Below are 57,671 nucleotides of genomic sequence, written 5' to 3'. Positions count from 1 at the left end.
TCTTCAGCCGATGGATATAGATCTCGAAAGCAAGCAGCGCACTGCGATCGCCCGCGTCGATCCGCCGGCGGATCTCCCGCATATCGTTGTCGCCGCAAAGCCCCACCAACCCGCTCTTCTTGTTGAGCAGTACATCGATCTCATCGGTGGACATCCCTGCGACCCGCTGGAGGTGGAATGTCACGGCCGGGTCGATATCGCCCGAGCGCGTGCCCATCACCAGACCCTCCAGCGGAGTCAATCCCATGGAGGTGTCCATGCACCGGCCACCCGCGACCGCCGAGGCGGACGCACCATTGCCCAGGTGCAGCACGATCACATTGATGTCTTCGGGCGCCTTCCCCAGCAGCTTCGCCGTCTCCCGGGAGACGTAGGCGTGCGAGGTCCCGTGGAAACCGTACCGGCGGATGCGGTGCGTGTCGGCCGTCTCGACATCAATGGCGTAACGAGCCGCGGATTCCGGCATCGTCGTATGGAAGGCCGTGTCGAAGACCGCGACTTGCGGCAGGTCAGGCCGGAGTGCCCGGGCGGTACGGATACCGGTGACATTTGCGGGATTGTGCAGCGGAGCGACCGGAATCAGCCGTTCGATCTCTGCCAGCACCTCGTCGTCGACGACGGTGGGTTCGGAGAACCGCGACCCGCCGTGGACCACCCGATGGCCGATCGCCGCGAGGTCCGGTGAATCCAGGCCGAGCCCGTCGGCTGACAGTTCCTCGGAGACCGCCCGCAGCGCCGCCTCATGGTCGGCGATCGGTCCGGTGCGCTCCCGCTTCTCGCCGCCCGTACCGAGCGGTGTGTGCACCAGCCGGGAGGTCTGCTCGCCGATCCGCTCGACGAGCCCCACCGCGAGCCGTGAGCCGTTGCCCATGTCGAGCAGCTGGTACTTCACCGACGACGAGCCGGAGTTGAGGACGAGGACACGGGTGGCGGTCATGGGGCTCTCTCTGTAGGGGACCGGGTTGTCTCCGAACGGGTGGGTCACACGGTTCTGGTGGTCATACGGTTCCGTAGCTCATACCGTTCGAGAGGGTCATGCGGTGGTGGACTGCGAGGGGTGTACGGGACCGGCCGCGGTGGGGTCCGGTTGGGCCTGGATCGCGGTGATCGCGACCGTGTTGACGATGTCGCTGACCAGGGCACCGCGGGAGAGGTCGTTCACCGGTTTGCGCAGGCCCTGGAGGACCGGGCCGACGGCGACCGCGCCCGCGGAGCGCTGGACGGCCTTGTAGGTGTTGTTGCCGGTGTTGAGGTCCGGGAAGATCAGCACGGTGGCACGGCCGGCCACCTCCGACTCCGGCAGTTTGGTCGCCGCGACGGTCGGCTCGACGGCCGCGTCGTACTGGATCGGCCCCTCGATCCTCAGCTCGGGATGCGAGCCGCGCACCCGCTCGGTCGCCTCCCGCACCTTGTCCACATCAGCGCCGGAACCCGAGGTGCCGGTGGAGTACGAGAGCATCGCGATCCGCGGATCGACACCGAAGCGGGCCGCGGTGGCCGCCGACTGGACGGCGATGTCCGCGAGCTGCTCGGCGTTCGGGTCGGGGTTGACCGCGCAGTCCCCGTACACCAGCACCTTGTCGGCGAGGCACATGAAGAAGACCGACGACACGATCGAAGCGTCCGGCTTGGTCTTGATGATCTCGAAGGCCGGACGGATCGTGGCGGCCGTGGAGTGCACCGAACCCGAGACCATGCCATCGGCGAAACCCTCCTGCACCATCAGGGTGCCGAAGTAGTTCACATCCGCCACCACGTCATACGCCAGTTCCACCGACACGCCCTTGTGGGCCCGCAGCTGTGCGTACCGCTCGGCGAAGGGCTGGCGCAGCTCGGAGGTGTTGGGGTCGATCAGCTGCACCTCGCTGAGGTCGATGCCCAGATCGGCGGCCTTCTTGCGGATCACCTCGGTATCGCCGAGCAGGGTCAGATCGCAGACGGCGCGGCGCATCAGCACATCGGCCGCCCGCAGCACCCGCTCCTCGCTGCCCTCGGGCAGCACCACCCTGCGGCGGTCGGAGCGCGCCTGCTCCAGCAGCTCGTGCTCGAACATCATCGGGGTGACATGACCGCTCCTGGCCACCGCCAGGCGCTCCAGCAGCTCCCCGGTGTTCACATGGCGTTCGAACAGGCCGAGGGCGGTCTCCGCCTTGCGGGGAGTGGTGGCGTTGAGCTTGCCCTCCAGACCGAAGAGCTCGGTGGCGGTGGGCCAGCTGGTGCCGGGCACCGAGATCACCGGGGTGCCCGGTGCGAGCCGGGAGGCCAGGGTGAGGATCTCCTCGCTCGGCCGTTCGTTCAGGGTGAGCAGCACACCGGCGATCGGCGGGGTGCCGGCGGAGTGGGCGGCGAGCGCGCCGACGACCAGATCGGCCCGGTCGCCCGGGGTCACCACCATGCACCCCGGGGTCAGGGCGCTGAGGAAGTTCGGCAGCATCGCCCCGCCGAAGACAAAACCGAGCGCGTCCCTGGCGAGCCCCGCGTCATCGCCGAGCAGCACCGTGCCCCCCAGGGCATGGGTGATCTGGGAGACCGTGGGCGCCGCCAGCGCCGGCTCGTCGGGCAGTACGTAGCAGGGCACCGGCAGCCGGGCCACCAGCCGCTCACGTATGACCTCACGGTCCTCGGGCGCGACCCGGTTGACGACCATGGCGAGGACGTTGGCGCCCAGCACCTCATAGGCGCGGTAGGCGTTGCGGGCCTCGGCGCGCACGGATTCCGCGGTCTGGCCCCGGCCGCCGACCACGGGAATCACCGAGGCGCCGAACTCATTGGCGAGCCGGGCGTTGATCGCCAACTCGTCGGGGAACTGGGTGTCGGCGAAGTCGGTGCCGAGGACGAGCACCACCTCGTACTCGCGAGCCACCTGGTGGAAGCGTTCCACCAGGTTGGAGACCAGCTCATCGGTGCCCCGCTCGGCCTGGAGCGTGGAGGCCTCGTGGTAGTCCATGCCGTAGACGGATGCCGGGTCCTGGGTCAGCCGATAGCGTGCCCGCAGCAGTTCGAACAGCCGGTCAGGGCCGTCGTGCACCAGCGGTCGAAAGACACCGACCCGATCCACCTGGCGGGTGAGGAGCTCCATGACTCCCAGCTCGACGACCTGCCGGCCGTCTCCGCGGTCGATCCCGGTCACATACACGCTGCGCGTCACGCGTGCTCTCCCGTCCGTAACTGCTCATGCCCGTGCCGGCCCATGTCTCCGTGCCCTCCGACGGCGTTTTCCGTACGGATGCCCCTGTGCCAACTCGTACAAAAGCCCGTACAAAAAAACCGCTGGAGGGCGGCTTTTCCCTCTTGACAATACCTCTGCGGGTAGCTAATACGCCTGCCGGGTCGGTTCTGGGGAAGTCGCAGCGGAGATGCCCAGGCGGCAGGGCTCAGGGGCGGGCTCCGATGGGGCTCGCCATGGCCCTCGGGGCCGCCGTTCGGGCGTTTTCGCCGGTCCGGGGAGTGGGCGCGGCGGACTCCGGCGGACTCGGACAATGGAAGGCGGCGGCGGCCGGCACATGAAACAATTAACTCTTGGATCACCTGTACTACTGACGAGCAGGAGACACAGCACGATGCGCATCGGAGTTCTCACCGCAGGGGGCGATTGCCCCGGACTGAACGCTGTGATCCGGTCAGTCGTGCACCGGGCCCTTACCGGCCATGGAGACGAGGTCATCGGTTTTGAGGACGGCTTCAAGGGCCTGCTGGACGGTCACTACCGTCCGCTCGACCTCAATGCCGTCAGCGGCATCCTCGCGCGGGGCGGCACCATCCTCGGCTCGGCCCGGCTGGAGCGCTCACGACTGCGTGAGGCCGCCGAGAACTGCGGTGAGCTGCAACGCCGTTACGGCATAGACGTACTGATCCCGATCGGCGGCGAGGGCACGCTCACCGCGTCCCGGATGCTCGCCGACGCCGGGATGCCCGTGGTGGGTGTACCGAAGACGATCGACAACGATATCTCCGCCACCGATCGCACCTTCGGCTTCGACACCGCGGTCACGGTCGCCACCGAAGCGATCGACCGTCTGAAGACCACCGCCGAGTCACATCAGCGGGTGATGGTCGTCGAGGTGATGGGGCGCCACGCGGGATGGATCGCCCTGGAGTCCGGTATGGCCGGTGGCGCGCACGGAATCTGTCTGCCGGAGCGGCCCTTCGAGGTCGATGACCTGGTGAAGATGATCGAGGAGCGGTTCTCCCGCGGTAAGAAGTTCGCCGTCATCTGCGTCGCCGAGGGCGCCCACCCCGCCGAGGGGTCGATGGAGTACGGCAAGGGCGCGATCGACCAGTACGGCCACGAGCGCTTCGAGGGCATCGGCAACCGGCTGGCGTCGGAGTTGGAGTACCGGCTCGGCAAGGAGGCCAAGCCGGTCATCCTCGGCCATGTCCAACGCGGTGGAGTGCCCACCGCCTACGACCGGGTCCTCGCCACCCGCTTCGGCTGGCACGCGGTGGAGGCAGCCCACCGGGGCGACTTCGGCAGGATGACCTCCCTGCGGGGCACGGATGTGGTGATGGCACCGCTGGCGGATGCGGTGACACAACTGAAGACGGTCCCGCTGGATCGGATGTACGAGGCCGAGTCGGTGTTCTGAGGACCGTACGGGGGCAGCGGGCATGCTCTGGTCCCCCTGAAGCACGGCGACGCGCCATGGGGCGGGACGCTGTGCTTCAGGGGGCAACTCTCAGGCATCCAGCATTCGGCATCCCCCATCCAGCACGCCCACCGAGTCGCCCAGGGCGTCCGGGGAGTGTCCTCTCGATCGGGAGCCAGGGGCCGGGTGGGCGCCAGGGCTGGCCGGGAGGCGTTGGGCGCTCAGCGCTTCCCCCGGAGCCAGCGGTACTGGAGCTCGGGGCGGCCGATCTGGCCGTACTGGGGGCTGCGTGCCGCCCGCTCGTCCCTCACCAGGTGTTCCAGATAGCGGCGAGCGGTGATCCTGGCGATGCCGACGGCCGCGCCCACCTCCGAGGCCGTCATCCCCACGGCGGAATCCCGCAGCGCCCGGGTGACAGCGTCCAGCGTCGGTCCGCTCAACCCCTTGGGCAACGCGCCGCCCTGGGGCGGCCGCAGGGGGGCGAGTGCCGCGTCGATCTCATCCTGGCTGCTCGCTTCGCCGACGGTGGTGCGGAACTCGGCGTATCGGCCGAGACGGTCGCGCAGGGTGGCGAAGGTGAAGGGCTTGAGGACGTACTGCACCACCCCCAGGGAGACCCCCTCGCGCACGATCGCCAGATCGCGGGCCGAGGTGACCGCGATGACATCGGCGCAGTGGCCAGCGGCACGGAGCGACCGTACGAGATGGAGACCGTGGCCGTCGGGGAGATAGAGGTCGAGCAGCAGCAGATCGACCCGGGTCCGCTCCAGGGCGCGGACGGCCTCCGCACGGGAGTGGGCGATCCCGGCGACGGTGAAGCCCGGGACACGTCCGACGTAGAGGGCATGGGCATCGGCCGCGACCTGGTCGTCCTCGACGACCAGCACCTGGATGGGGCCGGGGGTGGTTGGGGCGCTCATGCGGACACCTCCTGGTGGAGCGGGAGCCGTACGGTGAACTCGGCGCCGCCGTCCGGGCCTTGGTCCAGTTCCACACTGCCGCCACCTCGGTGTACCGCCTGCTGTACCAGGGCGAGACCGAGGCCGCGTCCCGAGCCATGGGTCGACCAGCCGCGCCGAAAGACATCGTCCGCCCGTTCGGGGGCGATACCCGCACCCGTGTCGTACACCTGGATGAGCAGTTCGCGTTCGTCGGCGAGGGCGGTGACCGTGACCCGCGCCCGGGAGCCTTCGACCATGGGCGCGCCCGGTGGTTCGTCCGGGGCGGTACGCGGTGCGGCCGCTGTGCTCGACCGCGCCAGCTCCCGGTCCGCCGCGGCGCCGGACGCCGCGTCCACCGCGTTGTCGATGAGATTGCCGAGGATGGTCACCAGGTCGCGGGCCGGCAGCGACGGTGGCAGTACCCCGTCGTCGATCTGGCTGTCGGGTGCCAACACCAACTCCACTCCCCGTTCGTGGGCCTGCGCCGCCTTGCCCAACAGCAGTGCGGCGAGCACCGGCTCACCCACCGCGCCCACCACCTGGTCGGTGAGCACCTGCGCCAACTCCAACTCGGCCGTGGCGAAGGCGAGCGCCTGCTCGGTACGCCCCAGTTCGATCAGCGAGACCACCGTATGGAGCCGGTTCGCCGCCTCATGGGCCTGGGAGCGCAGCGCCTGACTGAAACCGCGCTCGGAGTCCAACTCGCCTGACAGCGACTGGAGTTCGGTGTGGTCCCGCAGGGTGACCATGGTGCCGCGCTGCTCCCCGCCGACGACCGGGCTGGTGTTCACCACGATGACGCGGTCGACGGTCAGATGGACCTCGTCGACCCGTGGCTCGGAGGCCAGGAGCGCCCCGGTGAGGGGAGCCGGTAGGCCCAGTCGGGCGATGGACCTGCCCACCGCGTCCGCCGGTAGCCCCAGCAGCTCCCGGGCCCCGTCGTTGACGAGGGCGATTCTGCGCTGCCCGTCGAGCATCAGCAGGCCCTCGCGTACCGCGTGGAGCGCTGCCTCGTGGTAGTCGTGCAGTCGACTGAGCTCGGCCGCGTTCATTCCGTGTGTGTGGCGCCGTAGCCGAGCGTTGATGACATAGGTGCCCACCCCGCCCAGGGCCAGCGCGCCGCCCGCCACCAGCAGCAGTCCGGCTACCTGCTCGCGTACCTGCTCGCTGATCCGGTGGATGGTGATGCCGGCGCTGACCAGCCCGGTGATCCTGCCGTTGTCATAGACGGGGACCACGGTGCGAACGGAGGGGCCGAGGACGCCGAGATGCATCTCGCTGAATATCTCCCCCTGGAGTGGCCGATCGATATGCCCTAGGTACTTTCGGCCGATTTCCTTGGTTTCGGGGTGGGTCCAGCGGGTGCCGTCGGGGGCCATGATGACGACGAAGTTGACCCCGGCGATCTGCCGCAGCTCCTCCGTGTAGGGCTGGAGGGTCTTGGTCGGGTTGTCCGTACGGGTCGCCGCGATCACCCAGGGCGAGCGGGCGACGGCGGTCGCGGTCGCCGTCGACTGGAGGCGTGCGGTCTCCTCGGCCTGGCTGCGATCGGTGAGATAGGCGAAGAGGGCGCACCCCGCCACGATGACGGCGACCAGGACGACCTGCATCGCGAAGAGCTGTCCCGCAAGGCTGCGGGGGCGGGGTAGGCGCATGGGCCCAAGTTTGCACGGCGCCGGAGTGTTGTCAGTACGCCGCCGGATCGCGTCGGTGTTCGAGTGAGGGTGGCGGAGAACGCCGGCCCCATGGGGTGGGAGAGCGCCAGGAAGTCGCGGAGCGGGCCGGGATGAGACCCGTGGGATCGAACGGCCCGACGCGATGGCGGGATGCCGTTTCGGGTTTCGTGTGAACGAAAAGCACGTAACGGTGACCCGGGTCACAGCCTGGTGGATAGTCGCGGAGATCCGTGCGGGGCGCACGGCACCCACGGCCCGAAGGAGGAACCCCGTGGCAGCAGCGACCGGCAGGCGGGACCGTACGCACTATCTGTACATCGCCGTCATCGCGGCGGTGGTACTCGGTGTGACCGTGGGCTTCGCGGCCCCCGGAGTAGCCGTTGAACTGAAGCCGATCGGCACGGGGTTCGTGAACCTCATCAAGATGATGATCTCGCCGGTCATCTTCTGCACGATCGTGCTGGGCATCGGGTCGGTCCGCAAGGCGGCCAAGGTGGGCGCGGTCGGCGGCCTGGCGCTCGGGTACTTCATCGTGATGTCGACCGTGGCGCTCGCCATCGGTCTGGTGGTCGGCAACCTGCTGGAGCCCGGCTCCGGGTTGCAGTTGACCGAGGCCACCCGGGAGGCGGGCGGGAAGGCAGCCGAAGGCGCGGGAGGGGAGTCCACCGCCGAGTTCCTGCTGGGTATCATCCCCACCACCCTGGTCTCGGCCTTCACCGAGGGCGAAGTGCTACAGACCCTGCTGATCGCCCTACTGGCCGGCTTCGCGCTCCAGGCGATGGGCGCGGCCGGGGAGCCGGTGCTGCGGGGCATCGGACATATCCAGCGACTGGTGTTCCGCATCCTGGCCATGATCATGTGGGCGGCTCCGGTAGGCGCGTTCGGAGCGATCGCGGCGGTGGTGGGGGAGACCGGACTCGATGCGCTGAAGTCCCTGGCCGTGATCATGATCGGCTTCTATGTCACCTGTGCGCTGTTTGTCTTCGTGGTGCTGGGCGCGCTGCTGAAGATGGTCTCGGGCGTCAGCCTGTTCTCGCTGCTGAAGTATCTGGGGCGCGAGTTCCTGCTGATCCTCTCCACCTCGTCGTCGGAGTCGGCGCTGCCGCGTCTGATCGCCAAGATGGAACACATGGGGGTCAGCAAGCCGGTGGTCGGTATCACCGTCCCGACGGGCTACTCCTTCAACCTCGACGGCACCGCGATCTATCTGACGATGGCCTCGCTCTTCATCGCCAACGCGATGGGCGACCCGCTGACGGCGTCCGAGCAGATCTCCCTTCTGGTCTTCATGGTGATCGCCTCGAAGGGTGCGGCGGGAGTCACCGGCGCCGGTCTTGCGACACTCGCCGGTGGCCTCCAGTCCCACCGACCCGAACTGGTCGACGGAGTGGGCCTGATCGTGGGCATCGACCGCTTTATGAGTGAGGCGCGCGCGCTGACGAACTTCGCCGGCAACGCCGTGGCCACCGTGCTGGTCGGGACCTGGACCAAGGAGATCGACCGGGCGCGGGTGGACGAGGTGCTCGCCGGACGGATTCCCTTCGATGAGCAGACCCTGCTCGACGATGGCCACGGCGGGCCGGCGGCGGCTCCCGATGCGGACCTGCGCAAGGACCCGTCCGTACCTCAGCCACGGGTGGACGAAGCCCCGGCAAAGGTCTGAAACGCCCTTCAGTGGCACTGAACTACCGCCAAAGTCAGCGCAGTTGGTCTGATTGAACCCGGGAATGCGGGGCAGACGCTTGATGGTGAAGCCCCCCGCACGGCCCGTCCTTCATCTCCCCCACGGTGAAGGGCGGGCCGTGGTCCATTCGCTGGGGCCCGCCGTGGTACCGACGCACGGACGGTAGGAGCACGGGCGGGTGCCTTCGGCGAGTCGATGGCCGGTGCGGCAAGGAGCCCCCGACACGTCCGGCACCTGAGGCATACGGACGGCCCCGACGCAGCCCGCGAGGGCTACGGCAGGGCCGTCACTCCGCTCGTCACGGAGCGGAAGGATCCACCTCTTCCATCAGGTCAGTCGATCGGGCACTCCTCCTGGGTGAGCGGCGTCGCGTCCCCCGCGACCCTGCTGCAGAGCACCCGCAGCTGGGGCGTCCCATCGGCCGAACTCCGTACCTGCTTCAGCGCCACACTGTGTCCACTGCGGTCGCCGTACAGCGGCGCCCCGGTGAAGTCGATCGTGCCCGTGGCCATTCCGCTGAGCTTGACCGTGCGGAGGTTCACCCAGGTCGCGGCGCGGCTCTGGGGGGCTCCGTTGTGCGTCGCCGCCCAGTACAGCGCCCGAGTGGCGTCGTGGTTCAGTGCCGTCTGACCGCTGGAGAAGACACCCGTCTCATGCGAAGGCTGCTTCTCCCCCTGCTCCTGGAGGTATTCCCCCGCGTCCTTGTAGAAGTCGGTCAGCGATGCCGCCTTCTCCAGCTCGGCCAGCGCCGCGTGGTAGAGCGTGACCTTCGGAGCCACCCCGTCCTTGCCCTGGGTGAACTTGGCCTTGGAGAGGTCGTCCCCGGTGAGGATGGAGATACTGCGCTGCGCGCACTCCGGTTCGGTGCCGAGCAGTGCCATCAGCGGGCCGATGTCCTCGACCCGTCCGGCGAAGTAGATCACCGACGGCACCATGGAGCTCTGGCAGATCTTCTCCGTGTGCACCCGCAGTTCCGGCTTGCCGCCCTCCACCAGATAGCGGCGTTGGGGCAGCATGGTGAAGCCGCGCTGAGTCAGCATCTGCTGACCGTACTTGGCCTGCTCATCGGTGTAGAGATCGTCCGAATCGCTGGTGTCGCGTGCCAGTACGAGCGCTCGCTGTGTCTCCCCGGGGTTGCGCAACTGCGCTGCCAGCAGACCCAGTTGGCGCACCTGCCATTCATCGGGCGCGGCGAGACTGAACCAGTTGGCGAACTTACGGGGCAGATAGGTGGCCGAGTTGGTTCCGGAGACCACCGGTAGCCCCGCGTCCAGCAACTTCTTGTTGGTCTCCTGGCTTGTCTTCAGATCGCGACCGGTGCCGACCACACCGACCACGGTGGGGTCGTCGGCGGCATAGGCGGCGATGGTGTCCGCCATGTCCCGTTGATGCCGCAGGTCCACACCGCCGTTGGCGACCAGCACCCTCAGCTTGATGGGATAGGTGTCATTGATGACCGCCTGCGCCAGATAGACACCCGCCAGCTCCTCGATGCCCTTCACGGGGGAGGAGCCCTTGTCGGGGTCGTAGCTGAGCGGTCCCGCGTAGATGACGGTCACATACTTGTCGCCGTGCTTGTCGAGGATCTTTCGGTTCTGGTCGGCGATGCGGTCCTCCAGCCAGGACACCGACCACGGGGCACCGTCCTTGGTGACCGCCTTCCCGTCGTCGGGCAGCCACTTGGCGAAGCGAACGCTACCGGTGGCCACTCCTATGCACTCGGTTCGCTCGTCCGGTACGGGTTTGCGTACGGTGTCCCGGTTGGCCGTCAGTACGGATGCCGAGCAGTACTGGTCACGGAGGTCGTCGGCGCGCGCCCAGATGCCGGCGGCGATCAGCAGCAACACCAGTACCAGGGAGTGCAGGGACCAGACGACCCGGGCCGTGGTGGGCCGGGTGTTGGCCCGGACACAGGGCAGCTGCCCATCGGCGAGTGGCCCAAGGCGCGCACTGGGCAGCGGGACCTTCAACACCCAGGGCAGTTCGGCCAGTTCACGGCTGGGCGACTGCCCGGCGCGAAGGTTGCGGGCCCATTCCTGGTACCAGATCCACAGGGTGCCACCCGGCTCCTGGACCACACTGCGCTGGAGTCGGTGCAACTCGGAGCCCGGTACCGCGGCGACGATCAGCAGTGGGTCGAGTTCGCTACGGCGGCTGCGCACATCGCTGACCGCCTTGATCAGCTCGACGCCACCGTTGTCGGCGCCCGCGTGGGGCAGGAACAGCATGGGCGGCCGATGCCGCTTGAGGCCGCGGAGATCCCAGCTCCAGCGCCGGTGGTTGTCGCGGAGGTCCTCGAACAGGGCCAGTACATAGAGTTGGAGTTGGAAGTCGTCGCCCTCTTTGAGCGCCTCGGCCACGTCATAGGCGCGCGCCGCGATCGCTTTCCAGGAGCGGACCGGACGGAGCAGCGAGACATCGGTGGGACGCCCCCGGGACGCCGCCCTGAGGAAGGTCGTGGTCATAAACCAGCGGCTCTCCCTGCGCAGCCACAGGAAGATCGGCGCCCGACCCGGTAGTACGTTGTCCAGCAGGACGAGAAGTAGGAGGAACCCCACCCCGGACGCCAGCGCCACCGACCAGTGGCTTCGGGCGAGCAGGGCGGCGAGTCCCGCGACCAGACTGGCCGGCAGGATGTGGGCCATGTCCAGCTGGGCGGGCCCGGGGTTCCAGCGCCTGGTGTCCTTGGGTCGCCAGCGCTGCTTGGCGAGTTGGTCCAGCAGCCGCTGTGCGGGGTCCGGTCTGCTTCCCGAGGCGGCGGACGCGGACTGGGGCCAGTCGGGCTCCAGTTCCCCCACGGCGTCCTCGATGGCGCGCACCAGCCGCAGCCGGGGAAAGGCATAGCGCCGATAGACCGAACGCTGTCCGTCCCACCGCTTGGGGTCGGCCAGATCGCGGACCAGCGCCGCGGCCCGCCGCACCTCGGTGGGACCTTCCTGTTGGGCGGGGGCAACGGCACATCGGGTGCCGTGTGCGTCCTGCCCTCGGTGCAACTCCTCGACGAGATTGACGATGTGGTCGTCGTCGGCGCTGTCCTCCGCATGGAGTACGGCGACGGGCATGGGCGGATCGCTGGTGCGGAAGTCCCGGATCAGGACCTCCAGCCGCTTCTGTACTTCGACGCCAGCGCCGGTCGACATTCCGAGGTGTCCACCAGGGCACTTCGGTGGTGGTTCACGATCACCAATAGGCACGGCCTACCCCCGTTCTCATGGGCCGGGTGATGAAGCTATCGGGCACGGTCTGGTTGGGGAGTGTTTATCGGCCGGACACCTCCTCCATGTCGGCTGCGTCAAGGCCGTGTTGACCTCGCTGGGACGGCCCACCGCGCCGAGCGGGTGAGCGGCGCAGAGCGGATCACCTCCCAAGGACTCATCTTCCCTGCGGCTAGTAGCGGTCGGGCGTAGCCGCCGCAAATCCCTGAACTGGATGTTTACCTTTTGGTGGGTACCTGACTTATAAGTAGGTACTTGTGACTCGGCTGGTGCCGAAGAACGATGGGGCCATGGCTTCCCACCACCCCATCCCCGCTTCTGTCCCTCCTACTCCTGTCACGGTCATCGGACTCGGAGCCATGGGCCGGGCCCTCGCCAAAGCCCTGCTCAAGGCCGGTCACCCCACCACCGTCTGGAACCGCTCGCCCGGCAAGGCGGACGAACTGGTCGCTCTCGGCGCCACCGCCGCCACCACGGCGGAAGAGGCGGTACGGGCCGGCGAACTGATCATCGTCTGCGTTGTGGACTACGACGCGTCCCAGGCGATCCTCGACCCCCTGGCCGACGTGTTGAAGGGCCGGGTGCTGGTCAATCTGACCTCTGACCTCCCGGCGCGGGCGCGGCAGGCGGCGCACTGGGCCGAGGAGCGGTCCATCGCCTATCTGGACGGTGCCGTCATGGTGCCCACCCACATGGTGGGTTCCGCTGATGCGCTGCTGTTCTACTCCGGGTCGCGGGAATCATTCGATCGCTTTGAGCCCGTGCTGAAGGCCCTCGGCGAGAAGACCGAGTTCGTGGGCGGCGACCCGGGTTTCGCGGCCGGGTACGACCTGTCCCTGTTGGACTTCTTCTACGGCAGCATCTCCGGTCTGATCCATGGCTTCGCGCTGGCCAAGGCCGAGGGGATCAAGGCCGTCGACATCGCCCCCTATCTGCACTCCATCACCGCGATCCTGCCCGCCATGATCGAGGGCTCCGCGTCCGAGATCGACACCGGGAGCTATCCCGGCACGGAAGCCAACCTGGCCATGATGGCCGCGTCGGTCGACCACATTCGGCACGCCTCGCAAGCCCGTGGTCTCGATGTCTCCCTGCTGGAGTCGATCAAGTCGGTGGCGGACCGGGCGATCGAGCGCGGGCACGGGGCGGATGACTGGGCGAGCACCTATGAGGCAGTGATCAAGCCGGAGTGAACGGCTTGCCTTGACCTCGGCGTCAAGGATTACCGTCGGTCCATGCGAATCGGCGAACTGGCGGAGCGCGCCGGGACCACGACCCGTACGCTGCGCTACTACGAGTCGCGGGGGCTGCTACCCGCGCGACGTACGGAGAACGGCTACCGCAGCTACGGCGACGACGATCTGCGACTCCTCCAGCAGATCCGAACCCTCCAGGACTTCGGGTTCGACCTGGAGGAGACCCGGCCGTTCGTTGAGTGCCTTCGGGCCGGCCATCCAGCCGGCGACTCCTGCCCCGCCTCGCTCGCCGTCTATCGCGCCAAGCTCCGTGAGCTGGATGCGCTCATGGAGCAACTCGGCGCCATCCGAGCCCAGTTGGGCAGTCAACTCATTCGCGCCGAAGCGGAGTTGATGGATGGGGCGGAACCGCGGTGTGAATTTGGAGGATGACAACATGATCCGAGCGGCAGGCACGGCCATGGTGACGGACGCGGACTTCGCGACCGAGGTGCTCAAGGCCGATCTCCCGGTCCTGGTGGAGTTCACCGCCGACTGGTGCGGACCGTGCCGTCAGTTGGCGCCGGTACTGAGCGCCATCGCGGGCGAGGAGGCCGAACGCCTCAAGGTGGTGCAGATCGATGTGGACACCAGCCCGGAGACCACCATCCGCTACAACGTGCTCTCGACGCCGACACTGCTGCTGTTTCGGGCCGGCGAGCCGGTGAAATCCCTGGTGGGTGTGCGTCCCAAGCGCAAGCTGCTACTTGAGCTGTCCGATGCCATGGGGAACGAGAGCTAAGTCGGCGACCAGAGGTCCCCGTGCTGTGCTGGACCGCGGCGCGGGGACCCACGCGTCAGCGCGCGCCCGGACCCGCGGGAAAGCGTCCTCATCCACACATAAAAAAATCCCCGACCATCGACAATGGCGGACGGGGTAATTCTCGGCGTATATTGAGGGTTTCCCTTGCCGACTAAAACGGCAAACAGGGAACTCAATGACCACAGCATATCGCGTCGGGAGCCGAATTGTCAACCGAGGAATTGCGGCACGAACAGCAATTCATCGACCTCCTCCATGAGCGCATCACCGCGCTCCGTGAGGAGGCCGGGGCCATGCTGCGAGCCACGATCGGACAGCTCAGCACCAATTTCCAGGCCAGGGTGGAGCGTGACGCGAGCATCGCCGAGCAATCCGCCGAGCTCGCCGCGCTCCATTCGGTGGACTCCGGACTCTGTTTCGGGCGCATCGATCTGCGCGACGGTTCCCATCACCACATCGGGCGCATCGGAATCCGCAAAGACGATGCCGAACTCACCCCCCTCCTCATCGACTGGCGCGCCCCGGTGGCCCGCCCCTTCTATCTCGCCACCGGTTACGAGCCCATGGGGTTGCGCCGCCGCCGGCACATCACTTCCCGAGGCCATACCGTCACCGCGCTCCATGACGAGATCCTCGATCTCAACGACACCACCCGCACCGGATACGAGGACCACGACGGCGACACCGTCCTGCTCGCCGCGCTCGGCGCCGCCCGCACCGGACGGATGGCGGACATCGTCCAGACCATCCAGGCCGAACAGGACCGGATCATCCGCGCGCCCCGGCAGGGAATCCTCGTGGTCGAAGGCGGCCCCGGCACCGGAAAGACCGCGGTCGCCCTGCACCGGGCCGCCTATCTCCTCTACGCCCACCGCGAGCAGCTCGCCCGACGAGCCGTGCTGATCGTCGGCCCCAACCCCGCCTTCCTCGGTTACATCGGTGAGGTGCTCCCCTCGCTCGGTGAGACCGGTGTCCTCCTCGCCACCCCGGGTGAACTCTTCCCCGGGGTGCACGCCACCGGCACGGACACTCCCGCGACCGCCGAGGTCAAGGGCCGGGTCGCCATGGCCGATGTGCTCGCACGGGTCATCAGCGATCGGCAGTCACTCCCGGAGGACCTGCCCGCGGTCGACCACGAGTCCGAGGGACTGGTGCCCGAACCGGCGCTGGAGATCGACCACTCGGAGTACGGAACCCTCCTGCTGGGCCGCGAAATGGCCTACGAGGCCCGCGATCGCGCCCGCGGCATCGGCCTACCGCACAATCTGGCCCGCCCCCACTTCGCCTTCCGGATCATCGACGCCCTCACCGCGCAACTCGCCGACCGGCTGGGCGCCGACCCGTACGGCGGCCCCAATCTGCTGGGGCCCGATGACATCGCCCAACTCGGCAAGGAGATCGCCACCAGCCCGGAAGTGCATCAGGCGATCGACCAGCTGTGGCCCGAGCTCACCCCGCACCAGGTGCTTGGCGACTTCCTCGCCGAGCCTGACGGCCATCTCCCCACCGAGGACGCCGAACTGATCCGGCGTACGGGCGGGCCCTGGACCCCCGCCGATGTCCCGCTGCTGGATGAGGCCGCGGAGTTGCTGGGCGTCGATGACACCGCCCAGCGGGCCGCCGAGGAGTCGGAGCGGCTGGAGCGGATCGCCTACGCCCAGGGCGTGCTCGATCTCTCCGCTGGTTCCAAGACCTACGAGTTCGAGGACGAGGAGTCCGAAGTCCTCGCCGCTCACGACATCATCGACGCCGAGCGAATGGCACAACGCCACGAGGAGCGGGACCACCGCAGCGCGGCGGAGCGGGCTGCCGCCGACCGCACCTGGGCCTTCGGGCACATCATCGTCGACGAGGCACAGGAACTGTCCGCGATGGCCTGGCGACTGCTGATGCGCCGCTGCCCGGCCCGCTCGATGACCCTGGTCGGCGACCCGGCCCAGACCGGGGACGCGGCCGGCATGAGGTCCTGGCAGCAGATCCTCGAACCGTACGTCGGCAAGCGCTGGCAGCACACCCGGCTCGGCGTCAACTACCGTACGCCCGCGGAGATCATGGAACTCGCCGCCGCCGTCCGACGTGCCTCAAGCCCGGGGTTCGAGCCGCCCCGCTCGGTGCGCTCCACCGGGGTGCCGCCGTGGATCGAGCGCGTCCCCGGCGAGGGACTCGCCGCCGCGGTACTGGCCGCGGTGGCTCGGGAGGCACCGGACGAGGGACGGCTCGCGGTGATCGCCCCACGTGAGCTCCACCAGGGCCTGGAGAGCATCGGGGGCCCGGTGGATCTGACGCGTACGGTCGTCCTGCTGGAGCCGCGCCAGGCGAAGGGACTGGAGTTCGACACGGTGATCGTCGTCGAGCCGGCCCTCTTCGGGGACAGCGACCTCTATGTGGCGCTGACCCGAGCCACCCAGCATCTGGGCGTCATCCACACCGAGGAACTACCGAAGGGCATGAGCTGACACATCCCCGGCGTCAGCCCGTACGCCGGGGATGCTCCAGCAGGCCCCGGGCCCGGGGCTCCCGGGATCACTCCGGGCGCAACCACACCGTCCCCAGCGGTGGCAGTGTCAGCTCAAGGCTCAGCGGACGCCCGTGGGAGGGGGTCTCCTGTGCCTTGAGCGGGTCGGGGTTCCCCACACCGCCACCGCCGTAGGTCCCCGCGTCGGTGTTCAGCACCTCGACCCAGGCGGCGAACTCGTCCGGCACTCCCAGCCGGTACCCGTGCCGTACCACCGGCGAGAAGTTGCTCACCGCGAGCAGGGGCTCCCCCGCGGTGTCGTAGCGCAGAAAGGCGAACACATTGTCCTCCGCCGCGTTCCCGTCCACCCAGGCGAAGCCGCCGGGGTCGGTGTCCCGCTGCCAGAGCGCGGGCACCGACGCGTACACGGCGTTGAGATCGCGGACCAGCAGCCGCACCCCCCGGTGGTCCGCCTCCGCCGCGTACGACGGGTCCAGCAGCCACCAGTCCGGGCCATGGCCCTCCGACCACTCCGCCCCTTGGGCAAACTCCTGCCCCATGAAGAGCAGCTGTTTACCGGGGTGCGCCCACATAAAGCCCAGATAGGCCCGGTGGTTGGCGCGCTGCTGCCACCAGTCCCCGGGCATCTTGCTCACCAGCGACCGCTTGCCGTGCACCACCTCGTCATGGGAGATCGGCAGTACGTAGTTCTCGCTGTACGCGTACACCATCGAGAAGGTCATCTCCTGGTGGTGGAACTTGCGGTGCACCGGCTCGTGCGTCACATAACCGAGCGAGTCATGCATCCACCCCATGTTCCACTTCAGCCCGAAGCCCAACCCGCCGAAACCACCCGGACCCACATGGTGGGTCGCACGGGTCACCCCGTCCCAGGCCGTGGACTCCTCCGCGATCGTCACCACACCCGGGCAGCGGCGGTAGACGGTGGCGTTCATCTCCTGGAGGAAGGCCACCGCGTCGAGGTTCTCCCGCCCGCCGTGTTCGTTGGGCGTCCACTGTCCCTGTTCGCGCGAGTAGTCGAGATAGAGCATCGAGGCGACGGCGTCCACCCGGATGCCGTCGATATGGAACTGCTCGCACCAGTAGACCGCGTTGGCCACCAGGAAGTTGCGCACCTCCTTGCGGCCGTAGTCGAATTCGAGCGTGCCCCAGTCGGGGTGCGCCGCCCGGGAGGGGTCCGGGTGCTCGTAGAGCGGGCGGCCGTCGAACTCCGCGAGGGCCCAGTCGTCGCGGGGGAAGTGCGCCGGCACCCAGTCCATGATCACGCCGATGCCCGCGTGGTGGAGTGCGTCGACGAGATGGCGGAAGTCGTCGGGCGAGCCCATCCGGGAGGTCGGCGCGTAGAAGCCCGTGACCTGGTATCCCCAGGACCCGCCGAAGGGGTGCTCGGACACCGGCATGAACTCCACATGGGTGAAGCCCAGGTCCTTGACGTACCGCGGCAGCTGCAGGGCGAGCTGACGGTAGGTCAGACCAGGTCGCCAGGACGGCAGATGCACCTCGTAGACCGAGAGCGGTGACTCATGCACCGGGCGGTCCCCGCGATGGGCCAGCCACTCCTCGTCCCGCCACTCGTAACGTGACTCGGTGACGATGGACGCGGTGGCCGGCGGCACCTCCGCCTGCCGGGCCATCGGGTCGGCGCGTACGGTGTGCGAGCCGTCGGGCCGCATGATCTGGAACTTGTAGAGCGCACCCGCGCCGACCCCGGGCACGAAGAGCTCCCAGACGCCGGTCGACCCCAGCGAGCGCATGGGGAATCCGGCGCCGTCCCAGTAGTTGAAGTCACCCATGACCCGGACCCCGCGCGCGTTGGGGGCCCAGAGGGTGAACCGGGTGCCGCTGACGCCCTCATGGGTGATCACATGCGCGCCCAGCGCCCGCCAGAGCTCCTCATGCCGGCCCTCGCCGATCAGATGCAGATCGAGATCGCCGAGGGTGGGCAGGAAGCGGTACGGGTCATGGGCCTCGACCTCGTGTTCGCCGCCCTCCCCCGCGTAGGCGATGAGCAGCCGGTACTCGGGGACCGTACGCATCGGCAGCACCCCGGAGAACAGGCCGTCGCCGTCCGCGTACAGCTCCGCTCGCAGTCCCTTCGCGAGCACGGTCACCGCCTTCGCGAAGGGACGCAGCACCCGCAGCTCGACGCCCGCGCGGCTGATCCGGGCCCCGAGCAGGGAGTGCGGATCGTGGTGACCGCCCGCCAGCAGCCGCTCCCGGTCCGCCGGTGTGAGCGGCTTGGCGGCCCGTACGCCCCGGCTGGGGTTCGCGGTCCGTGCCTTGGGTGCCGCGGCCGCCCTCTTGGCCTTGGGCTTCGCCTCCTTGGGCGGCCCGTCGGCGGCTGTGGCGCTGGGGAGGAAGGTCACGGGCGGGGTCTTGCGCGAGGGGGGTCGGGCGGTCACGGGGATGGGCCTCCTTGGCCGGATGGGGGGTCAGGCGCCGGGTGGGGGTCAGGCGAGCGCGGCGAGACGTTCGATCGCCGCCATGGGCACCGGAAGCCAGCTCGGTCGGTGCCGGGCTTCGTACACCGCCTCGTACACGGCTTTGTCCGTCTCGTACGCGCGCAGCAGTTCGGGTTCCGCACGGGGGTCGTCGCCCGAGCTCTGGGCGTACCCCTCGCAGTACGCGGCCCGGCAGCGCTCGGCCCAGGCAGGGTTCCAGGGGCTGTGGGAGCGGGCCGCGTAGTCGAAGGAACGCAGCATTCCGGCGATGTCCCGTACGGGGGGTTGGGGGCTGCGGCGCTCGTGGAGGGGGCGGGCGGGCTCACCCTCGAAGTCGATCACCGACCAGTGCCCCGGGGGAGCCGGGGGGAGCGCCGGGTAGGCCGGGAGCCCCGGGTGCGCTGTCGTCGAGAGGTCCGAGCGCGCCCGCTGCGCCGTTGACGCGGCGGGCGCGCTGGGTGCGGTCGGTGCGGAATGCGCCGATGGCGGGGAGGGCGGTAGGGGCTCCGGGGGTTGGTGCAGCGCCTGTCCCAGATGGAGGTCCCCGTGCACCCGCTGGGCCCGCCAGACCCGGCCTCGCCGTCCCAGCGCGGCCACCGCGTCGAACGCGGTACCCAACCGTGGCACATAGGGCAGCAGCGCGGGCACCGCCCGTGCGGCCTCCTCCAATCGGCGCCGCATCGCCCTGGTCAGTTGTTCGGTGTGCTCCTGGCGCAGCAGTACCGTCGGCAGGGCGGCGGCGAGCGCGGTGTGCACCTCGGCGGTCACCCGGCCGAGTGCCCGCGCCTCGTCGGTGAACGACCGCCCCGCGGCCAGTGCGTCGAGGGCCAGCCGCCAACCGTCCTGGGAGCCGCGTAGATAGGGCTGGAGTACACCCAGGGTGTACGGCTGGGGTGCCGTGGACTCGTACCAGGCGACGGGCACCGGCACCCGACCGCAGCCGGCCCGGGCCAGGGCGAGGGGGAGTTCCAGATCGGGGTTGGGGCCGGTTTGCACGCGTCGGAAGACCTTGAGGATGTAGGTGTCCCCGTAGACCAGCGAGGAATTGGACTGCTCGGCCTCCAGTGGTTTTGCGGTGAGACCGCCGGGGAGCGCGGGACTCCGGTCGAACCGTGAGAACCGCAGGGGGCCGAGGGCGCCGGGGCTCCGCAGCCGTTCCAGGATCAGTTCGGCGAGCCGGGGGTCGTGCAGCCCCTCGTAGACCATCCGCCCGGCGAGTGGCCCGTCGGTGGGCCGGCCGATGAGGGCTGGGGCGAGGTGGCGGGGCAGGGCTTCTCGCACGCCGAGCATCAGTTGGTAGCAGTCGCGCGGCCCATCGGTGGGCAGTCCGGGCTGCCGCACTTCCACCAGGAGGTGCAGCAGCCCCGGCCCGGGGCCCCGCGAGGGAAGGAGCTCGGTCGCCGAGACCAGCGAGAGGCCGGTGATGGGGTGGCCCTTCCCCGCGAACCAGCGCTGGTGCGGCAGCCAGTCGAGCAGCAGGGGAGCGAGCGACGGAAGGAGGGCAACGGAAGTACGGGTGGATGCAGCCTCCGCCATGGAATCGCGCCCTTTCCCCGAAATGCACCTTTATCGCATGTAATGGCCAAAGTGTCCCGGATCATGGCGTTGACTGTCCGGCGGCACGCGGGGGTGACGGGGAGAGTGCCCGGTGCGGTCCGTGGAATCCGCTCCACGGGGAGGCGTGGTGGGGCCCGCGCGGTGGGGGACGGGCGGGCCGAATCGGCGCCCGGCCGCACGCCCGCTCCGGAGGGGACCCGTGCCGTGCGTCGCCTCGGGGCCATCCGGCTCGGCCGGGGAGGGGCCGGCGCCTGGACCGGCCGGGGCAGACCGCAGGAGTGGCCGGTCGCGGCGACGGGGGCGGAGCCCGGTGGCGCCCCGGCGGGCGGTGACCCTGCCTTGTGCTGAGGCCGCGTCAGGGGGTGGAGCCGTGCGCTGGGCGCTCAGCCCCGCTCGCTGCCGCAGGCGAGGTGCGGGCCGGGTGGGGCATGGGCCGCGCCGCCTCGGGCTCTCACGCCCTCCTGGCCGACGCCGCTCCTTCGGTCCGGCGGTGCGGAGGGAAGGGCGTCATCAGGCTGATCGGTGGCGACAGCCGGTACGGTCGCTCACAGGTCGGCCCGGAGCCCGGAGCCCGGAGTTCGGTGCTCGGTGCTCGGTGCTCGGTGCTCGGCGGGAGTCCCGAGGGCCAGGGGGCGGGTGGGGCGAATGTGCGGGGCGCGGCATCTCCCCAAGGATCGGACCGCCTGCCGAGGGGGCACCCCTGAGGAACCGCCCCATCGGCAGGATGACCCTTGGCGGGCGGGATCCACCGCCCCGAGATGACGGGTGTCCCTGACGTCCGCTGCCAGTCGGCGGATGTCAGACAGGCGCAGGGCCGGCCACCACGCCGCTCTCCCCCGCCGCTGAGTCCGCTCTGAGCCGGAACCAGTAGAACCCGTGCCCGGCCAGGGTCAGCAGATAGGGCCACTGCCCGACCGCCGGGAAGCGCACCCCGCCGATCAGCTCCACCGGATGGCGCCCGGTGAACTCCCGTAGGTCCAACTCCGTCGGTTGTGCGAACCGCGAGAAGTTGTGCACACACATCACCAGGTCGTCCTTGTACTCCCTGGTGAAGGCCAGTACGGCCGGATTGGACGAGGGCAGTTCGGTGTACGCGCCGAGGCCGAAGGCGGGATTCTGCTTACGGATCTCGATCATGCGCCGGGTCCAGTGCAGCAGCGAGGACGGGCTGCTCATGGAGGCCTCGACATTGGTGACCTGGTAGCCGTAGACCGGGTCCATGATGGTCGGCAGATAGAGCCGCCCCGGGTCACAGGAGGAGAATCCAGCGTTCCGGTCCGGCGTCCACTGCATCGGGGTGCGCACCCCGTCCCGGTCACCGAGCCAGATGTTGTCACCCATCCCGATTTCGTCGCCGTAGTAGAGGATCGGCGATCCGGGCAGGGAGAGCAGCAGTGCGGTGAAGAGTTCGATCTGGTTGCGGTCGTTGTCCAGCAGGGTGGCGAGCCGCCGGCGGATGCCGATGTTGGCCCGCATCCGCGGGTCCTTGGCGTACTCCGCGTACATGTAGTCGCGTTCTTCGTCCGAGACCATTTCGAGGGTCAGCTCATCGTGGTTGCGAAGGAAGATGCCCCACTGGCAGCTGGTGGGGATCGCCGGGGTCTTGGCGAGGATCTCCGAGACCGGGTAGCGGGATTCGCGCCGTACGGCCATGAAGATCCGTGGCATCACCGGGAAGTGGAACGCCATATGACACTCGTCGCCGCCCCTGGCGTAGTCGCCGAAGTAGTCGACGACGTCCTCCGGCCACTGGTTGGCCTCGGCGAGCAGCACCGTGTCCGGGTACTGCGCGTCGATCTCCTCGCGCACCCGCTTGAGGAAGGTGTGGGTGGCCGGGAGGTTCTCGCAGTTGGTGCCCTCCTGCTGGTAGAGGTAGGGCACCGCGTCCAGCCGGAAACCGTCGATACCCAGGTCCAGCCAGAACCGCAGGGCCGAGATGATCTCGTCCTGGACGGCCGGGTTCTCATAGTTGAGATCGGGCTGGTGGGAGAAGAAGCGGTGCCAGTAGTACTGCTTGCGGACCGGGTCGAAGGTCCAGTTCGATGACTCGGTGTCGACGAAGATGATCCGGGCGTCCTCGAACTGTTTGTCGTCGTCGGCCCAGACGTAGTAGTCGCCGTACGGCCCGTCCGGGTCCGATCGGGACTGGAGGAACCACTCGTGCTGGTCGCTCGTGTGGTTCATCACGAAGTCGATGATCACGCGCATTCCGCGTTGGTGCGCGGCGTCCACGAACTCCACGAAGTCGGCGAGATCGCCGAACTCCGGTAGTACGGATGTGTAGTCGGCCACGTCGTAACCGCCGTCCCGCAGTGGGGACTTGAAGAACGGCGGCAACCAGAGGCAGTCGACACCGAGCCACTGGAGGTAGTCGAGTTTGGCGGTGAGGCCCTTGAGGTCGCCGACGCCGTCCCCGTTGCTGTCCTGGAAGGACCGCACGAGGACTTCGTAGAAGACCGCCCGCTTGAACCAGTCGGGGTCGCGGTCCTTGGCGGGGGTGTCCTCGAACAGGTCGTGGACGGGCTCGTTGACGATCATGATGTGGGTGACCCTCCGGTCGGCGGGGACGGTCGCAGAACAACGATGTGCGCGGGCCTGCGGCCCGGCTCTAGGCGCACATACGAGGCTCTGCCCCAGTGATAGGTCTCGCCGGTGAGCTCATCGCGCACCGGTGCGGTCTCGTGCCATGCGAGGCCGAGTCGCGGCATGTCCAACGAGACCGTCGCCTCGTGGGTGTGGTGGGGGTCGAGGTTGGCAATCACGATCACGGTGTTCGAACCGGACCGCTTCGAGTACGCGATCACCGCGTCGTTGTCGGTGTGATGGAAGTGGATGTTCCGCAGCTGCTGGAGTGCGGGGTTGCGGCGCCGGGTGCGGTTGAGCGCGGTGATCAAGGGTGCGATGGAGCGGCCCTCGCGCTCGGCGGCCTCCCAGTCACGCGGCCTTAGCTGGTATTTCTCCGAGTTCAGATACTCCTCGCCGCCCTCGCGCAGCGGGGTGTTCTCGCACAGTTCGTACCCCGCGTACATGCCCCAGGAGGGGGAGAGGGTCGCCGCGAGCACCGCCCGGATCTCAAACGCCGGCCGGCCGCCGTGCTGGAGATGGGCGGGCAGGATGTCCGGGGTGTTCACAAAGAAGTTCGGGCGCATGTACGAGGCCGATGCGCCGGCCAACTCGGTGACGTACTCGGTCAGCTCCTGCTTGGAGGTGCGCCAGGTGAAGTAGGTGTACGACTGCTGGAAACCCACGGCCGCCAGGGCGTGCATCATGGCCGGGCGGGTGAACGCCTCGGCGAGGAAGACCACATCGGGGTCGGCGCCGTTGATCTGGGCGATCACCTGTTCCCAGAAGACGACCGGCTTGGTGTGGGGGTTGTCCACTCGGAAGATCCGCACACCGCGATCCATCCAGAATCGCAGCACCCGGACCGTCTCGCGCACCAGACCGGACATATCGGTATCGAAGGCGATCGGATAGATGTCCTGGTACTTCTTCGGGGGGTTCTCGGCGTAGGCGATCGAGCCGTCGGCGCGATGGCGGAACCACTCGGGGTGCTCACGCACCCAGGGGTGGTCGGGGGAGCACTGGAGTGCGAAGTCCAGGGCCACTTCCAGCCGCAGAGCGCGGGCGGCGACCATGAACCGGTCGAAGTCGCTCAGGGTGCCGAGATCCGGATGCACCGCGTCATGGCCGCCGTCGGCGGAGCCGATGGCCCAGGGGACACCCACATCGTGAACGCCGGGGGAGAGGCTGTTGTTGGGGCCCTTGCGGAAGGTGGTTCCAATGGGGTGGATGGGCGGCAGATAGACCACATCGAAACCCATGGCGGCGATCGCGGGCAGTCGTTCCGCCGCGGTCCGAAAGGTGCCGGACACCAGCGGCCCGGCCTTGGCCCCCTTGGTGTTCCTGGCGGTCCTGGAGCCCTTCGCGACCTTTGCCCCCTCGGACCGGGGGAACATCTCGTACCAGGAGCCGTACAGCGCCCGACGCCGCTCCACCACCAGCGGTAGCGGCTCGGAGGCGGTGACCAGTTCCCGCAGCGGGTGGCGGGCGAGGGCGGCGGCGGCGTCCGGGGCCAGGGCCGCGGCCAGTCGGGCGGCGGCCGGGCGTTTGACGTCGCGGAGCGCGTCCACCGCCGCGAGCACCGCCTCCCGGCCGTCCTTCTTGGGCACCCCGGCGGCTGCCCGCTCATAGAGCTCCGCGCCTTCGGCGAGCACCAGCGCGGTATCGATTCCCGCGGGAATCTTGATCCGCGCTTCCTGGAGCCAGGTCGCCACCGGGTCGCTCCACGCCTCGACGGTGAAGCTCCAGCGCCCTTCGGCGTCCGGGGTGACCTCCGCCCCCCAGCGATCGGTACCGGGGGCCAACTCCCGCAGTGGAGCCCAGGGGCCGGGGCGGCCTCGCGGGTCGCACAACACGACATTGGCCGCGACGGCATCGTGCCCTTCCCGGAAAACGGTGGCGCTGACCGGGAAGGTCTCGCCTACGACGGCCTTCGCGGGCCTCCTCCCGCGGTCGACTTGAGGACTGACGTCCAGGACGGGGATACGACCGATCATGGGCTCACCTGGTGGCTGTGCGGGCGGACAGGGTGAGGTCTCTGAAACGTTTCGCCGGATCTCCTGCGCTATGGCAGATTTGCGACTTTCGCTGACCTTTCCCGCTATTTGTAGCTGCTGGATTGGTGGCTGATGGGTTGTGGGCATGGCCGCTTCCCTACGCGTTCACTCGGCAGGCGGAAGGAAAGGGACGGAAGCGGCGCCCAGGAGCCGTGCGATCACCCGGCCCCGCTCACGGCCACACCCCCGCAGATACCCGCGTATCCCCACGATGCCCCGCCCCCGGCGGATTCCCTGTGCCGTCCACAGGGGACGCGCACGGGCTGGCAACTGCACGGGATGTCATCTACCCGGGCCCGCGTCGGATTCCCGTAGACCCGTACCGGGACCCCTCCCCGCATCCAGGCCGGTCAATCAGCCGTTTCCGGCCAACCAGGGAGCAAAGGGGCGCGGAGGCCTTCAGTCCTGGCGCCGCGGGCGCTCACCGCAGGCGCTGCGGACGCCCCGCGAACGCCCCCACTTCCGTCGTTCGGTGACGGACCGACGGGCACACCGTCGTGCGTCCCCTGGGATGCCTGTCTCCCCTGCGATGGTGGGACCCGTGAAGGCCATTCGTCGATTCACCGTCCGCCCCGTCCTCCCCGAGCCACTCCATCCACTCAGCGACCTCGCCCGCAATCTGCGCTGGTCCTGGCATACCGATACCCGCGACCTCTTTCAGGCAGTAGACCCCGACGGCTGGCAGGCGGCCGGGGGCGACCCCGTACGGTTGCTCGGTTCCGTCTCCGCCGCCAGGCTGACGGAGCTGGCGCAGGACCGGCGCTTCCTGCGCCGGCTGACCGCCGTCGCCGATGATCTGGACGACTATCTGCACGGCCGCAGGTGGTACCAGACCCACAGCCCCGAGGCCCCTGACCGCACCACCGCCCTCGATCCCGCTATCGGCCGTGATGAGACACCGTTCCCCACCGCCGTCGCCTACTTCTCGCCCGAGTTCGGTGTCACCGCAGCCCTGCCCCAGTACTCGGGCGGACTCGGCATCCTCGCCGGAGACCACCTCAAGGCCGCCAGCGACCTCGGCGTACCCCTGATCGGCGTGGGACTGCTCTACCGACACGGCTACTTCCGGCAGTCCCTGTCCCGCGACGGGTGGCAGTTGGAGCACTATCCCGTACTCGACCCCCATGAACTCCCCGTCACCCTGCTGCGCGAACACGACGGCAACCCCGCCCATGTCTCCCTCGTCCTCCCCGGGGGACGCGCCCTGCGGGCGCATGTCTGGGTGGCCCACGTCGGCCGGGTCCCCCTGCTGATGCTGGACTCCGACGTCGAGGAGAACGCGCCCGGCGAACGGGACGTCACCGACCGTCTCTACGGCGGCGGCAGCGAACACCGACTGCTCCAGGAAATGCTGCTGGGCATCGGCGGGGTCCGGGCACTGCGCATCTACTGTCGACTCACCGGCCACGCCGCACCCGAGGTCTTCCACACCAACGAGGGCCACGCCGGCTTCCTCGGCCTCGAACGCATTCGCGAGCTGGGCGAACCGGTCGAGAGCGGCGGGCACGGACTGGACTTCGACGCCGCACTCGAAGCCGTCCGCGCCGGCACGGTGTTCACCACCCACACCCCCGTCCCGGCCGGCATCGACCGCTTCGAAACCGAACTCGTGGCCCGCCACCTCGGCGAGCGCGCCGAACTCCCCACGGTCCCCGTCGACCGCATCCTGAAGCTCGGCCAGGAGAGCTACCCGGGCGGCGAACCCCGCCTCTTCAACATGGCCGTGATGGGACTGCGCCTGGCCCAACGCGCCAACGGCGTCTCCACCCTGCACGGCGCCGTCAGCCGCGATATGTTCGCCGGCCTCTGGCCCGGCTTCGACGCGGACGAAGTCCCGATCACCTCCATCACCAACGGAGTTCACGCCCCCACCTGGATCGCCCCCGAGGTACTGCGGCTCGCCGCCCGGCGCATCGGCGTCGGCCGTGCGGAGGACGCCCTGTCCGCCGGCAACCCGGAACGCTGGGAGTCCGTCGGAGGCATCCCTGACATCGATGTCTGGGAGCTGCGCCGCACGCTTCGCGAACAACTCGTCGGCGAGGTCCGGCGCCGGCTGCGCGCCTCCTGGCACCAGCGCGGTGCGGGCGCGGCCGAACTGGGCTGGGTGGACTCCGTGCTCGACCCCGAGGTGCTGACCATCGGCTTCGCCCGCCGAGTGCCCTCGTACAAACGGCTCACACTGATGCTGCGCGACCGCGAGCGGCTGCGTGAACTGCTGCTGCACCCGACCCGTCCGATCCAGATCGTCGTCGCCGGCAAGGCCCACCCCGCCGACGACGGCGGCAAACGGCTGGTGCAGGAGTTGGTGCGGTTCGCCGACGACCCACGGGTACGCCACCGGATCGTCTTCCTCCCCGACTACGGCATGGGCATGGCGCAGAAGCTCTACCCCGGCTGCGACGTCTGGCTCAACAACCCCCTGCGCCCGCTGGAGGCGTGCGGCACCAGCGGAATGAAGGCCGCACTCAACGGCGGACTCAACCTCTCCGTCCTGGACGGCTGGTGGGACGAGTGGTACGACCCCGACTTCGGCTGGGCGATCCCCACCGCCGACGGCTCCGCCACCAGCGAGGACCGACGCGATGACCTGGAGTCCGCGGCGCTCTACGAGCTCATCGAGAACCGGGTGGCACCGCTGTTCTACGAACGCGGCCCAGAAGGACTGCCCAGGCGCTGGACCGAGATGGTCCGCCGCACCCTGGCCGTGCTCGGACCTCGGGTCCTGGCGGGGCGGATGGTACGGGAGTACGTGGAGCGGCTCTATGTGCCAGCGGCCCGGGCACACCGCCTGATGGACACGGACACCTCCCGCGAACTGGCCTTCTGGAAGCAGCGGATGCGCGGGGCCTGGCCCCAGGTGGCGATCGACCATGTGGAGACACTGGAACAGACGACCGACGAACGCTCGGCGGAGTTGGGCGCCACGCTCGCACTCCGGGTACGGGTGGCACTCGGCGAACTCCACCCGGAAGACGTGGAGGTCCAGGCGGTGGCGGGCCGTGTCGACCTCGACGACGCCATCACCGACGCCCGCACCTCCCCCCTGAAGCCGGTGGGCAGCGGCCCCGACCTGGAGGGCCGCTGGATCTACGAGGGCCCCCTGACCCTCGACCACACCGGCCCCTTCGGCTACACGGTCCGCGTCCTCCCGGCCCACCGCCTCCTGGCCTCCAGCGCGGACCTGGGCCTGGTGTCGCTACCGGTGGAGACCACGGGGGAGACGGGCGGGGTGGTGCTGCGCTGAGACCGGGTGTGCGCCCGGGCGGGGGAGCGGGGGACCTCGCCCGGGGGTGGGGGCTCCGTGTGGCACTCGGGGTTGTAGCCGCCAACGGACCCGAAGTGCGTGCGCGGGTGGGGTGGCCGACGGCACCAGAGTGGCGCTCAAGTCCCGTAAATGGGCGCTTCCCAGGACATGTGTGGCATGGCCCCTTAGCTGAGTTTCACGAGGGTTGGGCTTACCCAGCGTGCGGGTTCAGTCACGCAGTATGCTCATCGAGTGACAGAGCCGTCACGCCCCGAGACGCGTGGCCCTCGGCACGCGATACGCGGGAGATCAGCCCATGGACCGAAGCCCTGGCGAGCGGCAACGAAGGCGTGAGCTGAATGATGCTGCCAGCGGAATCTGGCTGGACCCGTCTTGCGGCTTACCCGCCCTACCGATCGCGGATCTGAGGAGTTCGAGCGGCACGCTTCCCTCGCAGGTCGTGCGCGAGGAAGTGTGCCCCGAGACGCGGCTGTGAAGCGTGCGCGGGGACGCTGCTACCTTACGCGGCTGCGCCATTCTGCTGGGTGTAGTGGATGTGGTGTCTCCACTCGGCAGACCTCCTGTCGAGTTCCCGTACGTACTCTCCGCTGCCCCTGGAACAGCATGCGGGCGTACGCTCGTTGAGACGGCTATCACACGCCAGGGAGCACGAGTTGTGAACCTGCCCGAAGACGTGACGGAACTGCCCGCGGAATTGACCACCGGCGAGCGCATCCGTATCACCCGGGAGCGCCGCGGGATGAGTGGCCAGGTACTTGCCGGTCTGGTAGGCCGATCACCGGATTGGCTGACGAAGATCGAACGTGGAGACCGGGATCTACGTTCTCTGCCGATGCTCATCCGCCTCGCGCAGGCGCTGCGGGTGGATGACCTATCCAAGCTCACCGGCCATGACACGGTGATTCCCGTCGACCAAGGTGGCAAAGTCTCGCATTCCTCGGTCCCGGCACTGAGGGAAGCCATCCACTCGTCCATCTTCCGCCGCTCCGCGTATGAGTTGGGCACGGTGGATGAGCTGCGGGGCAGAGTCCGGCAAGCCTGGGTGACCTGGCACTCGTCGACGCACCAGCGTACCGAGGTGGGCGCGGTGCTCCCCGACCTCCTGATCGCGTGCCATGCGGCCGTCAGGCGCGCTGACAGCGATGACCGGCGCCAGGCCTATGCGGTGATGGCGGAGGCGTACGCACTCGCGCAGCAATTCGCGGCGCATACGACGGAGCCTGAGCTGTACTGGCTCACGGTCGACCGTGCCCGTATGGCCGCCGAGGAGGCCGACGATCCGGTGCTGTTGGCTGCTGCCGCCTGGATTGTTGGCCATGGTCTCCGTGACAGCGGCCACACGGAGGAAGCTCTTCGTCTGGTGAGTGAAGCGGCGGACACCCTGCGGGGACGCCTTGAGGAGGGGCCGGACATTCTTCGCGGGACCTTCGGTGCGTTGTGCCTTCACGCTGCGGTCACAGCGGCCAAGGAAGGGCGTGAGGGAGAAGCCTGGCGGTGGTGGGGCGAAGCGGACCGCACAGCGCGAACGAGCCCGAGCTACGCACATCCCTGGACGATGTTCGGGATGGGCAACGTGGCCGTACACGCCGTCTCCATCGGGGTCGATCTTCGTACGCCAGGTGCTGCCCTCCGTAGGGCTTCTGATGCTGCACCCGAGACGATTCGATCTGTTGAGCGTCGATCTCGCCTGTTCCTCGATGCCGCCCGGGCCCAGTACGCGAGAAAGGAACACGCAGGGTCCGTTCACTATCTGCGAAGGGCAATCGAAACATCGCCTGAAGCGGTCCGTTTCGTACCGTCCGGTCGTCGCCTTGAAGCGGATCTGGCGCTGAACTCACCTGCACCGATTCGGGCTGAGGCCCGGGAGTTGGCAGTCACTGTAGGCGCCGACGCGTAGCCCGATCGGGTAGGGACAGCCAGGTCGACGCGCAGATCTGTGGCCCGCAAGTAACACTCAAGCGGGCACGAGTGAGCATTCCAGGGCCCGACGTGCGGTCGGTCGTCCGCCGTTGATCGCTGCCGGTGCGCCTTCGGGATGGGGCTGCTGGCACTGGGGCGGTGGGTTCGGTGCTTCAGGGACCTACCATCGAAAATCAAGGCACGCACCCGAGCCAACCACCGAGGTGACCGTGAGCAACCTTTGGGCCGATCTGACCAATGGCGAGCGGATCAAGCACCTACGGGGCTCCGATCTGACGCAACAGGGGCTGTCTGAGGCGTCGGGCCTGTCGTACGCCACGGTCAAGAAGGCCGAACGAGATCGTGGCGAGCTTTCCATCGGATCACTGTTCAAGCTCGCATCCGCGCTGAACACCGACGTGGCTGTGATCCTTGGCCAACAAGCTCCGCGTCGGGGCATGAGGCAAGGCGATCGCGCCGCGCTTCGGCAGCTTTCCTACGCTGTTCATGAGAGCGCGCTCGGAGAGTGGAGCGGCATCGAGGATCCAAGCACTAGGCAGGAGCTGGGCCGAGCACGCGACCTCGCGTGGGACGCCTACTGGGCGGGTGATACGGCGGAGGTAGGCTCCCTCGCCTCGAAAATCCTCATGGAAGGGCAAGTCAGATATAACGGTGCCACCGGGGTTGAGCGGGAACAACTGGGTGTGGTTCTGGCGAGTACGTATCGCGTAGCGGCTTCCTGTGCGAATGGCTTTGGGCTACGGGACCTTGCTCTCGGTTCGCTCGCGTCTGCGAAGCGCCTCGCGACGGAAGCGGGCGATCCCGCGATGGCTGCTCTCCTTGATTCGACTCTGTCGTGGGTCTACCTCCGCGGTGCCGAACTGCTGCGGGCCGTTGCGGTCGCCGAGCGGGCGGCTCTTGAGATCGAGCCGAGTTCCAGCAAGGCGAACCGCCCCCAACTAGTCGCCTACGGGCGCTTGATGATTTCCGCCGCGGTCGCCGCGTCGCGTCGAGAGGACGAGTCCGCTGCCGACGACTACATCTCACAGGCGCACGCGGCGGCGGCAAGGCTCGGCAGTGATGAGGAGTTGTACGGCACTCGCTTCGGCCCGACTGCGGTCAAGACAGAGGCCATTGGAATCCATGTCTCGTTGAAGAACTACGGGCGGGCCCTCAAGCTGGCCGACCATCCCGACATGAAGCTGATTCCCGAGGGCATGTCGAAGGTGGCGAGGAATCGCTACAAGCTCGATGTGGCCTTGGCCCAGTGCGCCTCCGGCTTGCACGATGCGTCTGAACGCACCCTTGTGGAGGTTGCCCTCGACGCCCCTGAGTGGGTCAGGCATCAGGCTCTACCAAGCGTTATCGGGAAGCGTCTTGCCAAGGTATCGACGGCGCGGGCCCGGAGCTTGAGCGAACTGATTGGTGTGCCCTTGATCGCTTAGCGGCTTCGTAGCGTAGAAGTCGGCAGCCAGTCGCTCAAGTCGCGCCCACGCAGCCGCCTCAGTGGGCGTGTGCTGCCATGAGGTGCCAAGTAGAGCGCGAACATCGCAAGCCGTGCACGAGGGGCCATGTCCCGACGCACAGGAGTGAAGAGTGTGCAGCCGATCTTGATTCCCCTCGCGGCTTCAGCATCCAACAGCCCCTGTGTGTGCGGGCGCGTCCCGAATGGCGGCCCTTACGCACGGATGATGGTTCGTCCACGCCGCTCTCCCTGCCGGAAGGCGTGCGCGAGACCAACAATGCCCACCGGCATTGGCGGCTGCCATGATCCGTGTCCGTGTGCGGTGTGTCCTTGCGGCGGGGGCCCTGGAGATCCGCTTACGGCAGTGGTTTCCGGCACTCACCTGGTTTCTCTCCCGGGTTGGCGAGCGGCGGGCGCTCATGTCCGAGCTCCAGCGGCTGGAGCAAGAACCCGAGTTCGCTGCCGAGTGGCGAGCCGCGCTGGACGACGGGTTGCGGCAGATGCAGTTCAACCGTGCCGTGGACCGGCTTCTTCATCTGCTGTCGGATGAGGACGGCGCGGATGGCTGACACCGGAGAGTGCGCGCCTACTGGTCCGAGGCCATCGGGCAGGGGCCGGTGCTGGGTAGTACCGAGCCGGTTCGGGTGGTGCTGGGGGCGTTCGCGACTCCTTTTGTCCGGCGGGCGTTGCGGTGGCTGAGTGTGCAGGCGCACGACCTATGCCGATGCCGGAGGCCAGCTACCCGACCTCGTCGAACTGCTCGTGAGCGAGGTGGTCACCAACGCCGTGGTCCATGGCGCTGGCGACACCTACCGAGTGGCGGTGACAGCGGACCTCGCCATCGAGGTCTGGGACGCCTCCCGGTGCGGCCCCAACACCGCTGTGCCGACGAAGACTCCATCGGTGGCCGCGGCCTCCGTATGCTCGCCGCCGCCGCACCCGGGTACACCGTCCGCGTAGAAGAAGACCTGGGCGGCAAGACCGTGCGCTTCGAACCGAAGGGCTGGTGAAAACCGGCTTGTGGCGGCCATGGCCTCCGGCCCCAGCCCCAGATCGGCGAAGGAGGTGAGTTGGTTCAGGGCGACTGGATGGTGTGTGCCCTTGTGGTGTGAGTGGCTGTGGCGATGCTGGCGGGAGGGGCCTCCGTGAGCCGGGCTGTAGCTATGCGGCGCCCGTCAGGATCGGGAGCCCGCCGCCACCCAGGTGAGGGCGAGATGGCACCGGCAAGGCCAGGCCGCTGACCGCCGACCCGTAGCGGTTGTCAGCGGCACCGAGGAAGAACCTGAGCTGAATGGAATCGCAGCGTGGCCGATCACCTCCCTGGGGCCGTTGCGGTGCAGGTCACCCGATGGGATGACCCAGGAACAGGCCATCGAAGTGCCATCCGTGGCCGGGGCGGCGTGAACTCCTTGCCTAGATGGTCACCAGACTTCTACGGTCCCGGCATGGAACTCCTTGACCAGCTCTCCGAGATGACGAACACCCCCGCACGGGACGCCGCCGGCTCACTCGACGAACTCCTGACCCGGGTGCGGGAGACCGGAATCCCCACCACTCTCACTGAGGGCGACACACCCGTGGCGGTCCTCATGTCCTGGGACGTCTTCGAGGAACTGGAGTCCGCCACGGCAGGTCTGCGGCACGCCAACCACCGACTCCAGGGGTGCCGTTTCGGGCCGATCAAGCCGACTCAAGGCACCGACTGCGGCTGCCGAACCGCCGAGGAAATGGACGCGGAACTCGCACAGGAGGGGCTGTGACCTATCACATCACCTGGGAGAGCTGTGCCCGTTCGGCGTATCAGCGATTCCTCAAAGATGACCGGGACGGAGCCAAGGCACTCACCGCGGCCATCAACAGGCTCGCCCTCAACCCAGAACCAGCAGGAAGTCGCAGCATGGGCAACGCCGGGCACCGCCGCTTGTCAGTAGGCCGATACCGCTGTCAGTATCACGTTGATGGGGCCACCATCATCATCACGGTCATGACCGTGGGCCGGGTCTGAGGTGACGCCGGAAGCCATGAGCGGTCTGACTCTTGGCTACGTACGCCAGCCCGACGGCGGAACAGACGTCTGCTGTCCAGCTATGCCCGGCGCTAGCCGGTCCAACCCCGCCGAGACCATGGCGCGTAACCCAGTGTGCGTGCTGCGCTCAAGAGAGCTTCCACAACCGGGCCGTCAGGTCGATGCTGCCGCTGGCGAGGTACTTTCCGTTGGCGCTAAACGCAATGGAAGTCACGTCATCGGTATGGTCCTTGAGCGTGGCGACGCTGGACTGCTTGGCCACGTCCCAGAGCCGGACGGTCGTGTCGGCGCTGCCGCTGGCGAGGGTCTTCCCGTCAGGGCGGAACGCCACTGAGGTCACACTCTCGGTGTGATCTTCGAGGGTGGCGGTGCTGGTCCGTTGGGCCACGTCCCACAGTCGGACGGTGCTGTCCCCACCGCCGCTGGCGAGGATCTTGTTGTTCGGGCTGAATGCCACCGAGTACACAAACCCGGTGTGGCCCTTGAGGGTGGCGGTGTTGGTGCGGCTGGCCACGTCCCACAGTTGGACGGTCATGTCCTCGCTGCCGCTGGCGAGCGTTGTTCCGTCCGGGCTGAACGCCACCGAGTGCACAAGGCCGGGACCTTTGAGGGTGGAGGTGCTGGCGCGGTCGGCTGTGTCCCACAGGCGGATGGTCATGTCCTCGCTGCCGCTGGCGAGCGTTGTTCCGTCCGGGCTGAACGCCACTGATGTCACATTGTGGGTGTGGCCGTTGAGGGTCGCGCTGACCGTCCGGCTGGGAACGTCCCACAGCCAGATGCCTCCGTCCCCGATGCCGCTGGCGAGGGTCTTGCCGTCGGGGCTGAACGCCAGCGAGTACACAAACCCGGTGTGGCCCTTGAGAGTGGCGGTGTTGGTGCGGCTGGCCACGTCCCACAGACGGACAGTCGTGTCGCTTGTGCTGGCGAGGGTCTTGCCGTCCGGGCTGAACGCCACCGACAACACCATGCTGTCGTGACCCAAGGAGGTGGACCTCAGATCGCCGAATCGTGAGGAGCGACCGTCATCGAGGCGTAGCGCTATGAGCGCACCCGATGTGGCGGCCAGCGCGGTGACGCCGCCGATGACGATGCTGCGGCGACTCGGTCCACGCTGGGTGGTCGGATTGATCGTGTCCGGCGCGGTGGGGGTGGGGGGTGGGTCGGAGCGAGTCCTTAGGGGAGCGGCCTGGGTGGGAGCGGAGTGCAGGATGGAAGCAGTGTCCCGGGCAGCTCGCAGGCGTTGGCCCGTGGTGGGCGCGTCCGGGCGATCGTGGTAGGCCTTGGCCGTCAGAGCGATGAGTAGTTCGCCCAGTGGGCCCGCCTTCGGGGCAGGGGGCAGGGGTTGGGTGAGGACGGCCGTGATGATCGACGTCAGCGTCGGCCCGTTGAACGGCGGATGCCCTTCCACCGCCGTGTACAGCGTGATTCCCAATGCCCACAGATCGGCTGGGGCTTCCACCCGTTTGCCCTCCAACTGCTCGGGAGGCATGTACTGCGGGGTGCCGATGACCGTGTGCGTACTGGTCAGCTGACTGGTGGCGTCCAGGATGCGCGCGATACCGAAGTCGGTGATGACGGTGCGGTCCCCGACGAGCATCACATTGTCGGGCTTCAGGTCGCGGTGCACCACCCCGGCGGCATGCGCGTGGGCGAGCGCGTCCGCCAGGTCCGCGCCCATGCTGGCGGCCTTCTGCCAACCCAGCGGGCCATCGCGGGCGATGAGCCTGGCGAGCGAGTCCCCGCGGACGAACTCCATGACGATCCACGGTGCGCCATCGTGTTCGGCCCAGTCGTACACCGTCACGATGCCCGGGTGGTGGAGCCGGGCGGCGGACCGTGCCTCACGTCTGGTGCGTGCCACCAGTTGATCGCGTAGCTCCGTCGGTAGGCCCGGCGGCAGTAAGACCTCTTTGACCGCCACCACGCGGTCGAGGACCTCGTCGTGGCCGCGCCACACACGGCCCATGCCACCCTGTCCGACCGGCTCATCCAGCCGGTACCGACCACCCACCAACAGACCCGCAACCCCCGCCACGGCGGTCACTCTACCGACGCGGCTTCCGCTGGCACGGCCAATCCGGCCACGACCTCATGGCCCCCGAAGCGCCCTTCCGGCAGACGAATCGCGCGGCATCGGCTTCCTTGGCCCCGCCGACATCACTGAGCGGCCACCCTCCTGAGCCTTGGGTGGGGGCACCCGCGGCGGCGGTCTCTCAGCGCACCGACCACCGGCCCCATGGGCGAGCGGGTTCCGCCCCACCGTGGAGATGCCACCGGGTCCCTCCCACTCTGACGGCGAAGGCATCGAGACCGGCGCTCCGCTCGCTCCCCGTTGGGCGGGCTTCAGCTCCTCAGCGCGGCTCGCTTGTGGGGAGAGTCGGCTGCGGACTCAGACCGTCCGGCCGCTTTGTACGTGGATCGACCGGATCGTGTCCGTCGAGCGGAAGCCCGGGCGGAACCGGGCGTTGGGACGGGGGATGGGACATCATGGAGGGGCGAGGGGCCACCCGGTTGATATCCACGTCGGCATCGCAGTTCGAGGCCGCCATCGTCCCGTCGGTGCCCCGGAGATGGACCGCCTGCACGCCCTGCGAGCCCCCCGCGAACCCGGCGGTGCAGACCAACTGGCGAACCGCCGTGTCATCGAGATCGGCCAGCGGTATCGGCAGATCCAACGCGATCCCGTACTCGACCTGTTGCGCGCCCACCCAGCTCTGCGGGGGCAACTGCGGCAGCCCGGAGCGGAGTCCGGCCGCGCGCTCCTTCGCCACCAGGCCCTCGAACAGCAGATGGACGGACCTGCTCAGCACCGCCTCGGGGCGGGTGTCCGAGCTCTTCCACTTGATCCCCAAGGGCCGCGCCACGGGGACCAGGGCCCCGGAGGAGGATCGGAAGAAGAGCAGCACCGAGTCACCCGGGGTCACCTTGACCGAGGCCGGGCTCCCCGCCTCGATCGGGTCGCTCTCGGCGATGCCGCAGCCCGTGAGCAGCCCGCTGAGCAGCACGGCGCCCATCGCCATGGGCAGCCGTCTCATCCGGTGACCTCCCCGGTGCCGAGGGGGATCTCCACGGTGAAGACCGCGCCCCTTCCGCCGGGGGCGTTCTCGGCACGGACCGTGCCGCCGTGGAGCCGGACGTTCTCCCGAGTGATCGCCAGCCCCAGACCACTGCCCGACGAGCGGGTACGGGCCGCATCGGCCTTGTAGAAGCGGTCGAAGACATGCGGAAGGACCTCGGGTCTGATTCCGGGGCCCCGGTCGATGACCTCGGTCACCAGTAGCGGCCCGCCGTCCCGGTCGGTCCGGGTCCGCAGTCGCACGGTGACCGGCGGGCCGCCGTGGCGCAGGGCGTTGCCGACGAGATTGGCGATCACGATGTCGAACCGGCGCGGATCGAGCCGGGCCCGGATGCCATCCGGTACATCGGTGTGGACCAGGTCCGTCCAGTTCCTGTTCCGCAGCGTTCTGCGGATGGTCTCGGCCGCGTCGACCTCGTCCGTGTTCAGTTCGGCGGCCTGGGCGTCGAAACGGGAGATCTCCATCAGGTCCTCCACGAGTACCGCGAGCTTTCCGGTCTCGGCGCTGATCAGCCGTACCGCCTGGGCGGTGTCGGGGTCCAGCCCGGCCGCGTCCTCGTCGAGGACCTCGGTCACGGCGAGCATCCCGGCGAGCGGGGTGCGCAGTTCGTGCGAGACATCGGAGGCGAACCGCCGGGCGCGGGCCTCGGCCTGGCGGAGCTCCGTAACGGAACGTTCCAGCTGGCCGGCCGATTCATTGAAGGTGCGGGCCAGGTCCGCGAGTTCATCACCGCCCCTGACCTTGATACGGGTGTCCAGCCGGCCACTGCCCATGCGGTGGGCGGCCCGCCGTAGCTCGCGCACCGGCCGCAGAACGCTCCGCGCGGCGAGCAACGCGGGTATCAGCGCTATCGCCAGCCCTGGCAGTGCGCCGTTGCGAGCAGCCGTGACCAGGGCCTCGACCTGGTTCTGCTCATAGGTCATCTTCATCACGGCGTAGAGGACGAGCCCGGTCGACAGGACAGCGCCCTCGCCGGCCTCGAACACCACGGGCATGCCGACGGTCAGATAGGGCACCCCGTCCTTGATGACCCGTTCGAAACTGCCGTGCGGGTAGCCGGCGGCCTTGCGCCGCAGCTCGGGCGTGATCACGGAGGAGACGGGGTTCGAACCGGAGGAGACCCGCATCGTTCCGTACTCGGCGAACACGACCCACGGGCGGGGTTTGCCCTTACCGGCGATGTCGCGCAAGGTCCCCTCCAGGACCGGCCGTTGCACGGGCAAGGTGAGGGTGAGGAGCTGGATCTGGTCACGGAAGGAGGAGACCGCGGTGTCCTGAGCCGCCTGGAGGACGGAGTTGCGTGCCTCACGGTAGGTGAGACCGGCGGTGCCCACCGCGCTCACACCGGCCACCAGGAGGAACGCGAGAATGAGACGGGTGCGCAGCCCGAACGGAGTGCCACGCCGACGGTGGTCACGGGGGGCTACCGCAACCGTCGGCGAGCCCTTGGCGGGGTTCCGCTCCGCCGCAGCCACCGTCTCACCGGTTCCGCCGGGGGCGGCACCCTTTCGCGCGCCCTTCACCAAGGTCCTCACCGCGCCCCTCACAGAGGACCGAAGCGGTAGCCGAAACCGCGCAGGGTCTGGATGTAGCGGGGATTGCCCGGCGCGTCCTCGATCTTGTGGCGCAGCCGCCGCACACAGGCGTCGACCAGTCGCGCGTCACCGTGGTAGTTGTGCTCCCATACCTGCTCCAGTAGCTGCTGACGGCTGAACACCTGCGCGGGGGTGGCACTGAGATGCAGCAGCAGACGCATTTCGGAAGGTGCGAGTGCGAGCCGCCGGCCCGCCTTGGCGACGGTGAGCGCCGAGCGGTCCAGGCAGAGCTCGCCGTGGAACTCGACGGCGGGTCGTCCATTGCCGGGCTGCTCGTCGATCCGCCGCAGTACGGCCCGTATTCGTGCCTCGATCACCTGCGTACGGGCGGGTTTGACGATGTAGTCATCGGCACCCGCCTCCAGTCCGATGACGATGTCGAAGTCGTCACCGCGTGCGGTGAGCATGATGATCGGCAGCTGGCTGTTCTCCCGCACGCGGCGGCAGACCTCCACGCCGTTGACCCCGGGCAGCATCAGATCCAGCAGCAGGAGATCGGGCCGGAAGTCGTCGAGCGCGGCGAGTCCGGCCTCGCCGGTGGCGACCGCCCGTACGTCATGGCCACGGCGACGGAGGCCGAGTTCGACTCCCTCACGTACGGATGGGTCGTCTTCGATCAGGAGTACACGCGGCATATGCGGATTATTCCCCAGGGTGGTCTCAGCGCTTTGCTGCGCGCCCGCCGATACGTCGGGTGACGCCCGAGAGCGCGGCGTCGAGTTCGGTGAGCCGTAGCGGCTTGGCGAGCAGCGCGAAGACCAGCCCGATGGCCAGCCCGCCGCAGAGGCAGGCGACGAGGGCGCCCAGGGGCGCGGCGCTGGTCGCGGTGAAGTACCCGAGGGTCGTGGCGGGGGCCGCGGCGACCAGCAGCCGGGCGTGGGCACCGACCGCGGCGGACCGCCAGAGGCTGTCCCGGCCACCCGCACGATGTGCCCCCTTGGCCCGATGCCCTGAGCCCGAAAGGGTCGTCGGCGCCTCCCCGCGCCGTGGGGCGGGCACCGTGCCCTCCCCGCCCGCGGTCTTGACCTGGGGAGTCAGCCTGCGGCGCAGAACGATCGCCGTCACCACCCAACCCACCATCAACGCCAGCGAATACGCCCCCGCCATGCCCGTGACCGCCCATCGCACCGGGAGCAGTGCGTACGCCGTCACCGACAGGGTCGCGTTGAGCCCGGCGATCACCAGGTTGAGGAGGAAGGGGGTACGGGTGTCCGAGAGGGCGTAGAAGGCACGGGAGAGCGCGTACTGGCCGGAGAACGCGATCAGACCGGGGGCGAAGGCCATCAGGATTCCGGCCATCAGTTTGACGTCGTCGCCATCGGTCCTTCCGTGCCCGAAGACGAGGGCCATCATCGGCTGCGCGAGAGCCAGCAGGGCACAGGCCGCGGGAACGATCATGGCCGCGCTGTTCCGCAGGGCGTAGGAGACATCGCGTCGCACACCCGCCGGGTTGCCATCGGCCGCGGCCCGGCTCATCGCGGGCAGGAGGGCGGTGACGAGGGAGACCGTGATGATGCCGTGCGGCACGGCCCACAGCAGATAGGCGTTGTTGTACGCGCTGAAGCCAGCGCCGCCGTCGATGCCCGACTCCGCCGCCCGCTCGCCCGCGGTCGTCGCCAGCCGGGTGACGACCCAGTAGGCGGCCTGGTTGCTCAGGACCAGCAGGATGAGCCAGCCGGCGGAACGGAGCGGCCGGGTCAGCCCCTTGCCGCGCCAGTCGAAGCGGGGGCGCCAGCGAAACCGTGCCGCTCGCAGGGCCGGGGCGAGGGCCAGGGCCTGGACGGCGATGCCCGCCGTGGTGCCCCAGCCGAGCAGTGCGGTCTCCGCGCTGGTGAGGGTCGATCCGTCGGAGGTCGCCAGATACAGGGCGAACACGGCGATGACGACCACATTGTTCAGGATCGGCGTCCACATCATCGCGCCGAACCGGCCCCGCGCGTTGAGCACCTGTCCGAGGAGGGTGAACACACCGAGGAAGAAGATCTGCGGTAGGCAGTAGCGCGCGAAGGCGACCGTCATACCGGCCTGCTGCCCGCTGTAGCCGGTGTACGCGTCGACGATCCACGGCGCCGCCCACACCGCGCCCGCGGTGATCGCCAGCAGGGCCGTGAAACAGATGGTGAGCAAGCGGTCGGTGTACGCGGCACCGCCGTCCTCATGCTCCTTCGCCACCCGGACCAACTCGGGCACGAACACGGCGTTCAGGGCGCCGCCGACGAGCAGCATGTAGACGATCATGGGCACGGCGTTGGCCACGGCGTAGCCGTCGGCGGCCAGCCCGATGCCGAGTGCCGCCGCGACGACCGAGGAGCGGACGAACCCGGTGGCGCGGGACACCACGGACCCGGCGGCCATGATCGCACCGCTGCGGCCGACGGACGGCGCCGGCTTCTCGGTATCGGTATCGGCGTCGGCTTCCTGGTCCGCTGAAGCCGTGCCCGTCGTGGCCGTAGCCGTCGTGCCCGTCGTGGTCGCCGTCGTCGAGGACGCTTCCGGGGGCCCGTTCACCGGCGCGCCAGATACGCTTGAAACGCCCGGTAAAGCGCGTGGTTGGCAGTGCCGCCCAACGGTTTCTCCCATTCCCCCAGGGTCTCCACAACCTGACCCCCGGTGCCGAGCTTCCAGCGCAGCAGTCCGAACGAACGATCGGCGGGGTCGAGTGTGGAGGGTACCCCGCGCATGTCGTACACCTCCGCGCCCAGGGCGTGGGCATCCAGCATCATCCGCCACTGGAGGGCGTTGGAGGGGCGGACCTCGCGTCGGTGGTCGGCCGACGCGCCGGTCTGGTACCAGACCCGCCGCCCCACGGTCACCATGGTGTGGGCGGCGAGTATCTCGCCGTCGTGGCGGGCGAGATACAGCTTCATCCGGCCCGGTTCCTCCATGTTGAGGGCCGCGTACTGGCGCTCGTAGTAGGCCAGTGCCCTGCCCAGCCGGAAGCCGTCACGCTTCTCGGTGACACACAACAGCCGGTAGAACTCGGGCAGGTCAGCCGCGCTGCCGATCACCACCTCCACACCGGACTTCTGGGCGCGGCGCACATTGCGCCGCCATTCCTGGTTGAGCCCGGACCACAGCTCATCGCGGTCGCGTCCGGCCAGCGGCACCCGGAAGACATGGCGGGGCTGCGCGTCCCCGTCGCCACCCCCACTGTCGCCGCAGCGCTGCCAGCCCCGGGCGCGCAGCCGTTCCGCGACCGCGGTCCCGAGCGGGTCGACCTCGCAGTCGAGGACATCGGCCAGCTGCCGGCCGGCGCCGGTCCGCTCCTTGAGCGGCCCGGCGTCCCAACGACGGTGGGCGGGCGCAGGGCCGATGCGTACCGCGAAGACTCCCGCACCTCGCAGATGGCGCAGCAGCGGATCGATCCAGGCATCGATGTCCGGGTCGGCCCAATCGGCCACCGGCCCCTCGGGCAGATAGGCGAAGTACCGGCGGGTGCCGGGGAATTGGCGAAGAAGCACCAGCGCGACACCGCTGAGCCCGCCCGCGGCGGGAGCCGAACCCCAGCCGAGCAGCAGGGGCCGCCAGCCGTCCTTGACCTGGGCCCAGGAGGGGCACTGCAAGAAGCCCGCGCCCAGGGCCGCTCCCGTGCGGGAGGCGAGGAACGCGCGGTAGGCGTCCGCACCGATGGGTTCGAGCCGCACCTGCTGCTGGTGGTCCTGCCCGCCCCGGCCTGTTGTCACAAGGAGTGCCGACACAGTGAGCCCTTCTTCCACAGCCCCGACCCCGGCCTGTCGCGGGGACGCCCCGGATGCTCACAGCCGTGCGTGACCGTCCCGAGCGGCGAAGGTGACGGGACGATGACCGTTTCCCACCAGTGGCTGTCATCAGGCAACCCCACGCGCTCACCTGCACGTTTAGTTACTAGGGTCGCTGATTCAGCCGCCCGCTCACCGATCCGAACCCAGCCGGAGGTCTCCGTTGCGCCCGATATCCGCGCGCCCCGTACGTCATACGACCGCGCGCCTCGCGATGGTGGCCGCCGTGCTCGCACCACTCGCACTGACCGGCTGCACTTCCGACCCGGCCAGCGCGAAGACGGACGACAAGGCGGGCGGGGCCAAGGGCGGTGGCAGCCCCGCGACCGTGACGGTGACTCCGAGCGGCAAAGCGGTGAAGCCGGGAGAGCCGGTACGGGTCACAGCACAGGGCGGCAGCCTCACCTCGGTCACGGTCACCGACGGCAAGGGCGGGCGCCTCACCGGCAGGATATCCGAGCGGAACACGGTGTGGACCTCCCACCGCCGGGCCGTACCCGACGCCACCTACGCGGTGACGGCCGTGACGAAGACAGCGGGCGGTACGACGGGAACGCGGCAGGCCTCCTTCTCCACGGCCGCGGCGGGCAAGGTCAACAAGGTCGACTGGCGTCCCGGTGAGAACACCACCATCGGCATCGCCCACCCGATCTCCCTGGTCTTTGACAACCCGGTCAAGAACAGGGCCGAGGTGGAGAAGCAGCTCAGGGTCACCACCTCGAACAACACCGAGGGGTCCTGGGGCTGGATGCGGGACTGGTCGGGCAAGGACCGGGTGGACTGGCGGCCCAGGGAGTACTGGCGGCCGGGCACCAAGGTCAGTCTGAAGGCCGAGTTGAACGGCACCGACTCCGGGGCAGCCGGAGGCTGGTTCGTACGGGACTACTCGACCGCCTTCACCATCGGCGCCCGCCAGATCGTCCAGGTCGACCTCGACAACTTCAAGCTCACCCTGAACCGCGACGGCAAGCAGATCCGCGGCATCCCGATCTCCGGTGGTACCCCCGGCGGCGACAAGCGCTCCTGGCGCGGCACCACCGTGCTGATGTCCAAGGAAGGCACCATCAACATGAACTCCGAGACCGTGGGCCTTGGAGACGCCTACAACAAGATGGTCGACTACTCGATGCGGCTCACCTGGTCCGGCATGTACGCCCACGCCGCGCCCTGGAACTCCGCACACCTCGGCCGCGCCAACAAGAGCTCGGGCTGCGTGGGCATGAGCACCGCCGACGCGGCCTCCTTCTATCGGGACGTACGGGTGGGCGACCCGTTCGAGATCACGGGCGAGGACACCAAGGGCACCCCCGGCCAGGGGAACGGCTTCAGCAACTGGAACCTCTCCTGGGAGCAGTGGCGGAAGCTGAGCGCACTGCGCTGAGCATCCGACCACCCACCGGGGGGCCGTGGCGGGCGAGGTGGCCACGGTCTCTGCGCGAATCCCGTCGGTCTGTCGCAAACCAGACTTCCTCTCACTCTCGGTATGCGCGACGCTACGTAAAGTGCTGGATGATTCTCTGGGAGGGATACATATGGGCAAGCACGGAGACGGCAAAGGCGGCGAGGAGGGGGATCAGGTCCAGTCCCCGCGGGAATCGGACGGCCAGTGGAAGAAGCCGGTGCCTCCGCCGGAGCCCGAGGACCCGCCCAGCGAAAGGACCTGATGTCACCGTGAGTTCACCAGCCCGCTTGGTGGAGATCCTCGCCGCGAAGGGCGCACTGGTCGCCGGATGGGAGAGCGCCGTCGCCACCGTGCCGCGCGAGCTCTTCGTCCCCGACAGCATCGATGCGCGGGGGCGGGCGGTGCTACGGAGCAGTCAACTCGCCGAGTGGCGGACCTGGGTGTACGACGATGTCGCGCTGACCACGCAGATCAACGACGGCGATGAGACAGCGGTGGGTATCTACCAGCTCCCCACCTCCTCCAGCTCGATGCCGTCGGTCATGCTGCACATGCTCGATCTGCTCCAGGTCAACCCAGGTCAACGCGTACTGGAGGCAGGCGCGGGCACGGGGTACAACGCTGCTTGGCTCGCCCATCGCCTGGGCTCGCAACAGGTGACATCGGTGGACATCGACCCCGTGCTGGTCGAGCGGGCCGCCAAGAACGTGGCAGCCGCGGGATACACCCCGGGGATCGTCTGCGGTGACGCGGACCAGGGGTGGCCTCCGGGGGCGCCGTATGACCGGCTCATCGCCACGTACACCGTGCCTGCCGTTCCCTACGCGTGGATCGAGCAGACCCCCCGAGGGCGGATCGTGACACCCTGGGGCGGCAGCTTCTTCCCGCACAGCTTCCTCAGCCTGGATGTCGAAGCGGGGGTGGGGCGCGGGCGGTTCAGCGGCTTCCCGTCCTTTATGCGCACCCGCAACCAGCGTCCCCATCGGGGATACCTCCGTGACTTCCTCCACCACACCGACCAGGCCACCACCTCACACACCGCGGTGAACCCCTGGCATCTCGTCGGCGACAGCGACGCCCTGTTCTATATCGGCCTCACCCTCCCCGACGCCTGGTACGTCCTCGTCGAGGCAGCCGACGACAGCGGTGAGGCGACCCTGTGGCTGCTGGCCGACGACCGCGGTTCCTGGGCATCCGTGGACTACGCCCCCGGCCGGACCGACTACGTCGTCGAGAGTTACGGGCCCCGACAGTTGTGGGACGAGACGGAGGCGGCGTACCGGACCTGGGAGCACCTGGGCCACCCCACACGGGACCGTACCGGGCTGACCGTCACCGCGGACGGGGAGCGGGTCTGGCTCGACACGGAGGATCACATCATCGTTTGACGGGAGTCCATGCTTGAGAGGAACCCAGCGGTGGCGCGGATGGGCCACCGAGGGCCCTTCACCGGGTCATTGGCCCACATATAGGAGTCGCCGTCAGCGGGGACGGTCATCCCGAAGTCATACAGAGAAGGGGAGCCCTCGGCGACCCACCGAGCCCAGGCGCCTTCCAACTCGCAGGCCAGTCGGCGCGGGCCACCCTGGTAGGCCGTGATCCGTCCGTCGCCGACCGCGGACAGCGCCGCCCATGAGCTGGCTCCGTCATGGAGCCAGGCGTTGACCCCATCCGCATCGACAGCGGTGTCGATCACCAACTCGGGCAGGGCGACCCGCAGCGCGAACCGCAGATGCCAGTCGGTGTGCAAGGGGGTCATGTCATAGGCGACGGGCCGCTCGTCGTCCGGCGGGCTCTCACCCCGAACACAGCTGTACGCAGGGACCGTTGGGGTGCCGCGGGAGGGCATGAAGGTAGCCAGTCCCCGCACCCTGCCGGAAGCGGATCGGCCATCGGTGGCGACGGTGAGCGCGAGGTGACCCAGCCGCCCCCACGGGGTGACGATCCGGCCGCCCGGACGGGTCCCCGCGACCCATGCGTAGGGCACACGGTCGACCGCGAAGGTGGAGATCACCCGATCGTAGGGAGCACCGCCCGGCCAACCGGCCGTACCGTCCCCGGTCTCGACCTTCACCCGGGCCCCGGCCTGCTCCAGCCGGGTGCGGGCAGCCGCGGCCAACGACGGATCCGCCTCCACGCTGGTGACCTGGTCGGGGCCGGCACGCCAGGAGAGCAGTGCCGCGTTCCAACCGGTCCCGGTGCCCAGTTCCAGTACCCGCTCCCCGGGCTCCGGCTCCAGGCAGTCCAGCATGTCGAAGACCACACTGGGACAGGACAGGCTGGAGGACGGCACACCATCGGTGACCTGGGTGACGGCCGCGTCATCGGGGCCCGCGTACACCTCGGCCGCCCACCGGTCCGCGTCATCGTCCCGGTCGATGGGGACATAGCCGTGCCCGTCCCAGGCCCAGAGCAGGTTCGGGGCGAACTGATGCCGGGGGAGCGCCGAGTTCGCCGCCCGGAGCCAGGGGGAGCGAGCGGGCCAAGCCCCGCGCTCCTCCAGGCTCTGCGCCAGCGCACGGTGGAGGTCAGCGAGCGTCACCGTGACTCACTTTCGATGCTCGCCTTCGCCTGGCTCGGGTTTGGGGACCTGGCCATCGGAGTTTCCGGGAGGTGGCTTGCCCTTGCCGAGGTCTGGCGGCGGCTTCTCGTGCTTGCCCATGATTGTTCTCCCCGCTCACTGCCGGTTGACGGCTTTGAACCCACGAGTCTGCTTCTCCCCGGCGCATGGAACTGTTCGCGGGGCATCGATCACGCTAGAGGGCGCAGTGGGAGCAGTGGCAGAGCGCGCGGGGGCGCCCTTTTCGGCAATGCGACAACGGCACCATCGGTATCGACAGATGCACAGCCTGGAACCATTCCCACACCGGGCCTCCTCGGTCCTCTATCCGCAGACCTCGGGGCCCTCAGCCCCTTGATTCAGCCACCCGAGGAGATCGCCGGTCACCCGCTCCCCGCTGGTGGCGATGGACTCATCAAGGGCGCCCAAGTCCAGCCGGTACACCGAGGTCCGGTCCTTTCCATGGTGGCGCATCAGGAGTCCGCGGCCTCCGCTGTCGTCGCCGACCAGTACCCAGGGCGGGGCGTACTTCCGTACCTCGTAGGTCTTGTTCCGCTCGCTGATGCTGCCCGGACCATAGATATGGATGCCGTTCGGCAGCAGCACGCCCGGTGTGGTGCGCCACAGCCGGGCGATCGTCGGGTTGGGGCCGTCGCCCAGACCGGAGGCCAGGGCGGTCTGAACGGTCAGAAAGCCGGCGAAGCCCTCCGCGTATCTCTCCTCCTCGCCGGTGAAGTGGTCACGGCGGAGCACCGGGTACTCCTGGTGGCCTGACTGGTCCGACTGGTCCAGGGCGAAGGAGAAGCTGTCGCCGCCGTCCGGCTCCTCGTAGAAGTGGAGTCGGTTGCCCATGAGGCGACCGGGGGCAAGGAGGGACTCGGGAGCGTCCCGGTGCTCTTCCGGTGCGATGGTGGCGATCTCCGTGCCGTGCAGGGTGCCGCTCCCATAGGTGGTCAGCCACCAGCGGTAGGACCCCGGCAGTGCGCCCACCACCGACTCCGCCGCCCGGACGGCAGGCTCGGGAAGGCCGCGGCCGGGGCGGGCGCTGATGATCGCTGACCCCTCGATCAGTTGGCGCAGCAGTACGAGATCGGGGTCCATATGGGTGATTCTGTCAGGTGCCGGGGCTGGCTTGGCCGGCCCACGCCCATCTGGACACTCCTCCCCGGCCGTGGTCCGCATTGAGTCAACTTATCCGTTGGTGAGATCCGTCGATCGCGGTGTGAGCCGCTGGCCAGGGGTGGGGCACTCGGTGGTGGCATCAACCGGAAGGTGGTGCTTCGTGGGGGGTGGCCTTGACCCCTTCAGAGGGGGGCTTCTAGGGTCCACCCCGCGCTCCTACGACTCAAGAACTGTCATGCCCATGACCATTCCATGTGTTCTGGAGGTCCGATGAAGCTCCGATCCCTTGTGCTACCGCTCCTTGCTGCGGCCGGGATGCTCGTGCCCCTGGCAGTGCCGGCGGCGGCCCAGCCATCCCCGACACCCTCGGTGCGGACCGCCACCACACAGGCGGACAGCACCGTCTTCGCCGAGTCCCTCCGTCTCCGTGGCGAACTGGGCTTCGGGACGAGCGCCAGCGAACTGAGCGCCATCGTCCAGCAGCGCTCCCGCGCCCAGGCGGGCCTGGGAACCCTCGTCAACGAGTGGGGGTTCATCGGCACCGCCGCCGAGGCGAAGGAGATGCGACGACGGGATGCGCTGCTGGCGTCCGTCGCGCCCACGGTGAGAGGGCTCGCCCAACGCGACGACTTCGCCGGGCACTTCCTGGACAATCGCCAGGGCGGCCGCCTGGTCGTCCAGTTCGCCGGAGCGTTACCGGCACAGCAGACCCGGAAACAACTGCTCGCCCGGGCCGGGGTCGCGGGCAGTGCCGCATCCGATGTGGAGTTCCGTGTCGTCAAGCACTCCACCGCGCGGCTCACCCGGGCGATGAAGGCGCTCTGGGGGTCGGTGCGCACGGCGGCGGCCGTGTCCCCGATCGTGGCCATCGATGAGGATGTGGTCGCCAATCGCCTCAAGGTGACCATCAGCAGGGGTACTTCGCCCCACGCGGTACGCGCCACCCTGGCCAAGCTCGGTGTGACCGCGCGGATCAGCGAGGGCGAAGGCATCGAGGAGGCCTGTACGTCCCGCAATGTCTGCGACTCGCCGCGCCGTGGCGGAGTGGGTGTGAGCTTCGCCGGAGTGCTCTGTTCCATCGGCTGGGTCGTCAACCGGGCCGGGGTGCGCGGAGCGGTGACCGCAGGTCACTGCGGCTGGGGAACCAACACCGGTACGGTGAGCTCCGGCGCGGGCGCCTATGGCTCCCTGACCAACATCAACGCCCTGAGCGCCGGCACATCGGCCGATATGCGCTATATCTCCATCCCTAGCGGAGGCCAGCCATGGCTATACGAGAGTGCCGCGGTCAAGGCCCGGGTGGTGACGGGTTCGGCGCTCGGAACCATCGGTGCCACCTCATGCCTCTACGGCCGCAACTCCGAGAGTGCCCGCTGCGGAACCATCTCGTCCACCAATGCCAGTCACACCAGCAGCACCTGCGGCTGTGTGGTCTATGGGCAGTCCGCGGCCTCGTACACCAGCGCCGGCGGTGACAGCGGTGGTGCGGTGGCGAGCAGTACGACCGGTTCCACCGCGCGCGGGGTGCACTCCGGGACCTTCGGTGGTGCCAAGCACTACAGCTGGATCGGATACACCTCCACCTACAACATGGGTTCCCTGGCCACCTGATAGCCCGGGAAGTGATGTGGTGCCGTCCACCGGAGGGGTGGGCGGCACCGTCCCTTTCCGCGGTGGGGAGGACATACGGATGCGGTCAGCGCGGGACGAACCCGGCACTCCCCGGGAGGCGTTGGAGCGGGCGGAGTATGTGGTGACCGCGGACATCGGACCGCGGATGGGCACCGCGGCCGGTGGGGCCGTCTACTCGGTGAGCACCCTGGGCCTGCCGGTACTGAAGGGCGACGAGGTCGGTCACACCGAACTGGGGGTCGTGGTGGCACCAGTGCCCTGCCCGGCTGGTGCTGGCTGTGGATGCGCCGAAGGCCGCCCTGGTGCCGATCCACTCGCCGGGCTGCGGCGGGCCGTTCTCTTTCTTCGGTGGGACGACACCACCGGGTACTGGCACACGCTCACCCCGGGGGTGCTCCCGCCGCTCGGGCCCCAAGGCTCGCTGCCGGGCCACTGGCCCAGTGGCTGAGCGGGGCAGAAGACAGCGGCCCGGATGGCATGGGCGACGCCCGGGGGACCGAAGTCCACCCGGGCGTCTCAGCTTGGACCGGTTAACGGATGCCCCTGCTGCCGGGTCCAGCCGTCATGTCCGAGCCGTCATATCCGAGCCGTGCCACAGCAGGATTGCCACGTCAGCGTTGCCACATCAGTGACGACACATCAGTCGTCCACTTCCGGGGTGACACATCAGCCTTCACCCATGAGCGGTTGTTCCCGCTGCCGCTGCCGCTGCCGCTGGTGCGTCTGTGTCAGCAGCCGGGGAGCGTCTCTAGAAGGTGAGCTTGAAGCTGTTGATGTAGCCGGTGTCCTGGGCGGCCCGGTCCTGCACCCGAAGCTTCCAGACTCCGTTCGCCACCTCGGCCGAGGCATTGACGGTGTACGTCGTCTGGACGTTGTCCGCCGAGTCCGACCCACTGAAGGGCTTCAGCGGGAAGACGGTGCCATCGGGTGCCACGAGATCGACCACCAGATCACCGCGCCAGGTGTGGATGATGTCCACACCCACCCGCAGGGCCGCCGGGGCGTTGCCCGTACGTCCGGAGACGGTGACCGAGGAGGTGACCGCAGGTCCGTTGTCGGGGACGGAGACATCGGTGGTGTTCTCGAAGACGGTGCCCGGGTTGGGCTCACCGCCACCGGGGCGGGCGCCGACATTGATCGCCGCCCAGGCATCGGTCACGGCCTTCACCTCGGGGCTGGTGGCCCCGTAGAGCTCGGTCGCCACCGCGAGGGTGCCGGCGCGTGCTCCCGCGTAGTTCGTGGTGGAGTTGAACTTGGTGGTGAGCGCCTTGTACCAGATCAACGCGGCCTTGTCCCGGCCGATGGCGGTGACGGGCAGTCCATCGCTCGTCGGCGAGTTGTAGTTGACGCCGTTGACGGTCTTGGTGCCACTGCCCTCGGACGCCAGATAGAACCAGTGGTTCGCCGGGCCGGACGAGTAGTGGACATCGACACTGCCGATTCCCGCGTACCAGTAGTCCTTGGACGCGCCGTCCTTGCTGGGCTCGTCCATGTACCGCAGCGGGGCGCCGGTGCCGCGGATGTCGATCTTCTCGCCGACGAGGTAGTCGCCGACGTCCTGGGGGTTGCTGGCGTGGAACTCGACGGCGGCGGCGAAGATGTCCGAGGTCGCCTCGTTGAGGCCGCCTGACTCACCGCTGTAGACGAGGTTGGCCGTCGCGGACGTCACACCGTGGGTCATCTCATGCGCGGCCACATCGATGGATGTGAGGGGCTTGGCGTTGGCCGCCCCGTCGCCGTAGGTCATGCAGAAGCAGGAGTCCTGCCAGAACGCGTTGACGTAGTTGTTGCCGTAGTGCACCCGCGACGACGCACCGACACCGTCACCACGGATACCACTGCGGCCCTGGACGTTCTTGAAGTAGTCCCAGGTCACTCCGGCGCCATAGGCGGCGTCCGCGCCCGCCGTCTCACTGTTCGCCGGCAGACCGTTGCCCCAGACGTCATCCGGCCCCGAGAACAGCGTCCCGGTCCCGGACGTGGCCCGGTTCAGGTTGTACGTCCGGTGGTTGCCGCGCCCGGAGTCGGTGAGGTTGTACGAGGAACCGGACTGCGTGCTACCGAGGGCGACCTGGCCGCTGTACTGGGTGTTCCCGGTGCCGTTGTGAACCGCCTGCCACTCATACAGCTTCTTACCACTGCCGGCATCGGTGACCACATGCAGCTCATTGGGGGTGCCGTCATGCTGCAACCCCCCAACGACCGTCTCATACGCCAGCACCGGCTTCCCGCCCTGCGCCAGCCAGACGACCTTACGCGGCGCACGCTCCGCCACCGTCCTGGTCGACCCCTCCGCCTTCGCCCGGCCCAACGCCTGCCGCTGAGCCACCGCGGGCGCCAAACCAGCCGTCGTCCCCACGTTCCTCAACGAAACCGTCGAAGCCCGAGCGACCGACTCGGTGGCACCCGCCTTCGACTCCGCCACCACCAGATCGCCACCAAGGACCGGCAACCCGGCGAACGTCCGCTCATAGCGGGTGTGGGTGGTCCCATCGCGATCCTGCGTGACATCGCGAACCACCAACTTCTCCTGAGCCGTCAAGCCCAGTTCCCTAGCGGTAGCCGCCGTAGTGGCACTCTGCGCACGAATCAACTCCGCACGCCGCGCCGGGCTCAGACTCAACGGCAACGCGCCCGGATCAACCTTTCCCACCTTCGCCGCAGCCGGTGAGGCCGCCGACGGTGCCGATGACACGGCGGCCGAAGCGCCGCCCTGGAAACCAACGGCCAACAGGGCCGCACTCGCTATGAGTGCTCCGGTCGCGGTGGTACGACGACGATGCGTGGATCTCACGCGAACTCCTTCTGCAAGGGGGGTGACGGACGTTGGGGTGGTGACGTCCGGGCAGGGAATGCGGAGCGTTGTGGTGCGTGGTGCGTGATGTGGGGACCGGGGAAGAGTTGCAGGAGCACATCACTTCTGTCAGGAGCGCGTCAAGAAATTGGCTGAAATTCGTTCGCTGAACGTGCGGTCGTGTTCGTTGAGCGGTGCACTCTGGCGTGTACACCTCAGGTCGGTCATTCGGGTGATTAGTGGACGGTGGGGAGTGTGATCGCCGCTTTGGTCGGTCATCGACTCGGTCGGCGGCCCCTGGTTCGCGGTGATGGCGGGCGGGGCGTGGGGCTTTGCGCGGTGCGGGGCTCGCTGTCGCGCCGCAATGGTCGCCGATTTCCCGCGGCTGGAACCTGATGGCGGAGGTGTGGAGAGGGGGGTGTTGTCCGGGTGTCGTTGTGATCCGTGGAAGGGGGTGTCGTGGGGTGTGTCACCTGCGATGCGGTTGCCATTTTAGGTCAGGTGACCTATATTGAGGGAATGAACGATGACCTGACATTCGATCCCCGTGGTCCCGTGCTCCTCGTGGGCGGTTACGGCACCGTCGGCGCCGAACTGGCACGACTGGCCGCCCCCCATTGGCCGCTTCTGCTGGCCGGCCGCACCGTGGAGCGCGGTCAGCGGCTCGCCCAGGAGACCGGCGCCCGCCTGGTGCGCTGGGATCTCGGGGACCCAAAGCCCTTCCGGGAGGCGGTACGGGCCGTGGTCACCGTGGTGAACGACCCGGATGACCGCGTACTGAGGGCCGCGGTGCGCGGGCAGGTGCCCTACGTGGACGTGGCCCGGTGGACCGCCCGGATGCAGCGTGCCGCGACCGTCGCCGCCCTGCTGCGACCGACCGCGCCGGTGCTGTTGTCATCGGCGTGGATGGGCGGAGTGGCCAGCCTCTCCGCCGCCGCCCTCGCCGAGGACCTCGGCGGTGCGGATACCGTCGAGGTGGCCATTCGCTGGGACCTCAAGGACCGGGCGGGAGCCGACTCGGTCGAGTTCATGGACCGCTTCGGATTGGACTTCGAGGTCGTCCAAGGCGGTCGGCGACACACGATCATGCCGCTCAGCGACACGCGTACGGTGCGGATCGGAGCGGTACCGACCAAGGTGACCCGCTTTGACACCCCCGAGCAGTTCACCCTGCCGCTCACCCTCGGCACCACCACCGCGACCACCCGAATCGGTTTCAGCTCCGCTTCCTCCACCTCGGCCCTGCTGGTCGCCAAACGGCTCGGCTTCTTCCGATGGGGCCGTGGTGAGCGCTTCACCCCTGCCAGGCGCGCCCTGCTGTACGCACCCGGTGAGGGCGGCACCGCGCAACTGCGCGTCGATGTCAGCCATCGGGGCCGCACCCTGACCGCGACCGTCACCGACCCCGCCGGCCAGGCGCATCTGACCGCCCTCGGCGGACTGCTGGCGCTCCAGCGCGTCTTGGGCGCCGACGGTGCGCCCGCTCCGACCGGGGTCGTCTTCCCGGAGCAGACCCCCATCCCCACCAAAGTGGCGGAACAGTTCGCCACGTACGGTGTCACGATGGACACCACCTCCGCCCGCGCCGCTGACGAAGCGCTGCACACCGCGGGGCGGGCCGCATGAGCGACTCCTCCGCGCAACCCGCTGGCCAGCGAGCGGGCACCGGGAAGGGTGCGCTGAAACGCACCGCACTGCTCGACGCGGCCGAGGAGATCCTCCTCGCCGACGGGTACGCGGAACTGTCCATGCGGGCCGTCGCCGCCGCGGCGGGAGTGCGCCTGGGACACCTCCAGTACTACTTCCCCACCCGCGCCGACCTGGTCGGCGCGGTGCTGGGCCGCGTACTGAACCGTTCGCTCGACCGGCTTCAGCCGCTGCTCGCCGCCGAATCGGCGGCGCGGGCGACTGACCCGGCCCAAGTCGTGCGGACCATCCTCGCGGAACAGGAAGACCCGCGACTGGTACGGCTGTTCACCGATCTGTGGGCGCTGGCCGCCCACGATGAGACGGTCGCCGAAGCCGTCCGCGGCTTCTACCGCGACTACCAGGATCAGGTCGGCGCCTTCCTCCACCAGTGCCGCCCCGATCTGACCGAACAGGTCTGCCGCTCCCGGGCCGCGGTGTTCACCATGCTGATGGAAGGAGCCGCCCTCTTCCGCTCCGGCATCGCCGCCCACCGCACCACCACGACCGATGCCGAACTCCTCACCCTCGCCGCCACCCTGTTCAGCGCCCCACCTTCCTAGCAGCGGACAACCCCGTGCCTTGGTGCTCCCGGCCGCGAGAGGGAAATCCGGGTGCTGGTGGGGGCGGCCGATGGCATGATCCGCCGGATGAAGGTACTTGTCATCGGGGCTACGGGAACCATCGGCAGCGCCGTCGTGAGCGCGTTAGGCACCTCCCATCAGGTGATCGGCGCATCGCGTCATGGTCGGCTGCGGGCGGATCTGGATGATCCGGCATCGTTGGATGCGCTGTTCGCCCTGGTAGGAGACCTCGATGCGGTGGTCTGCTGCGCGGCCAGTGGTCCCTTGGTGACCCTGGACTCGGCGACCGACGCGGAGATGGCGACCGGGGTACGCGGCAAACTGTTGGGCCAGGTGGCCCTGACCCAACGGGCCGTACACCATCTGGGCGAGGGCGGCTCCATCACACTCACGGGAGGCACCTTTTCCGCGCCGCTGGCCGGCGGCTCGCTGGGAGCGCTGATCAACACCGGTCTGGAGGGCTTTGTGCGCAACGCGGCGAGCGAGCTGCCGAGAGGTCTGCGCATCAATCTGATCAGCCCCGGTTGGATCAAGGAGACCCTGCGCGGCATGGGTGCGGACGACACGGACGGCACACCCGTCTCGGAGGTCGCCCGGGCCTATGTGCGGGCCGTGGAGGGAACAACCCGGGGACATGTCTTCCGCCCCTGACCGCGGCTGACCGAATCGCCCTCTCCGCAGCGGAGAGGCAACGCGCCGCGGTGCCCACCGCATGCCATGAAGGGGTGGACTGCCGTACGGTCGCCGCCGCTCGGCGACAGGCGCTGGGGGGCGAACTTCCGACTGACGGCGACCGGGAGGGCGAACTGCCGAGGTGGAGCCGAGCTGTTGTAAGAGACGCCCGGGCTCGACCCGGCCCGGCGCGGTTCACGGCGGGGCACACCCCAGCACGGTTTCGCGGCGGGGCACCCCCTGCTTGCCCGACCGGTCGGGAGCCCGGTCCGCGGGCACCGGGTTCCCGGTTCCCCGCGGTGGCGGTGGCGGTGGCGGTGGCGGGAGGCGAACGAAACGGCGAGCATGGTCAGTAGAGGGCATTGTTTGCTTATCCGATGTCTAGGCCCTTACGTGTGAAAAGCCCGTTGTGCATGCGTTCGCTCGGTCGATCATGGTGAAGCATGGGAAGCACGCCGCCCCTTGACCACGCGGAGGCCGGTCTGCCCAGCGCTGGACGTCCTACGGCGCGGACGCCGGGCAACACCGCGTCCCCCGGGGCTGGTTGATCGCAACCCTCTTTGACTGCAAGGAGTTTCACCATGGCATCCGACCTGAGTCCCGAGGGGCAGGAACAGCTCAAGAAGCTGGAAGAAGAGCTGCGGAAGAAGGAACAGAATGCCCAGAAGGACCAGGAGCTGAAGGAGGTCAAGGAGCAGCTCAAGCAGCAGCAGCAGGAGCTGAAGGAGATCAAGGAACTCCTCAAGGCCCTGACGGAGAACAACGACAAGAAGACCCTGCCCAAGCAGGAGGACGGATCGTCGGGGGGATCGAAGTCACTGCGGCGCCCCATGCTCAAGGCGGAGACCGTGGGGGGTCACGCGATCGGGGGCGGACTGGCGCACGGCGAGTTCGCGGCTCGACTGACGGATCCCACCAACAACAAGCCCATCGCCGGCAGGCTGATCCGGTTCGTGGGCGACGGTGGCCAGGAGATCTGCCAGCAGACGACCGACGCCGATGGATGGGCGAGGGTTGACTCGGGTTCGAGGATTCTGGACCCGCTCCTGGTCGGCCATGTGCTGGGCAACGGCTACAAGGCCAAGTTCGAGGGCGACGAGGAGTGGCTCGCCACGGAAGCGAGGGCCTCGGCCAGCGCGGGAGTCTGACCCGCCAGGCTCTGTCGTCCTTCGGCCTCGCGCCTGGCGAGGCCGGCCGCTCGGCTCCACCGCCGAGCTGAAGTCCCCTCGCGATCCAGCTGTGCGCCTTGCGGCACCCTCGGCCTACACAAGCCCGGAGCGCATCGCGGGTCTGCGGGTTGCGGCAGTCCGGCTGCCGTCGCCAGCCTGATGCTGACGACGGCAGCCGGAGCGAACGACGCTGAGTGCTCGTCCGCACCGCCGCGCCGGCCGCCGTGACGCTCCTGCTGAGCCGGGAACCAGCCCTCTCAGGGGCCCGCCCAGGCTGCTGGATGCCTGGCGCGTCGAGTCGCGCACTCCCAACGGCCGACGCGCCTCCTCACACAACGGCGCGCGACGAGCTCGGGACCCTCCGACGAGGCTTCCCGACACCGCCGCTAGACCAGGCTCTCCCGCCATGCCTGGTGCAGCTTGGCGAAGCGGCCGGTCCCGCCGATCAGTTCGGCCGGGCTGCCGTCTTCCACGACACGGCCGTGCTCCATCACCAGCACCCGGTCGGCGACCTCGACCGTGGAGAGCCGATGGGCGATGACCACAGCGGTACGCCCCCGGAGCACCGTATCCATGGCGTGCTGCACAGCCCGCTCGCCCGGGATGTCCAGCGAGCTGGTCGCCTCGTCCAGGATCAGTACGGCCGGGTCGGCGAGCAACGCCCTGGCGAAGGCCACCAGCTGACGCTGGCCTGCGGAGATCCGGCCGCCTCGCTTGCGTACATCGGTGCCGTAGCCGTCCGGCAGGCTCATGATGAAGTCATGTGCGCCGATCGCCTTGGCAGCCTGTTCGATGTCCTCCTCGGAGGCGTCCGGGCGCCCGATGGCGATGTTCTCGGCGACCGTACCGGAGAACAGGAACGACTCCTGGGTCACCATCACCACCCCGCGGCGCAGCTCGGGCGTCGCCAACTGGCGGAGGTCTGTGCCGTCGAGGAGGACCCGGCCCCTGGACGGGTCGTAGAAGCGGGCCAGCAGTTTGGCCAGGGTGGACTTACCGGCGCCCGTCGAGCCCACGACCGCGATGGTCTGGCCCGCGGGAATGGTCAGATCGAAGGCGGGCAGCACCTCCCCGCCGGTGCGGTAGCCGAAGCTGACACCGTCGAAGACCACTTCCCGGCCGGGGTGGTCGCCCTGCCGAGGAGGCAGCGTGGTGGGGTTCTCCGCCTCCGGGACGGTCGGTTCCTGGGCGAGCAGGCCCGCGATCTTCCGCAGGGACGCGGCGGCCGACTCATAGGAGTTGAGGAACATGCCGAGCCGGTCGATGGGGTCGTAGAGGCGACGCAGGTAGAGGACCGAAGCCGCCAGCACACCGAGTGCGAGCACTCCGTCCGCCACCCGGTAGGCCCCCCACAACACGATCCCGGCGACAGCGGTGTTGGCGACGAGCCGGGAGCCCAGCACATAGCGGGCCAACTCCAACAGTGAGTCACCGTTGCTGCGGCTGTGGCGCGCGTTGACCACCGCGAACGCGGTGTCATTGACCTTCTCGCGCCGGAAGGCGCGCACCGGGCGGATGCCGTTCATGGTCTCGGCGAACTTCACTATCACCGCGGCCATCGCGGTGGAGCGCTCGCTGTAGATGCGGGCCGCGCGGCGCTGGTAGAGCCGTATGAGCAGATAGAGCGGGACGAAGGAGGCGACGGCGACTCCACCGAGGCCCAGGTCGAGCCAGAGCAGCATCGCCGAGATGTAGATGAAGGCGAGGAACACGTTGATGAGCTCCTGAAGCCCCTCCTCCAGGAGCTCACGCAGGGACTCCACATCCGTCGT

The 57,671-nt window shown here is 68.7% G+C and carries 41 protein-coding genes (2 of these 41 running past the window's edge); 22 read left to right on the top strand and 19 right to left on the bottom strand.

The genetic code is table 11. The features are described 5' to 3' along the window. Both NBG84_RS05845 and pta read right to left on the bottom strand, forming a co-directional pair. On the bottom strand, positions 1–937 hold the 5' portion of the coding sequence (locus NBG84_RS05845; protein ID WP_250918191.1) for an acetate kinase. It extends 281 nt beyond the left edge of the window; 937 of the gene's 1,218 nt are visible here — the first part of the coding sequence; its start codon is at positions 935–937; the stop codon falls past the left edge of the window. A 96-nt stretch (positions 938–1,033) separates the two neighbouring features. Continuing rightward, the gene (pta, locus tag NBG84_RS05840; RefSeq protein ID WP_250918190.1) at positions 1,034–3,148 is read right to left on the bottom strand and encodes a phosphate acetyltransferase; all 2,115 of its coding nucleotides are present in this window, start codon (positions 3,146–3,148) and stop codon (positions 1,034–1,036) included. A 412-nt stretch (positions 3,149–3,560) separates the two neighbouring features. Between pta and NBG84_RS05835 the strand changes: the two genes are divergently transcribed. Further along, positions 3,561–4,586, top strand: coding sequence for an ATP-dependent 6-phosphofructokinase (locus tag NBG84_RS05835; protein WP_250918189.1), 1,026 nt, complete (start codon positions 3,561–3,563; stop codon positions 4,584–4,586). 221 nt (positions 4,587–4,807) lie between these two features. On the opposite strand, the gene NBG84_RS05830 is transcribed toward NBG84_RS05835, so the two are convergent. Next, complete coding sequence (locus tag NBG84_RS05830; protein WP_250918188.1) at positions 4,808–5,506, bottom strand: response regulator; 699 nt, start codon at positions 5,504–5,506, stop codon at positions 4,808–4,810. Further along, a complete protein-coding gene (locus tag NBG84_RS05825; RefSeq protein ID WP_250918187.1) occupies positions 5,503–7,182 on the bottom strand; it encodes a sensor histidine kinase in 1,680 nt (559 codons plus the stop codon). The genes NBG84_RS05830 and NBG84_RS05825 overlap by 4 nt, the downstream gene beginning before the upstream one ends. Positions 7,183–7,474: 292 nt before the next feature. On the opposite strand from NBG84_RS05825, the gene NBG84_RS05820 reads away from it, so the two are divergent. Next, positions 7,475–8,866 carry a cation:dicarboxylate symporter family transporter gene (locus NBG84_RS05820; protein WP_250918186.1) on the top strand — a complete coding sequence of 464 codons (1,392 nt, stop codon included), beginning with the start codon at positions 7,475–7,477 and terminating at the stop codon, positions 8,864–8,866. Between the two features lie 353 nt (positions 8,867–9,219). Here the strand turns inward: NBG84_RS05820 and NBG84_RS05815 are convergent, their stop codons facing one another. Further along, positions 9,220–12,027, bottom strand: coding sequence for a type 1 periplasmic-binding domain-containing protein (locus NBG84_RS05815; protein ID WP_250918185.1), 2,808 nt, complete (start codon positions 12,025–12,027; stop codon positions 9,220–9,222). A gap of 365 nt (positions 12,028–12,392) precedes the next feature. On the opposite strand from NBG84_RS05815, the gene NBG84_RS05810 reads away from it, so the two are divergent. The 4 genes from NBG84_RS05810 to NBG84_RS05795 all read left to right on the top strand — a co-directional run bounded on the left by NBG84_RS05810 (position 12,393) and on the right by NBG84_RS05795 (position 16,556). Beyond that, entirely contained in the window at positions 12,393–13,295 is a 903-nt protein-coding gene (locus tag NBG84_RS05810; protein WP_250918184.1) for an NAD(P)-dependent oxidoreductase, read from the top strand. Between the two features lie 42 nt (positions 13,296–13,337). Beyond that, on the top strand, positions 13,338–13,730 hold the full coding sequence (locus NBG84_RS05805) for a MerR family transcriptional regulator (RefSeq protein WP_250918183.1): 393 nt from the start codon (positions 13,338–13,340) through the stop codon (positions 13,728–13,730). Between the two features lie 4 nt (positions 13,731–13,734). Then, positions 13,735–14,079: a thioredoxin gene (trxA, locus tag NBG84_RS05800; protein ID WP_250918182.1), complete on the top strand. Its 345-nt coding sequence runs from the start codon at positions 13,735–13,737 to the stop codon at positions 14,077–14,079. Between the two features lie 242 nt (positions 14,080–14,321). Continuing rightward, complete coding sequence (locus NBG84_RS05795) at positions 14,322–16,556, top strand: HelD family protein (RefSeq protein ID WP_425608583.1); 2,235 nt, start codon at positions 14,322–14,324, stop codon at positions 16,554–16,556. Between the two features lie 67 nt (positions 16,557–16,623). Here the strand turns inward: NBG84_RS05795 and glgB are convergent, their stop codons facing one another. The 4 genes from glgB to NBG84_RS05775 all read right to left on the bottom strand — a co-directional run bounded on the left by glgB (position 16,624) and on the right by NBG84_RS05775 (position 25,133). Further along, positions 16,624–18,978, bottom strand: coding sequence for a 1,4-alpha-glucan branching enzyme (gene glgB, locus NBG84_RS05790; protein WP_250918181.1), 2,355 nt, complete (start codon positions 18,976–18,978; stop codon positions 16,624–16,626). 48 nt (positions 18,979–19,026) lie between these two features. Then, positions 19,027–20,553: a maltokinase N-terminal cap-like domain-containing protein gene (locus NBG84_RS05785; RefSeq protein WP_250918180.1), complete on the bottom strand. Its 1,527-nt coding sequence runs from the start codon at positions 20,551–20,553 to the stop codon at positions 19,027–19,029. A gap of 819 nt (positions 20,554–21,372) precedes the next feature. After that, entirely contained in the window at positions 21,373–23,112 is a 1,740-nt protein-coding gene (gene treS, locus NBG84_RS05780) for a maltose alpha-D-glucosyltransferase (protein ID WP_250918179.1), read from the bottom strand. After that, a complete protein-coding gene (locus tag NBG84_RS05775; RefSeq protein ID WP_250918178.1) occupies positions 23,109–25,133 on the bottom strand; it encodes a maltotransferase domain-containing protein in 2,025 nt (674 codons plus the stop codon). Before NBG84_RS05775 ends, treS begins: the two co-directional genes overlap by 4 nt. A 601-nt stretch (positions 25,134–25,734) precedes the next feature. On the opposite strand from NBG84_RS05775, the gene glgP reads away from it, so the two are divergent. The 7 genes from glgP (at position 25,735) to NBG84_RS05740 (ending at position 33,827) form a co-directional block, all read left to right on the top strand. Next, the gene (gene glgP, locus NBG84_RS05770) at positions 25,735–28,437 is read left to right on the top strand and encodes an alpha-glucan family phosphorylase (RefSeq protein WP_250918177.1); all 2,703 of its coding nucleotides are present in this window, start codon (positions 25,735–25,737) and stop codon (positions 28,435–28,437) included. A 676-nt stretch (positions 28,438–29,113) separates the two neighbouring features. Beyond that, a complete protein-coding gene (locus NBG84_RS05765; RefSeq protein WP_250918176.1) occupies positions 29,114–30,355 on the top strand; it encodes a helix-turn-helix domain-containing protein in 1,242 nt (413 codons plus the stop codon). 232 nt (positions 30,356–30,587) lie between these two features. Beyond that, entirely contained in the window at positions 30,588–31,802 is a 1,215-nt protein-coding gene (locus NBG84_RS05760) for a helix-turn-helix domain-containing protein (protein ID WP_250918175.1), read from the top strand. Between the two features lie 322 nt (positions 31,803–32,124). Beyond that, positions 32,125–32,391 (top strand): hypothetical protein, encoded by a 267-nt coding sequence (locus NBG84_RS05755; protein WP_250918174.1) that lies wholly within the window; start codon positions 32,125–32,127, stop codon positions 32,389–32,391. Between the two features lie 130 nt (positions 32,392–32,521). Next, a complete protein-coding gene (locus tag NBG84_RS05750) occupies positions 32,522–32,782 on the top strand; it encodes a hypothetical protein (RefSeq protein WP_250918173.1) in 261 nt (86 codons plus the stop codon). A 485-nt stretch (positions 32,783–33,267) separates the two neighbouring features. Then, the gene (locus tag NBG84_RS05745) at positions 33,268–33,582 is read left to right on the top strand and encodes a type II toxin-antitoxin system Phd/YefM family antitoxin (protein ID WP_250918172.1); all 315 of its coding nucleotides are present in this window, start codon (positions 33,268–33,270) and stop codon (positions 33,580–33,582) included. Further along, complete coding sequence (locus NBG84_RS05740; RefSeq protein ID WP_250918171.1) at positions 33,579–33,827, top strand: type II toxin-antitoxin system RelE family toxin; 249 nt, start codon at positions 33,579–33,581, stop codon at positions 33,825–33,827. Before NBG84_RS05745 ends, NBG84_RS05740 begins: the two co-directional genes overlap by 4 nt. 148 nt (positions 33,828–33,975) lie before the next feature. Here NBG84_RS05740 and NBG84_RS05735 read toward each other — a convergent pair whose 3' ends face one another. The 6 genes from NBG84_RS05735 to NBG84_RS05710 form a co-directional block, all read right to left on the bottom strand. Beyond that, positions 33,976–35,883 (bottom strand): WD40 repeat domain-containing serine/threonine protein kinase, encoded by a 1,908-nt coding sequence (locus tag NBG84_RS05735; protein WP_250918170.1) that lies wholly within the window; start codon positions 35,881–35,883, stop codon positions 33,976–33,978. A gap of 316 nt (positions 35,884–36,199) precedes the next feature. Beyond that, entirely contained in the window at positions 36,200–36,883 is a 684-nt protein-coding gene (locus NBG84_RS05730; protein ID WP_250918169.1) for a hypothetical protein, read from the bottom strand. After that, positions 36,880–38,310: an ATP-binding protein gene (locus NBG84_RS05725; protein ID WP_250918427.1), complete on the bottom strand. Its 1,431-nt coding sequence runs from the start codon at positions 38,308–38,310 to the stop codon at positions 36,880–36,882. Before NBG84_RS05725 ends, NBG84_RS05730 begins: the two co-directional genes overlap by 4 nt. 158 nt (positions 38,311–38,468) lie before the next feature. Then, entirely contained in the window at positions 38,469–39,155 is a 687-nt protein-coding gene (locus tag NBG84_RS05720; protein WP_250918168.1) for a response regulator, read from the bottom strand. 25 nt (positions 39,156–39,180) lie between these two features. Then, positions 39,181–41,100 (bottom strand): murein biosynthesis integral membrane protein MurJ, encoded by a 1,920-nt coding sequence (murJ, locus tag NBG84_RS05715; RefSeq protein ID WP_425608577.1) that lies wholly within the window; start codon positions 41,098–41,100, stop codon positions 39,181–39,183. Next, entirely contained in the window at positions 41,025–42,218 is a 1,194-nt protein-coding gene (locus NBG84_RS05710; RefSeq protein ID WP_250918167.1) for a lipid II:glycine glycyltransferase FemX, read from the bottom strand. Before NBG84_RS05710 ends, murJ begins: the two co-directional genes overlap by 76 nt. A gap of 274 nt (positions 42,219–42,492) precedes the next feature. Between NBG84_RS05710 and NBG84_RS05705 the strand changes: the two genes are divergently transcribed. The 3 genes from NBG84_RS05705 (at position 42,493) to NBG84_RS05700 (ending at position 45,068) form a co-directional block, all read left to right on the top strand. Continuing rightward, positions 42,493–43,659, top strand: a complete 1,167-nt coding sequence (locus tag NBG84_RS05705; RefSeq protein WP_250918425.1) for a L,D-transpeptidase family protein — start codon at positions 42,493–42,495, stop codon at positions 43,657–43,659. A 151-nt stretch (positions 43,660–43,810) separates the two neighbouring features. Further along, entirely contained in the window at positions 43,811–43,942 is a 132-nt protein-coding gene (locus NBG84_RS40500) for a hypothetical protein (RefSeq protein ID WP_285366390.1), read from the top strand. A gap of 7 nt (positions 43,943–43,949) precedes the next feature. Further along, the gene (locus NBG84_RS05700; protein WP_250918166.1) at positions 43,950–45,068 is read left to right on the top strand and encodes a methyltransferase domain-containing protein; all 1,119 of its coding nucleotides are present in this window, start codon (positions 43,950–43,952) and stop codon (positions 45,066–45,068) included. Here NBG84_RS05700 and NBG84_RS05695 read toward each other — a convergent pair. Together NBG84_RS05695 and NBG84_RS05690 are read right to left on the bottom strand one after the other, a co-directional pair. Further along, a complete protein-coding gene (locus tag NBG84_RS05695; protein WP_250918165.1) occupies positions 45,053–46,222 on the bottom strand; it encodes a methyltransferase domain-containing protein in 1,170 nt (389 codons plus the stop codon). The genes NBG84_RS05700 and NBG84_RS05695 overlap by 16 nt on opposite strands. 342 nt (positions 46,223–46,564) lie before the next feature. Continuing rightward, complete coding sequence (locus NBG84_RS05690) at positions 46,565–47,341, bottom strand: SMI1/KNR4 family protein (protein WP_250918164.1); 777 nt, start codon at positions 47,339–47,341, stop codon at positions 46,565–46,567. A gap of 291 nt (positions 47,342–47,632) precedes the next feature. Between NBG84_RS05690 and NBG84_RS05685 the strand changes: the two genes are divergently transcribed. Then, entirely contained in the window at positions 47,633–48,973 is a 1,341-nt protein-coding gene (locus NBG84_RS05685; RefSeq protein ID WP_250918163.1) for a S1 family peptidase, read from the top strand. 79 nt (positions 48,974–49,052) lie between these two features. Further along, positions 49,053–49,442, top strand: coding sequence for a hypothetical protein (locus tag NBG84_RS05680; RefSeq protein WP_250918162.1), 390 nt, complete (start codon positions 49,053–49,055; stop codon positions 49,440–49,442). Between the two features lie 300 nt (positions 49,443–49,742). Here NBG84_RS05680 and NBG84_RS05675 read toward each other — a convergent pair whose 3' ends face one another. Further along, positions 49,743–51,788: a M4 family metallopeptidase gene (locus tag NBG84_RS05675; RefSeq protein WP_250918161.1), complete on the bottom strand. Its 2,046-nt coding sequence runs from the start codon at positions 51,786–51,788 to the stop codon at positions 49,743–49,745. A 519-nt stretch (positions 51,789–52,307) separates the two neighbouring features. Between NBG84_RS05675 and NBG84_RS05670 the strand changes: the two genes are divergently transcribed. From NBG84_RS05670 to NBG84_RS05655, 4 genes are all read left to right on the top strand, one after another. After that, positions 52,308–53,414, top strand: a complete 1,107-nt coding sequence (locus NBG84_RS05670) for a saccharopine dehydrogenase family protein (RefSeq protein WP_250918160.1) — start codon at positions 52,308–52,310, stop codon at positions 53,412–53,414. Next, positions 53,411–54,037 (top strand): TetR/AcrR family transcriptional regulator, encoded by a 627-nt coding sequence (locus NBG84_RS05665; RefSeq protein WP_250918159.1) that lies wholly within the window; start codon positions 53,411–53,413, stop codon positions 54,035–54,037. Before NBG84_RS05670 ends, NBG84_RS05665 begins: the two co-directional genes overlap by 4 nt. An 87-nt stretch (positions 54,038–54,124) precedes the next feature. After that, positions 54,125–54,709, top strand: a complete 585-nt coding sequence (locus NBG84_RS05660) for a short chain dehydrogenase (protein WP_250918158.1) — start codon at positions 54,125–54,127, stop codon at positions 54,707–54,709. A gap of 602 nt (positions 54,710–55,311) precedes the next feature. Next, positions 55,312–55,878 carry an Ig-like domain-containing protein gene (locus tag NBG84_RS05655; RefSeq protein WP_250918157.1) on the top strand — a complete coding sequence of 189 codons (567 nt, stop codon included), beginning with the start codon at positions 55,312–55,314 and terminating at the stop codon, positions 55,876–55,878. Positions 55,879–56,285: 407 nt separating this feature from the next. Here the strand turns inward: NBG84_RS05655 and NBG84_RS05650 are convergent, their stop codons facing one another. Next, a protein-coding gene (locus NBG84_RS05650; protein WP_425608582.1) for an ABC transporter ATP-binding protein crosses the window boundary here: on the bottom strand, positions 56,286–57,671 show its 3' portion. The gene runs 507 nt beyond the window's last position; the window shows 1,386 of its 1,893 coding nt (coding positions 508–1,893); its start codon lies beyond the right edge, outside the window; its stop codon occupies positions 56,286–56,288.

The sequence above is a fragment of the Streptomyces albipurpureus genome, assembly GCF_023701525.1.
Classification (GTDB): Bacteria; Actinomycetota; Actinomycetes; order Streptomycetales; family Streptomycetaceae; genus Streptomyces; species Streptomyces albipurpureus.
This window is presented reverse-complemented; position numbering and strand designations above follow the sequence as displayed.

What these genes read in the sequence shown, in the direction of transcription:
- murJ (WP_425608577.1), bottom strand. Translation starts at nt 41,100, where the DNA reads ATGGGAGAAACCGTTGGGCGGCACTGCCAACCACGCGCTTTACCGGGC.
- NBG84_RS05690 (WP_250918164.1), bottom strand. Translation starts at nt 47,341, where the DNA reads ATGGACCCCGATCTCGTACTGCTGCGCCAACTGATCGAGGGGTCAGCG.
- NBG84_RS05665 (WP_250918159.1), top strand. Translation starts at nt 53,411, where the DNA reads ATGAGCGACTCCTCCGCGCAACCCGCTGGCCAGCGAGCGGGCACCGGG.
- NBG84_RS05810 (WP_250918184.1), top strand. Translation starts at nt 12,393, where the DNA reads ATGGCTTCCCACCACCCCATCCCCGCTTCTGTCCCTCCTACTCCTGTC.
- treS (WP_250918179.1), bottom strand. Translation starts at nt 23,112, where the DNA reads ATGATCGTCAACGAGCCCGTCCACGACCTGTTCGAGGACACCCCCGCC.
- NBG84_RS05755 (WP_250918174.1), top strand. Translation starts at nt 32,125, where the DNA reads ATGATCCGTGTCCGTGTGCGGTGTGTCCTTGCGGCGGGGGCCCTGGAG.
- NBG84_RS05745 (WP_250918172.1), top strand. Translation starts at nt 33,268, where the DNA reads ATGGAACTCCTTGACCAGCTCTCCGAGATGACGAACACCCCCGCACGG.
- NBG84_RS05660 (WP_250918158.1), top strand. Translation starts at nt 54,125, where the DNA reads ATGAAGGTACTTGTCATCGGGGCTACGGGAACCATCGGCAGCGCCGTC.
- NBG84_RS40500 (WP_285366390.1), top strand. Translation starts at nt 43,811, where the DNA reads ATGGGCAAGCACGGAGACGGCAAAGGCGGCGAGGAGGGGGATCAGGTC.
- NBG84_RS05775 (WP_250918178.1), bottom strand. Translation starts at nt 25,133, where the DNA reads ATGATCGGTCGTATCCCCGTCCTGGACGTCAGTCCTCAAGTCGACCGC.
- NBG84_RS05815 (WP_250918185.1), bottom strand. Translation starts at nt 12,027, where the DNA reads ATGTCGACCGGCGCTGGCGTCGAAGTACAGAAGCGGCTGGAGGTCCTG.
- NBG84_RS05670 (WP_250918160.1), top strand. Translation starts at nt 52,308, where the DNA reads ATGAACGATGACCTGACATTCGATCCCCGTGGTCCCGTGCTCCTCGTG.
- NBG84_RS05720 (WP_250918168.1), bottom strand. Translation starts at nt 39,155, where the DNA reads ATGCCGCGTGTACTCCTGATCGAAGACGACCCATCCGTACGTGAGGGA.
- NBG84_RS05825 (WP_250918187.1), bottom strand. Translation starts at nt 7,182, where the DNA reads ATGCGCCTACCCCGCCCCCGCAGCCTTGCGGGACAGCTCTTCGCGATG.
- NBG84_RS05805 (WP_250918183.1), top strand. Translation starts at nt 13,338, where the DNA reads ATGCGAATCGGCGAACTGGCGGAGCGCGCCGGGACCACGACCCGTACG.
- NBG84_RS05785 (WP_250918180.1), bottom strand. Translation starts at nt 20,553, where the DNA reads ATGGCGGAGGCTGCATCCACCCGTACTTCCGTTGCCCTCCTTCCGTCG.
- NBG84_RS05680 (WP_250918162.1), top strand. Translation starts at nt 49,053, where the DNA reads ATGCGGTCAGCGCGGGACGAACCCGGCACTCCCCGGGAGGCGTTGGAG.
- NBG84_RS05835 (WP_250918189.1), top strand. Translation starts at nt 3,561, where the DNA reads ATGCGCATCGGAGTTCTCACCGCAGGGGGCGATTGCCCCGGACTGAAC.
- NBG84_RS05655 (WP_250918157.1), top strand. Translation starts at nt 55,312, where the DNA reads ATGGCATCCGACCTGAGTCCCGAGGGGCAGGAACAGCTCAAGAAGCTG.
- NBG84_RS05705 (WP_250918425.1), top strand. Translation starts at nt 42,493, where the DNA reads ATGGTGGCCGCCGTGCTCGCACCACTCGCACTGACCGGCTGCACTTCC.
- trxA (WP_250918182.1), top strand. Translation starts at nt 13,735, where the DNA reads ATGATCCGAGCGGCAGGCACGGCCATGGTGACGGACGCGGACTTCGCG.
- NBG84_RS05685 (WP_250918163.1), top strand. Translation starts at nt 47,633, where the DNA reads ATGAAGCTCCGATCCCTTGTGCTACCGCTCCTTGCTGCGGCCGGGATG.
- NBG84_RS05730 (WP_250918169.1), bottom strand. Translation starts at nt 36,883, where the DNA reads ATGAGACGGCTGCCCATGGCGATGGGCGCCGTGCTGCTCAGCGGGCTG.
- NBG84_RS05830 (WP_250918188.1), bottom strand. Translation starts at nt 5,506, where the DNA reads ATGAGCGCCCCAACCACCCCCGGCCCCATCCAGGTGCTGGTCGTCGAG.